We start from the raw sequence: 46,875 nt of genomic DNA on the forward strand, positions 1-46,875 counted from the left end.
TTGGCCAGCCTGGCCTGGCCCGGCTCGATCCAGGCGCCCTTGAACGGTCCCTTGTTGATCGTCATGCGGCCCTTGAGCCTGACGCCGCACTTGATTAAAGCCAGGCTGATGCGAATTGCGCAGGTGTTGGCGAAGCTGTCCTTGCCGATCAGGTCCTGCCAGCCGATTTCGCGAAACAGCGTGGCCTGGTCCACGGCCGCCACGCTGTAGTAATTTTCACGCAACTTCATGAATGCAGGTTTCACGTCAACCTCCCGGTTTTGGTGGGTTGGTACAGGGAAAGTGCCGGGCCAGGATGGTCAGCGCCAGGCGCGCCGCGTCGCCCTGCCGTTGTTGTTCGGAGAGTGTTTTCAGGCCGGCGATCACGATACCGTCCAGTTCCACGGACTTGACACGGCCCGTGTCGCACCACAGCCGGCCCTGCGCGGCATCGGCCACGCCGGCCAGGTAGCCTTTGACGTAGCGCGGGTCCTGATCGAGATGGGCGAGCAGCTGCGCGGCGCTCAGGCGCGGCGCGGTCGAGTAGATCGGATACGCCTGGGCGTTGAAAAAACAGAATGCGGCAAGGAGAAAAAAAAGTCGCATGGCGGGCGTCGCAATGGGCATCCACCGATTGTAGGCAGCGCGACCTGCCGCGCACTGAGCGAAGTCAAGCATGGACGGCATCGCCCTCCAGCCTGTAGAATCAGGGCCGCCGGAAATACCAAGGGGTTTTCCGCGCCTTTGGGTCAGCCAACGCAGCACAGCCAGCCTGCAATCGACATACGCCGTCCCCTGGCCCTGGATCCCCGTGCTCACACACTATTACCGAGAACTGTTGAATTTCCTGTCGCGCGCCGTCAATGACCGCCATGCGGCGGCTGACCTGGCGCAGGAAAGCTACGTGCGCGTGCTGGCCTTGCAGCAGTCGGGCGAGCAGGTGATCGAGCCGCGCGCCCTGCTCTACCGCACCGCGCGCAACCTGGTGATCGACCGGCACCGCCGCAGCGCCGTGCGTGGCCAAGGGTCAGACACCATGGAAGACGATGGCGACGGTGCGGCCGATATCTTCGCCACGCTGGCCGCGCCTGCCGCCAGCGAGCCGGAAACGGCCGCCATGTCGGCGCAGGCCGTTGAAGCCATGCTGGCCGTGATAGCCGAGCTGCCGCTGCGCTGCCGCGAAGCGTTTATCCTGCATAAATTCGACGGCCTGTCGCAAGCCGAGGTAGCGCGCCGCATGGGCATTTCCGTCACCATGGTCGAACGCCATATCAAGCTGGCCATGCAGGCCTGCCGCCGCTGCCAGGATGCGCAGGACGGCGCGTCCTCCTCTCCACGTCCCTGAGCCAGCCATGAACCAGCCATCGCCATCCGATACTCCCCAGAGCGCCGTCGACCAGCAGGCGCTGGACTGGTTCGTGCGCCGCGAGCGCAGCTTGACTGCCGGGGAAGCGGCGCAATTCGAGGCCTGGCTGGCGCTGGACGACGCGCACGGCGCCGCGTATGCGCGCTGGCATGGCGACTGGACGCGGCTCGATGCCTTGCCGGCGGACGGCATCGCACAGCTGCGGCGCCAGCTGGCGGTGGATCAGGCAGCTGCCAGCGTCCCTGTTTCCGCGTCGCGGCGCGACTGGTTCAAGGCCATGGCGCGCCGCGCCGCGCTGGCCACGCTGGCGCTATCGGCCACCGGCGGCGGCTACCTGGCCTGGCAGCACTGGCAGCGGCAGCCGGTCTACACGGCCAGTTTTGCCAGCGCACGGGGGCAGCAGCAGGCCGTCACCCTGCCCGACGGCAGCGTGCTGCGGCTCGACACCGCCACCCGCGTCAACATCACCCTGTACCGGCAGCGCCGCGAAGTGCGGCTGCTCGAAGGCCAGGCCGTGTTCCAGGTGCACGGCGATACCGCGCGGCCGTTCGACGTGTTGGCTGGCGCCATGCGCATCACGGTGGTCGGCACGCGCTTTTCAGTGCGCCATACTCCAGGCACCGGCAGCGTCGACGACGTGCGGGTGGAAGTGGAGGAAGGCCGCGTGCGCGTGGCGCGCAGCAGCACTCTCGACAATGCACCGTTTGTCACTTTGGGTGCCGGCCAGCGCATCGCCGCCGACCGGGCCGGCCGGCTCGGTGAAATCAAGCCCGTAACGCAGAGCGGCATCGCGCCGTGGCGCGAGGGACGGGTCAATTTCGACGACACGCCACTGGCAGAGGTGCTGGCCGAATTCGCGCGCTATCGCCATACCGGCCTGGTGCTGCGCGACGCGCGGGTGGCGCAGCTGCGGGTAACGGGCAGCTTCGATCCCCTGCGGCTCGATAACTTCCTGCGCGTGCTGCCGCGCGTGCTGCCGGTGCAGTTGCGCCGCGAGGGCGGCGTCACCGAAATTGCGGCACTTTAATTAAAAAAATTGGCTATGTCACCATCAGGTGTGGAAAGCTTCCCATGGTGGCCTTGAGCAAGCCTTGTGGCGAGATGATTCTCCTGGCGTCGAGGATCCAGCGCCATCCCAGGTAATTGAGCAGATAGCGTGTTGCTACACCATGAAACGCGCTCAGCCATCCGCGCAGGCGGCTGTGATAGGCATGCACATTCTGGACGTGGACGGTGCCGCGCACGCGGATGCCCGCGCGCAAGTTCACCGCCGCATGCGCCATACCGAACTCGCGGGCGAACACGGCATGGGCAGGATGGCCATCGCTGACCAGCAAAATGTCGCGATCGATGATGCCCGGCAGGCAGGCATGCAGTTTCGCCTTGCTGAGCTGGCCACGGCCGGCAACAAAATCGACGGTTTGCCCGGTACGGTCGCGCGCTGCCAGGATGCAGGATGGCGGCATCTTGCGCCGTACCGTCCTGCAACAGGGCGATGCCGTCCCGGCGCTGGCGCTGCGACCACTGCGAGAATTGCGCGATGAGCGCCCGCCACCGGACTGGATGCATGACCGTCTCCTGACAGAAGATTTCTGATCAGTTAGACCCCAGCAACGTCAGAATGTTTCAACCTTTTTCGCTGACATAGCCAAAAAATTACGGCAACAGGTTGGGGAAGCGCCCCTGCCATGCGTCTGCATGAGAAGGATTCTTATTTACACTCTCTGGAGATCGCATGTCCCGTTTTCGCTGCAACCCCGTTCCGCTCGCCCTGGCTGTCGCCCTCGCCTTTGCGCCCCTTTCTTTCGCTCAGGCCCAGATGGCCGTCGCCAGCGCCGAAGCGCCGGTCGAGATCAGCATCGGTACCCAGCCACTGGCGCAGGCGCTGTATGCGCTGGCGCGCCAGACCCGCTTCGACCTGATGGTGCAGCCAGCGCTGGTGGCCGGCAAGACGGCGCCAGCCGTCAACGGCCGCATGACGCCGCGCGAGGCGCTCGAGCGCGTGCTGGCCGGCAGCGGCCTGGCCGCCGACATCGATGGCACGGCCGTCACGGTGCGGCCCCGGCGCGCCGAACCGGCTGCCGAACAGATGATGGCACCCGTGACGGTCAGCGCGGCGCCCGTCATCAGTCCCACCACCGAAGGCAGCGGCGCCTACACCGCGCGGCTCGTCACCATCGTCAAGGGCGAACAGGCGCTCAAGGATATTCCGCAATCGGTCAGCGTGGTCACGCGCCAGCTGCTCGACGAGCAGAACCTCACCACCGTCTACGATACGCTGGCCAGCACCACCGGCGTAACGATCCAGCAAAGCCCGCAGGGCGGCAAGTACATCTACTCGCGCGGCTTTGACCTGACCACGGTGCAGTACGACGGCGTGCCGCTGAACCGCGGCATGTATGGCCGCGCCAGCAATTTCTCGGCCGGTACCGCCATCTATGACCGCGTCGAAGTGCTGCGCGGCGCCGCCGGCCTGCTGCAGGGCGCCGGCAACCCGGGCGGCGCCGTCAACCTGGTGCGCAAGCGCCCGCTGGCCGACAACACCACCACCGTCACCGCCAAGGCCGGCTCGTGGGATGCCTATGGCCTGCAGCTCGATGCCAGCCGCGTGCTGAACGATGACGGCACGCTGCGCGGGCGCGTGGTGGCCGACTACGAGGACAAGCACTCGTTCATCGACTACGTGGAGCGCCGCAGCCCGACCCTGTTCGCCACGCTCGAATACGATTTCTCGCCGCAGACCCAGGTCAACCTGGCATTGAGTTCGGAACAGGTCAAGGGAACGCCGTTCCTGAACGGCCTGCCGCGCTACAGCAATGCGCAGGACCTGAACCTGCCCCGTTCGACTTTCCTCGGCGCGCGCTGGAACCGCCAGGACAACTCGAACCGCGGCGCCTACCTGGACCTGTCGCACCACTTCAACGACGACTGGACGCTCAAGGTCAGCGCCGCGTACGTGAAGGAAAAGAACGACATGAAGTATGCCGGCTCCGGCCTGGCCATCAATCCGGCCACCAACCGCGGCGCGCTGCGCGCTTCGACCACCGTGGCCGACAACGATATTTCCGGCATCGACGCCAGCGTCACCGGCAAGTTCGCGGCGCTGGGCCGCCAGCATGAAGTGGTGCTTGGCCTGAACCATGCGCGCAGCGTGGCCCATACCGTGTATGGCGTGAGCACCAATTACTACACCTTCGACATCAATAATTTCAACGCCGATTTCCCCGAGCCGACCGGCGCCTTCATCGACGGCAACCTGCGCGAAGCGCGGGTCGGCAAGTCGCGCGAGACGGGCGCGTATGGCGCGCTGCGCATGCAGCTGGCCGATCCGTTGAAGCTGATCGTCGGCGCCCGCCTGGGTTGGTCGCGCACCGTGTGGGACACCGTCACCACCGGCCGCAGCCCGTCGGTGTCGACCACCGACCAGGGCGAACACGCCAAGGTCACGCCGTATGCAGGCCTGGTGTACGCCATCAATCCGCAATGGTCGGCGTACGCGAGTTACGCCGAGATCTTCTCGCCGCAATACGAGCAGAAGGAATCGGGCGAGGCATTGAAGCCGCTGACGGGCGCGAACGTCGAGGTGGGCCTGAAAGGCGAATTGTTCGATGGCCACGTCAATACGGCGCTGGCGCTGTTCCGCGTCGACCAGAAGAACCGCGCGCAGGAAGACTACAACAGCAGCGATACCTGCCGCAGCGACTACTACTGCTATATCGACACGGGCAAGGTGCGCAGCGAAGGCGTCGACCTGGAAGCGAGCGGCAAGCTGGCGGCCGGCTGGAATCTGTTTTCCGGCTACACCTTCAACCGCACCAAATATGTGGCAGACGTCAACAGCGGCGGCCTGTCCTTCAACACCTACACGCCGAAGCACATGCTGCGCGTCTGGAGCACGTACCAGCTGCCGGGCGCGCTGCGCGACGTTACCCTGGGCGGCGGCGTGAACAGCCAGAGTTCGAGCTACCGCACGGTCGGTGCGCTGACGGCGAATGTCAGCGGACGGGCGGTGTGGAACACCATGCTCAAGTACCAGATCAACCCGCGCTGGTCGGCCACGCTGAACGTCAACAATGTGTTCGACAAGCGCTACTACAGCACCCTGTCGAGCTTTGTGAACGCCAATTACTATGGCGATCCCCGCAATGTGGTGCTGACACTGCGCGGCACGCTCTGACGCCGGTCCGTGGCGGTGTGCGTGCACGGCAATGAACCTTGCCGCAGCCAGCCTGTCTATCAGCGACCCGCCGCCGGTTTTGCGGCGCAAGCGGGCCAGCACGAGCCTGTCATGACGGCAGGCTCGTCGTCAACTGATGCAGCACTGACAGGGAGAGTCGCATGTGCACGCCATTTCATGGAGAAGAATTCACATTTGTCCAGCCCGACGGCAGCTACCTTGCCGTGCGCGGCTGGGGCAACCAGTATCACGCCGCGTTCGAGGCGCTGAACGGCTATACGGTGGTGGAAAATCCGGCCACCGGCTTTTACATGTATGCGAAACTGAGCGAGGACGGCGAGCAGTTGCTGTCGAGCGGCGCACGGCCGCGCGAGGTCGCCGCCGGGGCGCTGGGCCTGGCGCCAGGACTGCGCATCGCGCCGCAGGCGGCCCGCGCCAGGGTACGCGACGGCGCCATCCTGCGGCCGGGCGGCTCGCGCTGGGAACAGCGGCGCAAGCAGTACAAGGCCGACCTGCGCGCCCACCTGCTGGCGCCCGATATCATGCCGGCGCCGCCCAAACGCGAAACCGTCGGCGACTTTGTCGGCCTGTGCCTGCTGATCGACTTTCCCGATGTGCGCGCCACGATTTCACAGGAAGAGGTAGCGCGGTTCTGCAACCAGCCCGGCTACAACGGCTTTGGCAACCATGGCTCGGTGCACGATTATTTTCTCGACGTCTCGGGCGGGCGCATGCACTATACCAACCTGGTCACGCCCTGGTACACGGCGCGCCAGCCGCGCAGCTATTACACCAATGAGCGCGTGCCCCAGCCGCAGCGGGCGCGCGAACTGATCAGGGAGGCGCTGGCCCACTTCAAGCGCAACGGCTTCGATTTTTCCAGCCTGACGACGGACGGGCAGGAATACGTGTATGCCACCAATGTGTTCTATGCGGGCAAGCGCGTGAACAACTGGGCCAAGGGGCTGTGGCCACATGCATTCCATCTGCTGACGCCATACCAGCTGGGTCCGGGCATGCACAGCTTTGACTATCAGATCACCGACATGGGCCAGGAACTGGCGCTGGGCACCTTCTGCCATGAGAACGGCCACATGATCTGCGACTTTCCCGACCTGTACGACTATGGCGCCGAATCGTCGGGCATCGGCGACTTCTGCCTGATGTGCTCGGGCTCGAATGCCGACAAGAAAAACCCCACGCAGGTCAACGCCTACCTGAAATACCGCGCCGGCTGGGCCGCTTCCACCGCCAGCATCCAGCCGGGCCGCGCGACGGCCGAGGCCAATGCCAACCAGTTCCATCTCCACCGCAACAGCGCCAACCAGGCCGAGTACTTCATTATCGAAAACCGCCTGGCCAGCGGCCGCGACCAGTCCCTGCCTTCGCAGGGACTGGCGATCTGGCATATCGATGAACGGGGCGACAACAAGTTCGAGCAGATGACGCAAGCGCAGCATTATGAATGCGCGCTGATGCAGGCCGACGGACAGTGCGACCTGGAACGCGATTCATCGAATCGCGGCGACGCGGGCGACCTGTTCCCCGCCAACGGCAATACCCGCTTCGGCCCCGGCACGGCGCCCGCCAGCCGCTGGTGGAATGGCGCGCCGTCCGGGCTGCAGCTCGATCAGATCAGCGAAGCCGGCCTGTCGATGTCGTTCAAGGTGTTGCAGGCTTGAGCGCCTGACGTTCTCACTTTGTGGCGGGCGCCTCATAGTGGAGCTTGAGCGCCAGCCCGTTGTGATCGTCGGCCAGGTAGATATCGCCGTCCTGGCCCTGCTTCACATCGACCGGCGCGCCCCTGCCCTGCTTGCCCTTGCGCTCCCAGCCCTTGATCAGCTCGACCGATTTGCCCAGCGGCGCGCCGGCTGCGTCGGGCAGCAGCGCCACCAGCCGGTGGCCGTTGGCGCGGTAGCCATGGTAGCCGATGATCAGGCTGTTTTTATACATGGCCGGGAAGCGGCTGGCCGTATAAAAGGTCATGCCCAGCGGTGCGGCGTGGCCCGGCAACAGGCGCTGTGGCGCGACATATTTTGCGGCGCAACCGGTCTTCGGATACTCGGGACTGGCGACGTTGCTGTCGTAGCAGTAGGGCCAGCCGTAGTGCTGGCCGGCCTTGATCAGGTTGAGTTCTTCGTGCGGCAGGTCTTCGTCGCTTTTCAGGCCTGGAATGGCGGCCTGGATCGCGTCGCGCGCGTTTTCGGCTTGCCACAGGGCGCCCGTGGCGGGATGAAACGCCAGCGCCATCGAGTTGCGCAGGCCGTGCGCATGCGTGCTCCAGCTGGCGACCGTGCCGGCCGGCCAGCTCATCTTGTATTCGCGGATCGCGCCCAGTGCTTCCTTGCCTTCGGCGCTGGCACACGGTTTGCCGGCGTCGGGCGCCTTGTTGTCCTTGCCTTCACAGTGGTCGGTACTGGAACCCACGTTGACATACAGGTTGCCCTCGGCACTGAAGCGCATATTGGTCAGCAGATGCAGGCCCAGGCCCGGCAGGCGCGGCGTCGCGGCGGTGCCGCCGATGACGTCGGTGATGGTGGCCGGGTCGCGCAGGTCGAAGCGGAAGATGCGCCCCACCACGCCCACGTACACCATGCCGTCCGGTCCCTGCACGATGCCGTTCGGGCGATCGAGCTTGTCGAGCAGCAGCTTGCGATCAAAGCCGGCGCCGCCGGCCTTGCGCGACAAACGCCACAGCTTGCCCTGGTTGGCCGTCCAGCCGGCCATGTCGGTGACCAGCACGTCGCCATTGGTCAGCGGCAGCACGCCGCGCGGAAATTTCATGCCGTCGGCCAGCACGGCCACGCAGAAGCCGGCCGGGGTGGTGACGTCCAGGCGCGGCATGCCGTCGCACAGGTCGGCCGCCATGGCAGGGGCGATGCTGGCTGCTGCAAGCAGGCCTGCAAGTAGGGTTTTATGCATGTTCATTGTCCGTCAAAGGTAGGCGCGGCATCACCGCGCGGGCGTTGGCGCCGGTTTGCGCCGCCACGTGTGCCGGATCGATGCCGCGCAGCTCGGCCAGCACGGCGCCGATGCAGGGCAGCTGCTCCGGGCTGTTGCGGCCCGGATGGATCCAGCTGGGAGAAATATCGGGTGCGTCGGTTTCCAGCACGATGGCGGTCAACGGCAGCTCGGCCGCCATGCGGCGTATCTGCAGCGCGCGGGTGAACGTCATGGCGCCGCCGAAGCCCAGCTTGAAGCCCAGGTCAATATAGCCTTGCGCCTGCTGGAAGCTGCCGTTGAACGCATGGGCGATGCCGCCGTTCGGGCGTATCTGGCGCGCGTGCTTGAGCACGATATCCTGCGAGCGGCGCACATGGGCCAGCACGGGCAAGTCGAAATCGCGCGCGATTTTGAGCTGCTCGCGCAGGAAGTGCTCCTGTTTGGCGCGCATGGCCGGTTGCGCCAGCATCGGGATAAAAAAGTCCAGGCCGATCTCGCCGATGGCGACAAAGCGCGGATCGGTCATGGCTGCCGCCACGGCCTCGCGCAGGGCCAGCAGGTCGTCATCGGTAGCGTGCGGCACGTAGATCGGATGGATGCCCAGCGCGTAGCAGGCGTTCGGCGCGCCGTGCGCCAGGTCGCGCACGATGGAAAAGTTCGCCCGTTCGATGGCGGGTATCACGATCATGCCCACGCCCTGCTCTCGGGCGCGCGCGGCAACGTCCAGCGATTCCGCGCCGAATTCGTGCGCGTCCAGATGGCAGTGCGTATCGATCCACAGCATGGCGAAGTTCCTCCTGGTCCTCTTAATACTGGTAAGGCTGCAGCCCTTCGTCGGTCAGGCGCAGCACGCGGTCGCAGCGCTTGGCCAGTTCGATATCGTGCGTGACGATCACGAACGCCGTACCCAGGGTGCGCGACAGTTCCAGCATCAGGTCGAAAATCTGTTCGGCCGTCGCGTGATCGAGGTTGCCGGTCGGCTCGTCCGCCAGCACGCAGGCCGGCTGCGTGACCAACGCGCGTGCCAGGGCCACGCGCTGGCGCTCGCCGCCCGACAGTTCGCCCGGGGTGTGCGTGACGCGCCTGGCCAGGTTGACGCGCGCCAGGATCTGCTGCGCCAGGTCGGTGGCCGGCGCGCGTTTCATGCGCCGTATCATCAGGGGCATGGCGACGTTGTCCAGCGCCGAGAATTCGGGCAGCAGGTGGTGGAACTGATAGACAAAGCCCAGCGAGGCGTTGCGCAGGTCGCCGCGCGCCTTTTCGCTCAAATTGGCAAAGTCCTTGCCGAGCAAAGTGACGCTGCCGCTGGTGGGCGTATCGAGCCCGCCCAGCAGATGCAGCAGGGTCGACTTGCCGGAGCCGGAAGCGCCGACGATGGCCACGCGTTCGCCGCGATGGACGTCGATATCGATGCCGGCCAGTACCTGCACCTTGTAGCTGCCTTGCGTAAAGGTCTTGCCCAGGCCGCGGCAGGACAGGACGGCGGCAGCGGTACCGGTGGCGCTGGTGGAAACGGTGTTTTTATTCAGATCGGTCATGGTAGTCATCAATGGTTTATTCATAGCGCAGGGCTTCGGCCGGCTTGACGCGCGCGGCCCACCAGCTCGGGTACAGGGTCGCCAGGAAGGCAAGGATCACGGCCAGCACACCGATCTTGGTGACATCGGGCCAGCGCAGGTCGGACGGCACGGTGCTGATGAAATAGATGTCCTTGGAGAGGAACTGCACGCCCAGCAGGTGTTCGATAAACGGCACGATCACGTCGATATTCATCGCCACCAGCACGCCGCCGGCCACGCCCAGGATAGTGCCGAGGATGCCGACCAGCGCGCCCTGGATCATGAAGATCTTCATGATCGAGCCGGGCGAAGCGCCCAGCGTGCGCAAAATGGCGATATCGGCCTGCTTGTCGGTCACCGTCATCACCAGCGTCGACACCAGGTTGAAGGCGGCCACCGCGATGATCAGGGTCAGGATAATGAACATCATGCGCTTTTCCGTTTGCACGGCGGCAAACCAGTTGGCGTTCAGCTGCGACCAGTCGCGCAGGCGCAGGTCGCCCGGCATCGATTTTTTCAGTTCCAGCGCCACCTGCGGCGCGCGGTTCATGTCCGCCAGGCGCAAACGCAGGCCGGACGGCCCTTCCAGGCGCAGCAGCCGCTGGCCGTCCTCGATATTGATAAAGGCGAGACCGGCGTCGAATTCGTTGTGGCCCGCCTGGAAGATGCCGCTGACGGTAAAGCTGCGCATGCGCGGCAGCACGCCAGCCGGCGTGACTTGGCCCTGGGCCAGCATCAGCGTGACTTTTTCGCCGAGGTTCACGCGCAGCGCGCGCGCCAGCTCGATGCCCAGCACGATATTGAAGGTGCCTGGCTGCAGCGCCTTGAAGCTGCCCATGCGCGTCTGGCCGGCCACGTCCGACACGTTCGGCTCTTCCTCGGGCAGCACGCCGCGCACGATGGCCGGGCGCAGCGCATCGTCGCGCAGCAGCATGCCCTGTGTTTCAACAAAAGGCGCGGCGCCCCTGACGGCCGGGTTCTTGAACGCTTCGGCCTTTTCGGCGCGCCAGTCGGGCATGCTGCCGCTGTTGTCGAACACTTCGACATGCGCCAGCACCGACAGCATGCGGTCGGTGACCTCTTTCTGGAAGCCGTTCATCACCGACAGCACCACGATCAGCGCCGCCACGCCGAGGCCGATGCCGGCCATGGAGATGAGCGAGATAAACGAGATAAAACTGTTGCGGCCACTGCGCTTGCCGGCCCGCGTGTAGCGCAGGCCCACCAGCCATTCGAAGGGAAGATTTTTTAACATGCTTTTGATGTGATTGATTCTTGTGTAAGCGACATGCCAGCGTGCTGACCCAACGGCGAAGTGCCGGGGTCGGACCCGGAGGGTCCCACCCCGATTTTTGCTGCAGGGCTGACTTTCTTATTCATACCGCAGCGCTTCGGCCGGCTTGACGCGCGCCGCGCGCCAGCTCGGATAGACGGTCGCCACCAGCGCCAGGCCGAACGCGATCAGGCCGATCTGCGCCACGTCCGCCCAGTGCAGGTCCGAGGGCACGGCGCTGATCTGGTAGATCTCTTTCGAGATGAAGTGCAGGCCGAAGATGCCTTCGATGAACGGCACGATCACGCCCACGTTCAGCGCCAGCAGCACGCCGCCGGCCACGCCCAGCGCACTGCCCAGCAGACCCACCAGCGCACCCTGGATCATGAAGATCTTCATGATGGAGAACGGCGAAGCGCCCAGCGTGCGCAGAATCGCGATGTCGGCCTGCTTGTCGGTGACCGACATCACCAGCGTCGACACCAGGTTGAAGGCCGCCACCGCGATGATCATGCTGAGGATAATGAACATCATGTTCTTCTGGCTTTGCACCAGCGCATACCAGCTGGCGCTGGCGCGCGACCAGTCGCGCATCCACAGCTCGCCCGGCATCGATGCCTTCAGTTCGCGCGCCACCTGCGGCGCCTGGTTCATGTCGTGCAGGCGCAAGCGCAGGCCCGACGGACCGTCGAGCATCAGCAGCTGCTCGGCGTCCTGCATGTTGACGAACGCCAGGCTGGCGTCGAGTTCATTGTGGCCGGCTTCAAATATGCCCGACACTTTCAGCGCGCGCATGCGCGGCATCACCATGGTCTGCAGCGAGTCGCCGGCGCGCGGTTCGCGTTCCAGCATCAAAGTCACGTTCTGGCCGACTTCGACGCCGAGCGCCCTGGCCAGGTCGATGCCCAGCACGATATTGTAGGAGTTCGGCGTGAGGGACGTGAACTGGCCCTGCTTCATCTGCCCCGCCACGCTCGATACGTTCGCTTCCTGCTGCGGCAGCACGCCGCGCACCACCGACGGGCGCATGGTTTCGTCGTTGAGCAGCATGCCCTGGGTTTCGACAAACGGCGCCACTGCTTTCACCTGCGGGTTGCTGTAGGCAGCTTTTTCCTGCTCCTGCCAGTTCGGCATGGCGCCGCGCGTATCGAATACTTCCACATGGGCCAGCACCGACATCAGGCGGTCGGTGACCTCCTTCTGGAAGCCGTTCATGACCGACAGCACCACGATCAGCGCCGCCACGCCCAGCGCGATGCCGGCCACCGAAATCATGGAGATAAAGGAAATGAAACTGTTGCGGCCGCTGCGCTTGCCGGCGCGCGTATAGCGCACGCCGACCTGCCACTCGTAAGGTAATTGTTTGATGATACTCATGTGATACGTATGCGCTCCCGCGACAACGATGATAGGCGAGCGCGCAGTGTGCCACATAATCATCATTTCATGCGTGAAACACGGCACGCTGGCGCCACATGGAAGACGGAAAACGGCGCGCAAACGGATAAAAAACGGTCAACCGCCAGCGGACGCCGCTTTTTCCACTTGCAGCCGCGCCTTTTCGCACGCCCTGGCGGAGCGGAAGAAATGGTCCCAGGCGTCAATGCCGGCCGCGTTCTGGTCGGCAAACTGCGTCTGCACCGAACCCAGATAGTCCTTCTGGTCGTACAGCCGCTTGAGCCGCTTGAATTTGCCGGGCAGCGCGCCGGCCTTGCCGCACGCCTGCGGAAAATGCTCTCCGCCGTCGTCGTACAGCGTGAACACCGTGTGGGATGGCGCGGGCGCGACAGGGTCCGCCGCACTGGCCGCGGACCATTGCGCCAGCAATAACAGACCGGCCAGCATTACATGCGATTTCATTGCAGCGACTCCTTCTTCATGGATGCAGTTTATGATGCGCAAGACATCTTACTGCGCCAGGCCGAACACCTGCAACAGCCGCCCTGCCAGCGCGTACTGGCGCATCTGTGCCAGCAGCAGGCGGTGCAACTGATCGATGCGGCGCTGCTGGATCGTGAAATAGCTGTCGCGCGTCTGGATGATCTGCTGCAGGTTGCGCCGTCCCGCCTCATACTGGATCGCCCCGCCGCGCACCACGAACCCCATCTTCTTCTCCTGCTCGTCGAGCAGGGCCAGCGAGCGCTGCGCGTTGGCGATGCGCGCCGGCGTGCTGGCCAGGTCGGCACGCGTGCCCTGCTCGGCGCGCGCGACCTCTGCCTCGGCCGCCGTGGCGCGGCTGACCGATTCGTCGCGCTGCGCCAGGCTGCCGCCACCGAGCGGAAACTCCCAGCTGACACCGACCGACCAGCCGTGCTGCTGGATGGTCGACGGCGGCGGCGTGGTCTTGTTATTGAGCAGATGGCTGACATCGAGATCAATTTTCGGCGCCAGCGTGGCGGCCACGCTGCGCACGCGCAATTGCGCGGCGGCCGCGCGTTCGCGCACCGCGCGCAACTGCTCGTTGCCGGCATCGGCATCGGCCAGCACGCGGGCCGGCAGCGGCGCGAACGCGAACTCGGCAAACTGCGTCACCGGCTCCTGCGCCAGCGCATCGAGCTTGATCTGCGCCGACAGCCGGTCCGTCAGCAGGCTGTCCTGCACCAGTTCGGCGTCCAGCTGCGAGCTTTGCGCCAGCTCGCGGTCGACTTCGGACGACTTGCCCAGTTCCGCCTGGCGCGCCACCTGCCGGACCAGCAGGGTGATTTCCTGCAGCCGTTCCTGCGACTGGCGCAGGCTGCGGTCGAGACGCTGCACGTCGAAATACGCTTCGGCCAGCTTTTCCGCGGCCTCGGACCTGGCCCGCTGCACGTCAAACGCGGCGCCCGCCAAGTCGCGCTCGGCGGCATCCATTTCGGCGCGGTCGGCGCCGCCGTTATACACATTCCAGCGCACGCTGGCCTCGACCTGGTGCGTGCGGCGTTCCACTTCCAGCGCGCCGTCGAGGTCCTTGCTGCGCCCGCGCGTGGCCTGCAGGCCCGCGTTCGGAAACAGCCGTGAGCGCGCCTGCCTGTAGCGCGCCTCGGCGGTGGCCAGCGCCGCCTGCGCGGCGATCACTTGCGGATCGCGCGGCACGGCGCGCGCCAGCAGCAGCGGCAAGCCGCGGCTGGCGGCTGGCCCGACCGGCTCGACCGACAGGGTGGCCGGCGTCTGCGCCCACGCGGGCGCAGCGGCGCACAGCAGCGCCATCAGCATGAATACCGTGCGCATCACCGCTCCTGCAGCGAAGACTGCAAGCCGCGCAGCACCGGCTTGAACACATATTGCAGTACCGAGCGGCGCCCCGTCAGGATGCCGACATCGACCGGCATGCCGGGCGTGACCGGCAGCACCTTGCCGTGCGCCGTCAGCTGGCGCCGGTCGGTGCTCAGCTGCACCTCGAAATACGGCTCGTTGCGCTCGTCGGGGATCGCGTCGGCGCCCACCCGCACCACCTGCGCCTTCATGCGGCCATAGGTGGTGGCGTCATACGCCAGCACATTGGCCGAGGCGCCCTGCCCCACGTGGATAAAGCCGATATCGGCCGGTTTCACGCGCACCGAAATGAGCACTTCCGAGTCGGCCGGCACGATTTCCAGGATCGGCTTGCCGGGCGAGGCAACGCCGCCGACGGTGGCCACCAGCACGCGGTTGACCACGCCATCGACCGGCGCCGTGATGTCGCGCCGGCTGACCTGGTCCTGCTGGCCCTTGACGGTGCTGGCCAGCGCGCCGGCCTTGGTTTCATATTCGCTGCGCTGGGCGCCCCACTGGCCGCGCATGCGCGCTTCCACTTCGCCCGACTGCGCCTGCGCCTCGGCCAGCGTGGCCTGCAGGCGCGGCATGGAAGTGCGCAAGCCATCGAGTTCGGTGCGCTGCTGCTGCACGCGCTGCTGGGCGTTCAGGTAGTCGCCGCGCGAGCCGGCGCCTTCCTTGAACAGGCGCTCTTCGATGGCCAGGCTTTCCAGCGCAATCTTCAGGCCTGTTTCCAGTTGCGCGATGCGGCTTTGCGCTTCGGCCAGTTCGCCGCGCCGGCGCGCCACGCCCTCGCGCGCGGCGGCCGTGGCGGAGGCGAACTCGCGCTGCCCGTCGCGCCACAACTGGCTTTCCTTGGCAATCAGCTCGGGCGCTTCCTGCTGCCAGGCCGGGTCGAACTTCGGCGTGCCGCCCGCCAGCAAGGCGTCCAGGCGCGCGCGCCCGGCCAGCGCGGCCAGGCGGTTCTGCACGCTGGCGCCCAGGCTGGCGTCGTACTGGGCCGTATCGAGGCGCAGCAGCAAATCGCCGCGGTGCACCTGCTGGCCGGGCTTTACCAGCATCTCGCGCACGATGCCGCCTTCCAGGCTTTGCACCTCCTGCAAATGCGTGGGCGGCGTGATGGCGCCGCGGCCATTGACGGACACGTCGAGTTGGGCAAACACGGCCCAGGCCAGGGTCAGGGCGATCAATATGGCGATCAGCAGCACCATGTGCATGATGATGCGGCGCGGTTCGCGCTCGGGATCGGGATGGCCTTGCGGCAGCGGGCGGGCGTTCGGGGCGCTCATGCCGAGGCTCCTTCGATGGCGGTGGCGCTGGCAGGCGGGCTGGCTGCCGCAGGCTTGGCCGCCTGGGCGTTGAGCACCCGCATTACCTCGTCGCGCGGCCCGTCGGCCACGATGCGGCCCCGGTCGAACACGATCAGCCGGTCCACCAGCGCCAGCATGGCCATGCGGTGCGTCACCAGCACGATGGTGGTGTCCTGCAGCGTGCGCAGGCGCGCGATCAGGCGCTGCTCGGTGGCCGGGTCGAACATGCTGCTCGGTTCGTCGAGCAGCAGCATCGGCGGCTTGGCCAGCAAGGCGCGCGCCATCGCCACGGCCTGGCGCTGGCCGCCGGACAGGCGTTCGCCGCGCTCGCCCACTTCGGTCGCCACGCCGTTCGGCAGCTGGGTGATGATGTCGTCCAGGCAGGCCAGGCGGATCGCGTCGAGCAGCGCCGCATCGTCGGGCGCGCTGCGGCCCAGTTCGATATTTTCGCGCAAGGTGCCGTGGAACAGCGTGACGTCCTGCGGCACATAGCCGATCTGGCGGCGCAGCGACAGCGGATCGAGCTGGGTGCTGGACAGATCGTCGAACAGCACGCTGCCGCTTTGCGGGCCATACTGGTTGAGCAGCAGGCGCAGCAAGGTGCTCTTGCCCGAACCGAGCTTGCCGATCACGCCGACGCGCTCGCCGGCGCGGATGGCCAGGTTCAGCTTGTCGAGCAGCGGCGGCGAGTGCGGATACGCAAAGCCCACGTCGCGAAACTCGATGCGGCCCGACAGCGGCGGCGCCTGCAGGCTGGCCGCGTCGTCGTCGGTTGGCGCTTCCATGATCTTGTTGAGTGCCTGGTACGAGAGCTTGGTCTGTTCCCAGCGCATCACCAGGCCGGCGATCTGGCTGACGGGTGCCAGCGCGCGGCCGGTCAGCATGCTCACCGCAATGATCTGGCCCAGCGTCAGCAGGTGTTCGCCCATCAGCAATGCGCCGACCGCCACCACGGCGGTGCCGGACAGCGCCAGCACCGCGGTGTTGATGTAATTGACGCGGCTGACGATCTCGCGCGTCTCGACGCTGTTGGCGGCGATCGCCACCGTCAGGCTTTCCCATTTGCGCCGGCTCCACGCTTCGGCGCCCAGCGCCTTGATGGTGTCGAGCCCGTTCATGGTTTCGAACAGGTGCGCCGTGCGCTGGCCGCTTTCCTGCATCGAGGCGGCCACATGGCGCGACAGCGCGCCGCGCGAGGCAAACGCCACCAGCAGCAGGATCGGAATGGCCGCCAGCGGCACCAGCACCAGCCAGCCGCCGACGAGCGCGATGACCAGCAAAAACAGCAGCAGGAACGGCACGTCGCCGAGCGCGGTCAGGGTGCTCGACGCAAAAAATTCGCGCACCGACTCGAAATCGCGCACGGTGTTGGCCAGCGTGCCGCCCGACGCCGGCCGGCTGGCCGCGCGCAGGCGCAGGCAACGCGCAAAGATGCTGGCCGACAGCGCCACATCCATGCGCCGCGACGCCGTTTCCACCAGCTCGCCGCGCAACAGGCGCAGCGCCAGCTCGAAACCGGTCAGCGCCACCACCGCCACCGTCAGCACCCACAGGCTGGACGTGGCGTTGTTCGGAATCACGCGGTCGTACACGGCCATCGCATAGAACGGCACCAGCGCGCTGATGACATTGAGCACCAGCGTGCCGAGCAGCGCCCAGCGCAGCACCCAGCGGTTGCGGTTGAAGACATCCCAGAACCAGCGCCCCGCTTCCGGCATGCTGTAGAGCAGGCTGCGCTGGTCGAAAAACAGGACCGGCCGCACCGCCACCCAGCGCCCGTCTGGCACTTCCTGCGCCAGCGTGGCGGCATCATGCCAGGCCGTGCCATCGATGCCGGGCACATGGCACTCATGGCGATCGCCCCTGATGGCCAGGATCACCAGCACCTGCCCTGCATCATTGATCAGCAGGGCCGGCATTTCGGTGGCGCGGCGCGCCTGGCCGGCGGCCAGCGCGGTGCCGGCCAGACCCGCATGGGCGAAGGTTTGCGCCAGCTGGTCGGGATCGAGCGGATTGCCGCCCTGCCCCGCCATGCCCGCGCGCAGGCGCTCGGCTTGTACGGTGGTGCCAAAAAAACGTGCCAGGAAAACGATGGCGTCGCTGACGCGGGCCGTGGCGGATGCAGATGCGCCAGCGGCGGGGGAAGAGGGAGTCATGGAGGGAAGCTCAAATCCGATTCTGGGCAGTTGCCGCTGGCAGCAGAACGCTGTCATTCAGGCCGCGCATCGGTTGCGATGGCCTGCAGCAATATTGTGCCATAGTAAGATCAGCCAGTCAGATGGGTGTTGTAAAAATGAAAAACTGCGGCGCATCGTCAGAATGCGCCGCAGCGGTTGCCACGTCCTGTCGCGGCAGGCAATCAGGCCTGGCCGGCCTTGCGGCGGCGCGACATGAAGCCCAGCAGGCCCAGGCCGGCAACCAGCATGGCCCAGGTCTGCGCTTCCGGCACCGGCGAGATGGTCAGCAGCGTTTGCGACGTCAGCTTGTCGCTGGCCGGGTCTTTGCTGATCAGGCTGGTATAGCTGTAGGTGTTCTTGATGGCGCCGCTGCCGTTGGCAACCTTGAGCATGGCGTCCGCCTCTTTTACGTAGGCGTTGTTCAGGTTGCGGAATTTCAGCTCGCCGTCCAGCAGATTGCTGTTGTCATTGTTCAGTTCCCACAGCGCCAGCTGGAATGCGGCATAGCTCTTGCCGGCGATATTGGTGGTGGCGGCCTCATAATAATTTTCGTACAGGCGCTTGATGGAATCGGACGCCGCGAAGACGCTGCTGCTGTAGCTGTTGGCCTGGTTGGCGACAGCGACTTTCGGATCGAGGCAGAACGCCAGGAAGGTGTTGCTGTTGTAATTCACGGTCCACAGCACCGCAGTGATGGCGCTGCCGTTGCCGAACGCGCCATTGGTGGCGGTGGTGACGATCTGGCTGCCGGCGCCGGTGGCGCTCAGATTGGCTGTCGGCAGAACCGGGGTTGCCAGGGCGCTGCCGCTGGCCAGGGTGAACGCAGCTGCGGCAACGCCGGCGCGGATGATCATGTGCATGGATTTTTTCATTTTATTCAATCGTTATCAGGTTGGGGAGGCGCCGCCTGCGGACAGGGGCGCCGAACACATCAGCCAGGCGGATGCGGCCTGGTAAAACAGGACATCAGGCAGCCATTTCCTGGGGCTGTGCGTGTGCCATGGCGCGGCGCAATACTTCGGCCGCTTCCGCTACCGCACAGGTCGCTGTGGCGGCGTCGACAGTGGCGGCAGGCGCGGCGGCCACGGTCGTGACCGTGCCGTCCTGGCCCAGCACCACGTCGAGCGACTGGTCGTCGCGCAGCAGGTCGGCCATGCTCGGCAGCGTGACACCGGCCGCAGCCGCGTCTTTCGCGTCGACATTGAAATACACGTCCGTCATGTCGACCGATTTGCCGTCTGCCAGCGTGGCGCTGCTGCGCTCGAGGTGCAGGTTGTTGTTGGCGTCGAGGAATGGCACTTCCGTGTACGACACCGTCAGGCTGCTCACGCCAGCGTCGTGCATCGACAGCAGCTCGCCGTCGTCCGTCACGCCGTTGCTGTTGGCGTCGCGCCAGATGCGCAGTTCGGCAAAGCGGTCGTCACGGGCGTCGACGACACCATCGCCGTTCGAGTCAAAGCTGGACAGCTTGGCGAAACCGGTACCCTTCTCGTTGCCGCCAAACAGCTCGGAAATGCTGTCGATCTTGCCGTTGCCATTGTTGTCGATGGCCAGCAGGCCGTCCTGGGCCGAGACCCAGCCGGTCTGGATGGCGTGGCCGGTGCCCAGCAGGTCGAAGCTGCCGTGGAAGTTTTCGCGGGCGATGGTGTGCACGCCGTCGCCGTTCAGGTCGATCACGATCGGCGTGATGGCGGCGTCCCAGCTCATGTCATTCTGGCCCGAGCTCAGCTGCAGCACATCGGTACGCACCACGTTGGCGTAGGAGCCGTCGCTGTTGACGTCCGAATCGATATTGTCGTTGCTGCCGACGTTTTTCGCACCCCAGCGCCAGCTGTTCATCGAATAACCGGCGTGCATGACATTGGTCTTGTCGAATTTGAGCGAATAGCTGCCCGGATCGAGGTCGGCAAACTTGTAGTTGCCGCTCGAATTCGTGTAGGTGGTCGCCAGCAACTGGCCGCTGCCCGAATACAGCTGCACCTTGATGTTGGCGATGCCCGCTTCGTTGGCGTCCTGCACGCCGTCGTGGTCGACGTCGCGCCACACCTTGTCGCCGATGCTGGCCTTGCGGTAGATGCCCGCATCCCAGCTGGTGGCGTTCTGGCCGGCAGCCAGGTTGATCAGGCCGGTACGGCCGCTGCTGTCGACATCGGAGTCGCTGCTGTCCGAGCCCAGGTTCGACTTGGTGTAGTAGAAGCCCGACGGACGCACCACTTCCACCTTGTAGCTGCCGGCCGCCAGTTTGTCGAACAGATAATTGCCGCTGGCATTCGTGGTGGTGGTGGCAACCACCTGGTTGTTCGCGTTGAGCAGGTTGACTTTCACGCCAGCCACGCCCACTTCGCCCGCATCCTGCACGCCGTTGTAGTTCTTGTCTTCCCACACGCGGTCGCCGATCGAGGCGGTGTTTTTCCTGACCAGGCCGGCATCCCACTCCATCTGGCTGTCGCCCGATTTCAGCGTGATCATGGTGGTGGTCATGCCGGTGGCCGGATTGACGTCCGAATCGGTGGCGTAGCCGCCCACATCGGCCTTGGTAAAGCCATAGCCGGCCGGCGGCACGAAGCCCAGGTAGTAATTGCCCGGCGCCAGGCCGGTAAAGATATAGTTGCCGCACGAGTCGGTGGTGGTGGTCGCCACGACCGCACCTTGCGCGTTGTACAGCTTGACGGTCACGCAGGCCGCGCCGTCTTCGCCCTTGTCCTGCACGCCATTGCCGTTCGTGTCGTACCAGACGCGGTCGCCGATCGAGGCGGTCTTGTACAGGCCGGCGTCGAGATGGCTGACATTCTGTCCGGCTGCGACCGCGACCTGGCTGCTGTTGCCGGCCGCATTGATGTCGCTGTCGAGCGTGTCGTTGCCGCCGGCGTCCTTGACGGTCGCCAGATAGCCTTTCGGCGCCACCACCGCGATCGAATACGTGCCCGGATCGACATTGAAGTTGTAATAGCCGCTGGCATTGGTGACGGTCGAACCGATCACCGTGCCGGCCGCGTTTTTCAGCTTGACCGTCACGCCGGCGATGCCCGCTTCGCCCGCATCCTGGACGCCATTCATGTTGGCGTCATGCCAGACGCGGTCGCCCAGCGTGGCTTGCGCGACTTTCGTGCTGACCAGGCCCGCATCGAGGTCGCGGTGGCTGTCGCCGGAAGCGAGCAGCACCTGGCCGGTCTTGCCATCGGCGTCGGCGTCGGAATCGCGCTGCCCGTCCGTACCCTGCGACGGCGCCGTGAAGCCATAGCCGGCAGGCAAGGTGGTCTTGTCGAACTGTACGCTGTAGCTGCCCGGCTTCAGGTTGGTAAACAGGTAGTTGCCATTCGCATCCGTGACCAGCGGGCTGCCGACGGCCTTGCCGGCGGCGTCCAGCAGGATCACCTTGACGCCGGCCACGCCTGCTTCGCCGGCGTCCTGCACGCCGTTCTTGTTGGTGTCGAACCAGACGCGGTCGCCCAGCTCGGCGCCGCGGTACATGCCGACGTCCAGGCTCAGGTCGGTCTCGCCCGGCGCCACCGTCACCGGCACCACGCTGCTGCCGGTATTGCCGGGCTGCTGCAGGGTCGGCGTATAGCCGGTGGGCGTCACCACGGTGACCGAATAGGTGCCCGGATTGACGTCGAAGTGATAGGCGCCGTTGGCGTCGGTGGTGGTGGTGGCCACCAGTTCGCCGGTGGCATCCTTCAGTTGCACCACCACGTTGGCAATGCCGGCTTCGCCTTCATCGCGTACGCCATTGGCATTCTTGTCTTCCCAGACGAAGTCGCCCAGGTGCGCCGGCGGCACGACAAAGGTCAGGTAATGTGGCGCGCTCAGGTCCTGGGCATTGCAGCCTTCGGTGCCGCCATCGTCGCGCACCTTGAAACCCAGGTCGAAATTGCCGGCGGCCGTCTGGCTTGGCACGAATACCAGGTTGCCGGCGCGGATATCTTCCACGGCAATCTCGGTGCCGGCCACGACGGCAACGCCATTGAGCAGCACCTGGCCGGCACTGGTCGGATTGGTGATGACCACCGACTTGAAGGCATTGCCTTCCACGTCGTCATGGAAGCCGAAGTCGCTCTCGGCCAGCACCACGCTGCCGCCGTCGGCCAGCGTGAAAGTCTTGTCGGCCGCATCGGGCGCATCGTTGACGGGGTCGATCACCACCTGCAGCGTCAACTGGATCATGTCGCCGTCGCCCTTGTCGACCATGACCTGGATCGTGGTGAAACTGCCGTTGTAATTGGCGGCCCACTCGCCGGGACGCACATAGACGGTATCGGCGTCGAGCATGCCGAACAGCGGCGTATTGCCTTCCGACTCGGTATCGTCCGGCAAGATCACGACGAAATCTTCGATATTGAGCGCGCCCTTCGCGGTGTAGCCGGCCTGCGCCAGCAAATCGCGGATATCGAGATCCTTGTTGACATCTTCGCAGACGTGAACGGTGGTGGACAGATTGTAGGTGGTCATGCAGCTGCTCCTGGTTGGGCAGGAGTGCTGTGTGCCGGGCTGCACTGAGCCGGGCCATGGAAAATGGCAAAGGTATGCGACATGATGTGGGGCTCCAAGAAAGTGTACTGATAATGAAAACCTGAAGCCGGCCACATCTGCATGCATTGTCAGGGGATACGTGGGCCAAGCAACACAATCATGCGATCTGGGATGATTGTTTGTATTACATTTAAGTTATCGCAATTATATTTGAATTATTTCGCCAAGAGAATTGTTTTTTGATAATTTTATAGGGAGATTGATAATTACCGTTGCATTCCAGGGAATTAAGGTGACCATCTTGACAAATGGCGAAATAGCAAGATGTCGTATTCTGCAAGGCCGTGCCGCAAGAATTGCTGCCGCGCTTCTCGCGCGGCGCCACAATGGCCTACAATCTCGGCATGAATCAACTTACCCTCGTTCTTCCCTACGCCCTTCCCCTCGCCGCACTGGCAGGCGACCTGATCAAAGCGCTGCAAACCCCGTCGCTGGCAGCGCTGATCTCGCGCACCGCCGCTTCCAGCCTGCTTGAATTCGACAGCGCCACCCGCGTGCTGCCGCACGAAGCATGGCTGGCGCATGCACTGGAGCTGGCGCCGCCGGCCACCGGCGACGATGCGCAGGCGCCGTTCGCCGCCGCCGCCATGCGCGGCTATGGCCTGCCGACGGAACCTGGCGCGCGCTATTTCCTGGTGCAGCCCATCCATATCGAGATCGCCCGCAAGCACCTGACCATGCACGACGCGCGCCAGCTGTCGCTGTCGGATGCCGACAGCCGCGCCCTGTTCGCGCTGGCGCGCCCGTATTTTGACGACCTGGGCCAGCCGCTGTCTTACGGCGACGCCCACACCTGGTTCATGCGCGCCGATGGCTGGAGCGACCTGCGCTGCGCCACGCCGGATGCCGCCACCAGCCAGAACCTGGCTGACTGGATGCCCGAAGGCGAGCACGCGCGCGCCTCGCGCCGGCTGCAAAACGAGGTGCAGATGCTGTGGCATGAACACGCCATCAATGAAGACCGCGAGGCGCGCGGCCTGAAACCCGTCAATTCCTACTGGCTGTGGGGCGCCGCCGAAGCCCGGGCCAAACCCGCCACCTGCGCCGGCGCCCTGCACGTGAGCGCCGCACCGGGCTGGCTGGCGGCGCTGGCCGAACCGGGCCGGCGCGACGTGGCGCCCGCCGCCATCCTTGCCGGCGGCGCCGATGCGCTGGTGCTGCACGCCGGCCTGATCGAATCGGCGCAGGCGCAGGACTGGGGCACCTGGCTGCTGCAGATGCAGGAACTGGAACAGCTGTGGTTCGCGCCACTGCTGGCGGCATTGAAGGATGGCCGCCTGGGCCAGCTGCGCCTGGTGCTGAGCCACCGCGACGCCTGGCTCGACTGCACTACCACGCGCAATGCCCAGCGCAGATTCTGGCGCACGATTTCCCTGAACAAGTTGACCTCATCATGACCCGTACCCGCATCGCCACCCGCCACTGCCCTTACCGCGAATCCGAACTGCTGCGCCAGGGCGGCGTCCACCCTGTGCTGGCGCGGCTGTATGCGTCGCGCGGCCTGTCCGACGCGGCCGAACTGTCGAGCGAACTGACGGCGCTGATCCCGCCGGCCGGGCTGCTGCATATCGACGCGGCCGGCGTGTTCCTGGCCGACGCGATTGCCGCCGGCAAGCGCATGGTGATCGTCGCCGACTACGACTGCGACGGCGCCACCGCCTGCGCCGTGGCCCTGCGCGGCCTGCGCGCGATGGGCGCCAATGTCGACTTTATCGTGCCGAACCGTTTTGAGTACGGCTATCGCCTGACGCCCGAGTTCGTGGAGCTGACGGCGCGCGAAAAGTCGCCCGACATCATCATCACGGTCGACAACGGCATCGCCAGCATCGACGGCGTGGCCGAAGCGAACCGGCGCGGCATCCAGGTGGTCGTCACCGACCATCACCTGCCGGCCGACACGCTGCCTGACGCCGCCGTCATCGTCAATCCGAACCAGCCCGCCTGCGGTTTTCCGTCGAAGCACCTGGCCGGCGTGGGCGTGATGTTCTATGTGCTGCTGGCCTTGCGCGCGGAACTGCGCCGGCGCGGCGCGTTCGAGAGCACGCCACAACCCAAACTCGACAACCTGCTCGACCTGGTGGCGCTGGGCACGGTGGCCGACGTGGTACGGCTCGACACAAACAACCGCATCCTGGTCGCGCAGGGCTTGAAACGCATGCGCAAGGGTCACATGCATGCGGGCGTGGCGGCGCTGTTCCGCGTGGCCGGGCGCGAAGCGCGCAGCGCCACGCCGTTCGACCTGGGCTTTGCGCTGGGACCGCGCCTGAATGCGGCCGGCCGCCTGCAGGACATGTCGCTCGGCATCGAATGCCTGATCACCGACGACGAGGGCCGCGCCTGGGCGCTGGCCCAGCAGCTGAACGACATCAACATCAAACGGCGCGAGATCGAAGCGGAAATGCAGGACGCGGCGCTGCTGCACCTCGATCATTTTGAACCGGCCAGCAGCAGCACCATCAGCGTGTTCGACGCATCCTGGCACCAGGGCGTGATCGGCATCGTGGCCTCGCGCCTGAAGGAAAAATTCTACCGCCCGACCATCACGTTTGCGCCGGGCGCCGATGGCTGGATCAAAGGCTCGGGCCGCTCGATCCCCGGTTTTCACCTGCGCGACGCGCTCGACCTGGTCTCCAAGCGTGCGCCCAGCCTGATCGACAAATTCGGCGGCCACGCGATGGCGGCGGGCCTTACCATCCGCGCCGATGCGTTCGACGCCTTTTCCAGGGCGTTCGAAGCGGTGGGCCAGGCCTGGCTCAGCCAGCAGCAGCTCGAACGCGTGGTGGAAACGGACGGCCCGCTGGAAGACGCCTATTACACCACGGCGTTTATCGAACTGATGGACGGCCAGGTGTGGGGCCAGGGCTTTGCCCCGCCCGTGTTCTGCGACGAATTTCGCGTCGTCAGCCAGCGCATTTTGAAGGAACGCCACCTGAAACTGCTGCTGGAAAAGAACGGCGTGCGTTTCGACGCCATCTGGTTCGGCCATACCGATGCGCTGGGCGAACGCACGCGCGTCGCGTTCCGGCTCGATGCAAATGAATACAATGGCACGACCAAGGTGCAGCTGATGGTGGAGCATGCGGAGCCGGCCTGATCCAGGCCGCTTATTGCCGCAACTCAATCCCGATCGCAATAGCCAACATTTCCCCTGAGTAAAAGTGTATCAAGTAAGTCAGGCAGCCGCCGGTTGCCGCTTACCTGGAGGTGGCATATGGAATACGGGGGATTCTGGCGCCGGCTGGGCGCGTTTGTTGTCGATGTAGTGCTCATGCTTCCTGTCGTGGCCACTGTGGTGTATTGGGGTCTGCCCAAGAGCCAGTTTTTCCTGATGTATTGGCTGATACCAAGCATCGCAATCAACGTGGCCTACAATATTTATCTCGTCAAGCGCTGGGGTGGCACGCCAGGGCTACTGGCATTCAAGCTGCGTATCCGCATGCTCGACCATGCTCCGGTGACGCTCAAGGCCGCAGCCATTCGCTACAGCGTATTGCTTGTGCTGAGCACACTTGCCGCGATTGGCGGCATTATTGGCAGCTTGCACATCGACGAAGCAGCCTACTTTTCCCTGAGTACGCCCCAGATATTGGCGGAACTGGCGCGCTTGCAGCCCAGTTGGTCCAGGGTGACCGGGCTTGTCATGCAGCTTTGGTTGTATGGCGAGTTCATCTGCCTCTTGCTTAATAAAAAGCGTCGCGGGCAGCAGGATTTCATGGCAGGCACCGTTGTAGTCAAAGCGCACTCGCTGGCGGCCAGGGAAGCTGCGTTAGCGAGTCCGGCGCCCTGAACCAAGCCGCATCACGTCACACACCATTGCCACGCATCCTGTCAATTTTCCAAAAATGGAGTACTATTAATCCATATAAGGAGCGATCATGAATCTTGCCTATGCTTATCCGAAGAGCCGCTTTGAACCGGCGGTGCTGGTAGACCTGAACGCCAAGGCCGAGCGCGAGCGCTTGTCGCAGGCGGCGCTGAAAGGATTTTTCAAACTGGCCGCCGCCTGGAAGCTGCGCGACGACGATGCGCGCGAGCTGCTGGGCGGCTTGTCGAGCAGCGCCTGGTACGAGTGGAAGAAGAACCCGGACCGGGTGCTGGAAGTGGACCGCATCACGCGCATCTCCTATCTGCTCGGCATTTACAAGGCGCTGCATATCCTGTACGGCGACCAGCTGGCCGATGAATGGGTCAGCCTGCCGAACAAGAATGCCATCTTTGGCGGCCGCACGCCGTTGTCGCAAATGCTGGCCGGTGGCCTCTTGGCGATGCAGACGGTGCGCAAGCTGCTCGATGCACGGCGCGGCGGACTGTAAGCGTGGCGCGCTCACAGCATGACGGCCTGCCGCCCCGCTCGGCGCTGCGCCAGATCGATACCTGCCGTTTGATCCCGTCGCGCTTTGCCGACATGGAAGACTCGGTGCTGGCGCCGTTGGCCGAGGACGACGGCCACCTGGCCGAGCTGTTCGAACTGGACAATGCGACCAATGCGCGCCTGGTAGCCGAGTACGGCGGTGCGCCAGGAATTGGCGTGGACGAGCTGGTTTTTGGCGTGCCGCACTTTCGCATCATCAACGCCGCCTTCACCTATGCAAGGCCGGAAGGGGCGCGTTTCAACGATGGCGAACGGGGCGCATGGTATTGCGCGTTCGACATGGAGACGGCGCTGGCCGAGATCATCTTCCACAAGACGGTCGAATACCAGGAGATCGATTATTTCACCGACAGCGTCAGCTACCAGTCGCTGCTGGCCGATTTTTCCGCCACCTTCCACGACCTGCGCGGCCAGCCACGCTTCCAGGCCTGCCTGGACCCGGCCAGCTATATCGCTTCGCAGGAACTGGCGGCCGCCCTGCTCGAAGCCGGTTCGATGGGCGTGATCTTTCCCAGCACGCGGCGCGCGGCCGGCACCAACCTGGCCTGCTTTCGCCCTGCCCTGGTCGGCAATGTTCGCAAAGGCGCGGCCTATCGGTTAACATGGCAGGGTACGCCCGTGCCGCGCGTCGAGACGCTCTGACGTCTCGGCCCAGGCCAGGCATCTTACCTATTCAACCAGATTATTCGCATGCAAACCAACCCCGAAAAAGATACCGACCTGCGCCTCAAAGTCAACAGCGAAACGGCCCGCCTGCCGTGGCGCGAGCTGGAAAAGCATTTTGCACAAGGCAATGTGGTATGGATCGCCAACGAACTCGACCTGGTCGAGGTGGCGGTGCGCATCTCGCACGACGACAAGATCACCATCACGCAGTGGATGGCCGACGGCCAGCTGGCCAAGGTCTCGGACCAGCAGGCGCTGGACTGGCAGGCGGCCGATGCGTCGCTATGGGCGGTGGTGGTCAGCCCCTTCATCCTGGTGCAGCAGGAAAAGCCCACCAGGCATTGACCTCTACAGGCTGCGCTCAAGCATCAGCCGCAGCAGCGCACTGCCCGGCGTGGCCGTCATGCTGTCGCTGGCGCCTTGTGCGTCGGCATACGACTGTCCCTGTTCCTGCTTCTGGTGCAGCAGGTTGGCCAGCGACAGCCGTACCCGCGTTTTGCCATCGGGCTGCCATAGAGCAAAGGCATCCACCGTGCGCCGCACGCCTGCGTAGCTGGAGGACCGGGCGTCGAGGCGCGCCCATCCGCCCGTCTGCAGATTCAGATTGCCTCCCATGCTGGCCACCGGCGACAGCCGATAGTCAAATCCCAGGTTCAAGGTGGCCGGCACCTGGCTGGCCAGCCGGTTGCCCGGCCCCGGCACGGCGTCAACACTCGACCAGCTGCGCGCCGCGTTGGCGCGCAGGTCGATCTCGGGTGCACCAGACAACCAGGTGCGCAGCGGGAACTTCAGATCCATCTCGATGCCGCGCACCTGCGCCTGGCCGTGATTGAACGGCGTGGCGATCCAGACGCCGTCCTGCACATACAAGTGCTGCAGCGTCACGTCGCTGATGCGGCGCGCAAACGCCGAGACGCTGGCCACGCCGCTCTTGCCGAAGTAATGTTCATATGCCGCGTCCAGGCCCCACGCCAGCTCAGGGCGCAGCGTGGGATTGCCCTGGAAATCGGGATTGTTCGGGCCATTGGCGTTATTGACGGTGTAACGGCGCGGCACCAGGTTGCGCGTGGTGGGCGCCTTGTAGGTGCGCGCCAGCGCCAGCCGCAACTGGTCGCGCTGGCTGCGCGGCAGCTTCCACAACAGCTGCGCCACCGGACTCCAGACGCTGGCGCGCGTGCGCACTTGCGGCAAGGTGCGCCCTTCGGTGGCGGTGCGCAGGCCTTCCCGGCGCACGCCCGCGTACATCTGCAGCTGCGGCGTCACGTCCCATTCATCCTGGGCGAAAAGGGCCAGGCGGCCGACATCGGCCGTATAGTCTTCGTCGAGTGCATACGGCAGGCCACCGGCATAAAACGTGTCGCGCTGGTGGCGCGCCTCGCTGCGGCGGATCGCGCTGCCGTCCCAGCCCAAGCTCAGGGCATGTCCTGCTCCCAGCCGCGCCAGGTATTTGCCGGTACTGGTCACGCTGTCGTCGATGGCGTCGGACACCACGGCGCGCAGCAGCAGCGGCGCGCCATCGCCGCCGCTGCCATGAAATGCATAATCGGTATCGCGCCGGTTGTGATTGACGCCCAGCTTGCCGGTCAGCTGGCCGGCCGCGCCAAACGCATGCACCCAGCTGATATCGCTGCGCGCCGAGAAAATGCGCGCCTGCGAGGCGACGCGGTTGCGCGGATAGGCGCTGGCCGGCCCCAGCGCCACGGTTTCAGTGGCTGTGCCTGCAAAGTCCGTGTGATACCAGTCCAGCAAGCTGAGCCATGTCAGCGTATCGCCATTGGCCAGCGTCCAGTTCAAACGTGGCGTCAGGCTGGCCTTGTTGACGGACGCCGCATTGCGCGCCTGGCTGCGGCGCAGGCCTTGCGGCTCGCCCGAGGGCGCAGTGGTGCGTTCGGCGGTGGCCGGGGAAGTGTCGTCGGCGCTGCGGTCCAGCGCGCCCGTCAGCGCATAGGCAAAGCCGTCCGACTTGCCGGCGATGCGCAGCGAGGCGGATGGGTTCCAGCGCCCGTCGCTCCGTCCCGTGCCCAGTTTCCATTCGCGGTCCAAGCCACTGGCGCCCTTGCGCAGCACCAGGTTGATGCTGCCGGCCACCGCCTGCATGCTGTATTCGGCCGTGGCGCTGCGCAGGATCTCGATGCGTTCGATCATCTCGGGCGCGATCGATTCAATCGAAAAACCCGGTGGCGCAGCATCGCCATTGATCAGGATTTGCGTGTAGCCGGCACCCAGCCCGCGCATGCGCACCTCATTGCCGGCCACCGATACGCCGGGCTGGCGCTTCAGCACGGCGGCCAGGTTGTTGTCACCATACCGGCCAATCTCATCGCGGCCGACAATGATCCGGGCGGCCGTGTCGCTCTCGCGCTGCGCCGCGCCGCTGGCGGCGGATACTTCCACTTTTTGCAGCACGCCATCGTCGGCGTGCACCATGCTGGACAGCAGCAGAAAACCAAAAGGAGCATACCTGAAATTGCTGCACATGAAAGCCGATCTACACTGCGTGAGGAAGGGCGCAGTGTAGAGGATTTGACAAGCCAAAGCCAGTTTTTCCGCCCGTCTGCTGCAGCGGGTGTGCGCAGAAACATGGTCTATCGTTTAACATGGCAGCCACTCTATTACAGCCAACTGATTTTGCATGCCAACCAAGCCGGATACCCCTACTTTGCGACTGCGCACGCTGATCGATGCGGCCGCCATCGACCGCATGGCGCCAGAACTGGAACAGATCTTTCTTGCCAGGCTGCTGGAGAACCGGCTCCGCGGCGGCGTCGAACAGCGCCTGCAGGCCAGCGAGCGGCAGATGCACGAGGCGTTTGCGCGCTCGCCCAGGCTGCATGCCGTTATCGTGTGGGGCAGCGCCATCGGCCTGCCGATCGCCCTGGCCTTTGCGGCGAACGGCGGCCTGCTTCTGCATGGCTATCGGCTTGACCTCGCCTGCATGGCCTTGTTCGCTACGCTGCTGGTCCTGCTGGTGCTGGTGCCGCGCGTGATTGTCTGGCAACGGCAGCCGTGGCAACGGCTCTGGCGGGCGATCGCGCGGCGCATCGCCGCCAGGCAGCTGAACAGCGCGCGTGCGCTGGCGCCGTTCGAGGCGCAATATGACATAGACGACAACGTCGTCACCTATACGCGCATCACGGCGGCATCCACCACAGTGAGGTGGACCCGCACGCTGGCCGGGCGGGCGATTTTCGGCAACGGCTACACCCTGTTCCTTGAACCCGCGCCGTCGCTGCAGTGCGTGTTGCTGCTGCACGCACCCGATGCCCGCTTCGCGCAGCGGTTTGCTCAGTGCCCGCCGCCCAGGTAAGCGGCAATCACCTTCGGGTCGGTTTTCAGGCTCTCGGCCGGCCCATGCACGGAAATGCTGCCGTTTTCCAGTACGTAGCCATAATCGGCCACATTGAGCGCCGCGGCGGCAAACTGCTCGACCAGCAGCATGGTCACGCCCTCTCCCTTCAGGCGGGTGATGATCCTGAATACCTCTTCCACCAGGATCGGCGCCAGGCCCATCGACGGTTCGTCCAGCAAAATCACTTCCGGATTGAGCATCACGGCGCGCGCCATCGCCAGCATCTGCTGCTCGCCGCCGGACAGGGTGCCTGCCAGCTGGTGCTGGCGCTCCTTCAGGCGCGGAAACAGCTCCAGCGCCTTTTCCAGGTCATGTTTGATATTGCCCTTGGGCCGCGCCCGCGTAAAGCGGGGAAACGCGCCCAGCAGGAGGTTGTCGGTGACCGACATCGAGGCAAACACGCGCCGCCCTTCCGGCGAATGGGCCAGGCCGGCGCGCGCGATTTTATGCGAATCGAGGCCCGTCACGTCCTTGCCACCCAGGGTCACGCTGCCCGATTTGGGCTTGATCATGCCCGAGATGGCGCGCATGGTGGTGGTCTTGCCGGCGCCGTTCGAGCCGATCAGGGTCACCAGCTTGCCCTTCGGCACGTCGAGCGAAATACCGTGCAGGACTTCGACTTTGCCGTAGGCGGCGTGCAAATTATTGATGGTCAGCATGGTGTTCCTCTCAATGCTTTGCGGTGGACAGGGTTTCTTCGCTGCCGCCCAGGTAGGCTTCGATCACTTTCGGATCGCTCTGCACCGCGCTCGGAACGCCCTCGGCGATCTTCTGGCCGAAGTCCAGCACGGTGACCACATCCGACAGGGCCATCACCACGTCCATATGGTGCTCGATCAGGATAATCGTGATGCCGTGCTCGCGGATCTTGCGGATAATCGCCATCAGCTCCTTGATATCGGGCGCCGTCAGGCCGGCGGCCGGCTCGTCGAGCAGCAGCAGGCGCGGATTCAAGCCCAGCGCGCGGCCGATTTCCAGCAGCCGCTGCTTGCCGTATGGCAGGTTGCGCGCTTCCTCGTTGGCCAAGTCCGCCAGGCCGACGAATTCGAGGATGCTGGCGGCCCGCGCGCGCGCCGCCTTTTCCTCGCGCTTGTAGCGCGGCGTGTGCAGCATCACGTCCAGCACATTCGAGCGGAAGGTGTTGTGCAGGCCCACCAGCACGTTTTCGGTGGCCGTCATCTCGCCGAACAGCTGCACGTTCTGGAACGTGCGCGCCACGCCGCCGAGCGCGATTTCTGACGGCGTGCGGCCCGAGATCACGGCGCCGGCGAACTCCACCTTGCCGGCGGTCGGCTTGTAGATGCCGGTCAGCACATTCATCATGGTGCTCTTGCCCGAGCCGTTCGGCCCGATCAGGCCATGCACGGAGCCCTGGGTGACATTCAGGTCGACCTGGTTCAGCGCTTTCAGGCCGCCAAACTGCATCAATGCCTGCTCGACGCGCAGCAAGGTCGCGCCCTGCTGTCCGCCCTGCGCGTGATCGAACGGCGCCACGCCGCTGGACGCGACGGCCTGCACATGGCGCCGGCCCTTGCCGACAAAGCTCATCAGAAAGCCGACGATGCCGTCCTGCAGGTAGTACACGACAAACAGGGTCATCAGACCGAAGATGGTCAGGCGCCAGTCGACCATATTGTCGAGCTTGTAGGAAAACGCAGCCAGGCCGATGGTGGCGACCACCGGCACGATCACGCCGCGCACGGTGCTGCGCTTTTTCGCCAGCATGAATGCCGAGCCGATCACGCCCAGCACCGCGGCCGCCACCGCGATCTTGCGGAACAGCTCGATGTCCGAGAGCAAGCTGGGCAGCATGACGACGATCAGCGCGCCGATCAGCGAACCCGAGCGGGTCTTGCGGCCACCCATGATCACGGCCAGCAGGAACAAAATCGTCGGCTCGAAGTTGTAGGTATTCGGTGAAATATATTCTTCCGAATAGGCATACAGGCTGCCGGCCAGTCCCGCAAAACCGGCGCTGATGACGAACGCGTAGACCTTGTAGCGGTACACCGACACGCCCATGCAGTCGGACGCGATCGGGCTGTCGCGCAGCGCCTCGAACGCGCGTCCCAGGTTCGATTTCAGGATGCGGTGCACGACAATCAGGGAGACCACCATCAGCACCGCCACCATATAGTAATACTCGACCTCGGACAATTTATGGCCGAACAGCGACGGCTTGTGGATCTTGATGCCCATCGGGCCTTCCGTCAGGAAGCTCATTTCATTGATCAGGATTTGCACGATGGTGCCGAACGCCAGCGTCACCATGGCCAGGTACGGGCCGGTCACGCGCAGGGCCGGCAAGGCCAGGATGGCGCCGAACAGGGCCGCACCCGCGATACTGGCCGGCATGGCCAGCCAGAACGGCAGGCCCAGCTTGAACACCAGCGCGCCGGTGGCATACGAGCCGATGCCGAACAAGCCGGCGTGGCCCAGCGACACCTGGCCCGTATAGCCGACCACGATATCGAGGCCGAACAGCAGGATGGCGTAGATCAGGATGGTTTCTGCCAGGTGGATATAGTAAGGATTGGGAATGACGACCGGGAACAGCGCGAGCACGGCCAATCCCAGCACGCTCAGCGCCAGCTTGGTGATGTTGTTCATATGCTCCTCAGACTTTCTTGATCGCGGCTTTGCCGAACAGGCCGGACGGCTTGATGGCCAGCACCAGCAGCAGCAGGAGCAGGCCCGGCACTTCCTTGTAGCCGGTGGAGATGTAGTAGCCGGTGGTGGTCTCGGCAATGCCCAGGATCAGGCCGCCGACAATCGCGCCCATGCCCGAGGTCAGCCCGCCGATAATCGCCACCGCAAACGCTTTCAGGCCCAGCGAGGCGCCCATGGTGGCGCCGGTCAGGGTCAGGGGCGCCACCAGCACGCCGGCAAATGCGGCCGTGGCGGACGACAAGGCGTAGGAAAACGTGATCACCATGCCCGTGTTGATGCCCATCAGGCCGGCCGCATCGCGGTCGTTGGCGGTGGCCACCACGGCCTTGCCATAGATCGACTTGCGGTTGAACAGCTCGACGGCCAGCATGATGGCCAGCGCGCCGATAATCACGGCCACCTGCATCTGCTGCACATTGGCGCCAAAGACCTGGAACGGCGCCGAACTGAGCGGTGACGGAAACATCAGGTCATCCTTGCCCCAGATGTTTTCGGCCACGTTCTTGAAGATGATGGCCAGCGCGATGGTCGACATGATCCAGCCGAATTCGGACTTGATCCTGATCGCGGGCCGCACGCCGATCCACTCGACGAACACGCCCTGCAGCGCGCCGAAGGCGATCACGACGGGGATCATCAGCAGGTAGCTCATGTAGGGGCCGCCGTGGATGCTGCCCACCAGCGACAGGCCGACCAGCGCACCGAGCATCAGGGATTCGCCCTGGCCGAAATTGAGCGTGCCGGAGGTGGCAAACGTGAGTTGATAACCGAAGGCGATGACGGCATAAATCATGCCCAGTGCTACGCCGCTGAAGACGAGCTGCAGGAAGATTTCCATGGTATTCCCCGGGTGGCGGCAGGAAACTAGCTGCCGACGGACGACAAAAGAATGGCCAGGCTGGAGCCTCTCGGGGAGTCACTCAGCGCTGGCCACAGGGCAAGTCAGAATCGGGCGTGCTTATTTCGCCTGAACCACTTTGCCATCCTTGACTTCGCCAAACACCGTCAGGTCGGCGGTGATCGCCTCATGGTCGGTCTTGCTGAACGGCTTGTCGTAGGTGGTGACGGCGCCTTCCACTTTTTCCGTCAGGTTTTCCAGCGCGGCGCGCACTTTCGGGCCGTCCGTGCCGCCGGCCTGCTTGATGGCGGCGGCCAGCAGGTAGATCGAATCGTAGCCTTGTGCGGCCGACACGGCCGACGGCATGCGGCCACCCGACGGCTTGTAGGTGGCGACATAGGCGTCGATAAAGGCCTTGCGCTTCGGCGTGCTGGCATCCTGGATAAAGGTTTGCGGCATGCGCGTACCGTTGCCGTTCTTGCCGGCGTTGTCGATGAAATTGCCCATGGCCAGCGTCCAGCTGCCGATCAGCGGCACTTTCCAGCCCAGTTTTTCCATGCCGTTGGCGATCTGCGCCAGTTCCGGGCCGATACCGTAGGTCAGCACCACTTCGGCGCCGGCCTGCTTGGCTTTGAGCAGCTGGGCCGTCATGTCGACGTCCTTGATATTGTATTTCTCGACCGCCACGGCTTTCAGGCCCTTCTTGTCGAGTGCTTTTTCCAGGTCTTCGCGGCCCAGCTGGCCGTAGTTGGTGGAGTCGGCCAGGATCGCCACTTTCTTGAAGTTGCGGCGCGTGACGGCTTCCTCGACGATCATGTGCGACTGGATCTGGTCGCTGGCGGCATTGCGGAAGATATAGTTTTCAGGCTGGTCGGCAAACTGTTTGGTGACGATCGAGCCGGTGGCCACATTGTTCATCACGGGAATCTTGGCTTCCTGGTAGAAGCGCTGCGAGGCCAGTGCCACGCCGGTGTTGATATAGCCAACGGTGGCGGCGACTTTTTCCTTGTTGATCAGTTCCTGGGCGATCTGCACGCCGCGTTCGTTTTTCGCTTCGTCATCGCGCTCGATCAGCAGCAGCGAGCGGCCCAGTACGCCGCCCTTGGCATTGATTTCCGCCACGGCCAGCTTGACGCCGTCGCGCATCGACACGCCCATCGGCGCCGAGCCGCCAGTGAACGGACCGGACACGCCGATCTTGATGGGGTCGGCTGCCACAGCCGCTTGCGAGAAACCCAACACCAAACTTGCTACCAGCAATTTCTGTTTGAACTTCATTTTGTCATCTCCTCTGATACAACGTTTTTGAACCACTTATTTTTATAGTCGTACGCTGGAAAACCGCCCCATCGATAAATCATTGTAGGTTAGTAATTTGGTACCAGCAACAACTACGTATGACGCGACGCAGCATGGGGAAAACGCGAAATAACGACAACATTGTCAGTATTTTGTAAGCAATATATGGCGCAAATGCGGCGCGCATGACTTGCCGGAACATGCATTCGCATAACGCAAATTTCCTTGAAAACGCCGCGCGCGACCATGATCTTCGTCAATTGCGAACTGATCCAAACTGCTAAGGTCAGCTGTGGCCGACGCATCCGCGCCAGCCTGTCCACCCGCAGGAGGTGATATGCAACGCCTTGCCGCTTACTCCGTCCGCACTTGTCTGGCCGGCCTGCTGCTCGCCTTGCTGGCGAGCGGATGTGCCAGCACGAAGCTTGAACCAGCGCGCATGTTCGCCGCCGAAACAGCAAAACTATCCGCGGTCTTGCCACCGATGCTGTCAGGCACGCATGACAGCTGCATGGCCAACAGCATGCGCAAACAGATATTGCTGAGCAAAGCATTCGACGCGGCAGCGAACGAGCAGGCAGCGGCGGCAACTTGCGCACCCATCCTCCCCACCAGTGCGCAGGTAGCGGCCATCAACGCCATCAACGAGATCGTGCTGGCCTACGCCAACAGCATTGCCGCAGCAGCGAACGGCGACCTGAGAAGTTTTTCAGCGGAAAGCAATAGTCTGGGCGAGGCGCTGGGCAGCCTACAGCGGCCCGGCAGCGGAACGCCCGTCTTTGACGAGGGCAAGCTGTCGGTTGCGGTCAGGCTGGGACAGTTTTTGGCCAGCCAGATGACGCAGCGGCGGCAAAAGGCCACCTTGCGCGATCTGCTGGCCAGGCAGGATGAAGTCCACGCCGCCACCGACTTGCTGAAGGAGTACGCGCAACGCACCTACAGCGCCGGCCTCGGTACCGAGGCGCGCGACCTGGCGCTGCTGCGCACCTATGTGGCCGGCACGGCGCGCACCGAACCGCTGGCAGCCAACTACATCGACACCCGCCTGTACATGGAAGGCAAGCAACTCGCCGAGCGGCAAAAACTGGCCGATGAATATTATGTGCGCGCGATCGATGGCATGCAGGCCAGCCTGGCGTCCTTGCGCGCCAACCTGGACAGCATGCAGGAGCCCGCCCTGAAACAGCAGTTGGAACAATTCCGGCAGCAGGTCGCGGCGCTGCAGCGGCAGGCGGCATTTTATGCACCGGTGCGCTGGTAAACCGTCTCATCTCGCCAGGAGAACAGCATGAACGATGCAAGCAAACTCGGCAGGGAACTGACCTATGAAATCGCCGATGGCCTGGCACAGGCATCGAGTTTGATACTCGAGCTGCGTATTGCGTTGCGGCTGGCAGCGAAGCCGGGCGACGAGCACGCCGATGAAGACCGGCTGGAACAGTTGGAGAACCAGCTCGACCAGATGGTAATCCTGTTTCGCGCCTACGGCATTTATTTGCTGGGCCAGGCAGCGCAGGCACCGATCGCCGAAATCAATGACGCCATCGCGCATGCCAGGCAGAACCTGAAAAAAGTCACAGACCTCAAGCACCATATCACCACGGCCACCCGCCTGGTGGAACTGGGGGCGGCGATCCTGTCACGCGACCCGCTGGCCATGGTCAAGGCGGCCAGATCGCTGCACTCTTAAGGCTCCGGCTGCCGATGCCCCATCGCATGCTCGGCCATTTTGAGATACAAGGCCGCCTGTTCCGGGTCCGCCGCATAGCCCATCGTCCCGTCATTGAGGGCGATGGCTTTTTGCATCAGCGCTTCCGGATACTCCAGCGCGCAGGCGCTGTCCAACCAGTAACGGGCCTGCCGCGCATCCCGCCCCTGCAGCAGGTTGGCGGCAATGAACATGGCTGGCGCCACCTGGCGCTGTGCCGCCAGTTCCAGCCAGCGCAAGGCGGCGGCATTGTCCTGCGCGCCTCCGATGCCATTCTTGGCCATCAGCCCCAGGTAATACGCGGCCGCACCGCTTCCCTGGCGCGCCGCGGCCTCGAACAGCGTGCGCGCCTGCACCGCGCCGGCGCCGCCTGAACGCATCAGCACCTTGGCCTGCGCCACCGTAGTGGCCACGCCCTCCTGCGCTTGCGCGCAGCAGGCAACAGCCAGCAGCGCAGCGATGAAAAAAGCTTTCAGCTTCACTTCGCCAGGTCGATCTGGTACAGCGCAAAGCCCTTGCCGGCCCCATCGTCGGCTTTCAGCTGCGTGACATTGTCGATGCCGGCGGCCTTCGCCAGTTCGATCATGTCCGGCGCAGTATGAAACACCACCGGTCCCCTGGTGGCGACCTTGGCAAAGCGCCAGCTGCGCGCCGCGCCATTGGCTGCGCGCGTCAGGTTTTTCTGCTGTGCCACATGGGCGATCAGCAGTTCGCGGTTGTTGTCGGGCGAAGCGAGCACGGTCTTGCTGCCGTCAAGGCCAGGAAAGTTGCCGCCGCCGCTGGCGCGGTAGTTATTGGTGGCGATCAGGAACTCCTGTTGTGCATCCACCGGCTTGCCCTGGTAGCGCAAGCCCTTGATGCGCTGGCCCGGCGGCTGCGTCACGTCGATCTCGTAGCTGACGTCCTGGCTGGTGATGGTGTCGAAGTTGTAGCTCGGGTGCGCGGTATTGATCAGTTCCTGCGGCGCAGCCTTGCCCGGGTCGATGGTATTGAAGCGCTGCGCCGAGTGCTCCAGCCAGGCCTTCAGTTCCGCGCCCGTCATCTTCACGCCGTACAGCGCATTCGGATACAGGTACAGGTCGGCCGCATTGTTCAGCGCCACATTGCCGGCCTTCACATCCGTATAGTCGGTCACGCCGGCCGAGCCGCTCTTGAACGGTGACGACATCGACAGCACCGGCAGGCTGGCGTACTGCGGCAGGTTGGCTTTTACATAGCTGGCCAGGTAGCCCGCTTGCGCCTGGTTCACCACTTCGATGGCACTGATGTCGCCCACATCGGCAAAATAGGTCGACATGCGGAAATCCGTGGATCCGACCGGCGTCTGCACATAGGCGATGGTGGCCGCGTGTTCTGCCGCCACCAGTTGCGCGATCGCCGCGTCAGGCTGGACATAGCTCTTGTCCGCGTTCTGGATGCCGCGCGCTTCGACCGTGGTTTGCGCCTTGTCGATTACCCACTGCCTGCCGTCGTGGCGCAGATGCAGGCCGATCACGCCCAGGTGCTTGCCCCACAGATTGGCCAACACGGTCGGCACGCCATTGACCAGGCCACGGGTCTTGTCGACGCCCGGCAGATTGAACTGCGGCACGGTGCTGGCGGCATTCGGGAACAGCTGGTGCGAGTGGCCGATCAGCATGGCGTCCACGCCCGGCACCTGCGACAGGTAATAATTGCCGTTTTCCATGGTCGGCGAGTAGGGGCTGTTGTCCAGGCCGCCGTGCGAAATGGCCACCACCAGTTCGGCGCCCCTGGCGCGCATCTCGGGGATGAATTTTTCCGCCGTCTCGCGCACGCCCTGCGTGTACACGCGGCCTTCCAGCCAGCGCTTGTCCCACGACATGATGGTCGGCGGCGCAAAGCTGATGATGCCGACCTTGACGGTGCTGGTGATGGTCTTGCCGTCGGCGCCTGTCGCCGTAATTTTCTTGTCGATGATGTGATACGGCGCGAACAGCGGCTTGCCGCTTTTCACGCTATAGACGTTGGCCAGCACCTGCGGGAACTGCGGCCCCGCGCAGCGCGGTTTTGCCGCATCGACGCTGTCGACGTCGAACTGGTTGCCCGTCACCTGGCTCAGGAATGCCAGGCCGTAATTGAATTCATGGTTGCCGATACCGCCACCGTCGACCTTCAGCAGATTCATCGCCTTGTAGATCGCCAGCGTCTGGCCGCAGGCCAGCGGTTTCACCAGTGCCTGATAGTCGGCCAGCGCCGTACCCTGGATCGTGTCGCCATTGTCCAGCAGCAGGTTGTTCGGAAATTCGCTGCGCGCCTGGGCGATCAGCGCCGCCGTGCGTTCCAGCCCGATCGACGGCTCGTCCTGCAGCTTGTAGTAGTCATAGCTGAGCACATTGGCGTGCAGATCCGTCGTCTCGAGCAGGGCCAGGGTGGCGGTACTGCCGGCCGCAGTGGGGGCCGGCAAGGTGCTGCAGGCAGCCAGCAGGACGGGAGCGATGGGAAGGATGAGCAGGCGCAAGGCAGTCGACATGGGCAGGGGCAGAATAAGTAAAACTGGCCATCATACGCGCCGCTCCTGCGGCGCGCAATCGGTGCGCATGGCAACCGCAGGCCTCACAGCGACAGGAGTGTGACGATGGATCTCTATCGAAAGTTCATCGATACGGCCGTAGTCAAGGCAATCGCCGCCAATCCGGCGCTGTCCTTCCTGATACTGGGCAGCTTGCTGTTTTTTGCCAGCACGCGCGACATTATTATTTTCAAGGTCAATATTGCGCCCTACCTGACCGATCTGGGGCGCACCATCGTGATTGCCGGCGTCTTTTCCGTCATCCTCAAATCGGTGCAGTTTTCGGCCATCTTTCGTGAAATTATCATGGCGGCCATTTACAATCCCGCACATATCGACGACGAACCCCTGCTGCTGAAAAACTGGCGCCTGATTACCGAGGCGATCTTCTCCAGGTCGCTGCCGCTGCGCTATCCGCGGCCCACAGGGTTGCTGGAAAGGCGCTATATCGACAGCAAGGCGGACTACCACTTCACTGACTTCCAGATTCAATACGATATCGACATCGGGGCCGATGGCCGGGGCAGCGTCAGCAATACCTTGAAAACCGATATCTTGCTCGCACCGGGCCGCAGCAATCCCGTCTTTGTCCAGACCATCGAAGGCGACGGCGCGACCACGCTGCTGTGGCTGCGCATCAACGACAAGAAATTCGAAACGTATGATTTTCAGCCGCTGGCCGATAATCCGCGCGCCAGGAAGCTGACCCTCAACCTGCTTGACCACATCAATCCCGATACGGGCGGTGCGCGCCTGGAACGCGCCTTCCGTACCGAGCAGAACGTGCACAGCGAACCGTTTATCAATGCCACGCTGACGCGCTTTATCAACGGCGCCGTCATCAAGACACGGGTCAGCAATGGCTACCATATCCGTTTCATGAACGACAGCATTGAAATGCCGAATGATGATCCCGTCGTCGATACCGATGGCTATATGCGTTGGGTACTGGCCACGCCGGGCAAATTGCTTTTGCCCGGCCAGGGGTATACACTGGTGATTGTCAAGGACACCATGTCGCCATACCAAGGAGTTGCACCATGAAACTGGCAACCAAAGAAACTATCTGACCCCGCCGCGCAGGCCTGCGGCGTATGCCGCAGCACGCGCCTCATACGCCTCCATGCACGCTGTTGACGCTGGCGCGCCGCGTGTCAGCAAAGCATGGCCTGGACTGCTGCGCATGCATCACGCCTGTCGCCTTGCAATCTGGCGCACGTCCTCCTCTTCCCAGCAAGCTTAATTCTCGCGCCCCGCACTTCGACGGCCGGCTTCGGCATGCTCTAGGGTATAATCCAAGGTTTGATTACACTACTAAAAGACCAAGATCATGGAAGCCGAACGCATCAATATCATCTCCGCCCTGCTCTCCGACCTGACGGTCCGCGAAGCCGAACTTCGGAGGTATCTTTGACTTCACTGTCAAGTCGGAGAAACTAGAGCAAGTCAACGAAGAACTGGAAGACCCTACCGTCTGGAACGATCCCAAGCGCGCCCAGGATCTCGGCAAAGAGAAAAAGGCGCTGGAAGCCATTGTCTTTACGCTGACCAAGGCCGACGCCGACCTGCGCGACACGGCTGACCTGTTCGCCATGGCCCGCGAAGAAGGCGACGACGAGACGCTTGAAGCGATCGAAGGCGACGTGGAGGAAATCCGCAAGGTTATCGAAAGCATGGAGTTCCGCCGGATGTTCAACAATCCGATGGACCCGAACAACTGCTTTATCGACATCCAGGCCGGCGCCGGCGGTACCGAAGCCCAGGACTGGGCCTCGATGCTGCTGCGCCAGTACCTGCGCTATTGCGAACGCAAGGGTTTTAAAGTTGAAATCCTGGAGCAGTCCGACGGCGAGGTCGCCGGCATCAAGACCGCCACGCTGAAAGTCGAGGGCGATCACGCCTACGGTTTCCTGCGCACGGAAACGGGCGTGCACCGCCTGGTGCGCAAGTCGCCGTTCGACTCGGCCAATGGCCGCCATACCTCGTTCACGTCGCTGTTCGTGTATCCGGAAGTCGACGATTCGATCGAGATCGATGTCAACCCGGCCGATATCCGCGTCGACACCTACCGCGCGTCGGGCGCTGGTGGTCAGCACATCAATAAAACCGACTCGGCCGTCCGCATGACGCATGCGCCGACCGGCATCGTGGTGCAGTGCCAGAACGACCGTTCGCAGCACCGCAACCGCGCCGAAGCGATGGAAATGCTGAAAGCCAAGCTGTACGAACATGAACTGCGCAAGCGCATGAGCGAACAGCAGAAGCTGGAAGACTCGAAGACCGACGTGGGCTGGGGCCACCAGATCCGCTCCTACGTGCTGGACCAGTCCCGCATCAAGGACTTGCGTACCGGCTTCGAGACGGGCAACACCAAGGGCGTGCTCGATGGCGACATCGACGACTTCATTTCCGCTTCCCTGAAACAAGGCGTGTAAAGCATGACCAATTCTCAGCGTGCACTGATCTTCGACATGGACGGCACCATCGTCGACAACATGGCCTTCCACACCAAGTCGTGGCTGGCGTTTTTCGAGCGCCGCGGCCAGGTGATCGACCCGGACGCGTTTTTCCTCGACACGGCAGGACGCCAGGGCCATGAAATCATGCGCAGCTACCTGGGCGACGATGTCGACCATGTCAGCCTGAACGCCGAGAAAGAAGCCCTGTACCGCGAGCTGTATGCGCCGCACCTGGCCACCGTGCCGGGTTTCGACGCGCTGATCGCCAGGGCAGCCGCCGCCGGCGTCAAGCTGGTGGTGGGCACTGCCGCGCCGAATGAAAACATCGTCTTCACGCTCGACGGGCTGGACTTGCGCAGCAAGTTCGACGCCATTGTCGGCGCCGGCGATGTAGCGCGCGGCAAGCCGAACCCCGATGTTTTCCTGGCGGGCGCCGAAAAAGTCGGCGCGCGGCCCGAGAACTGCATCGTCTTCGAAGACGCGCCGCTGGGCGTGGAAGCGGCACGCCGCGCCGGCATGCGCGCGGTGGTGCTGACCACTACCCTGCCCGCCTCGGCGTTTGCCGAATTCGACAATGTGATCCGCATCGCCGCCAACTTCAGCGAACTCGATCTCGACGCGCTGTTTGCCAGCACGTCAGCCATGGCAACCCCCATTTAATCAACAAGAACAGACCTCAATCATGACCACGGACATCCAAGAACAAGCCGCCGCCCCCGATGAAAACAAGATCATCGCCGAGCGCCGCGTCAAGCTGGCCGCACTGCGCGAACAAGGCATCGCCTTCCCGAACGATTTCCGCCCTGAACACAAGGCGGCCGATCTGCACGCACAATACGGCACGAAGACGCGCGAAGAGCTGGAAGCCGAACCTGTCAAGGTGGTGCTGGCCGGGCGCATGATGCTCAAGCGCGAAGCGGGCAAGAAGGCCGCTTTCGCCACGTTGCAGGATGCTTCGGGCCCGAAGGCCGATGGCCGCATCCAGATCTACGCCACGCTGGACCTCACCGGCGAAGCGGCGATGGCCGCGCTGCACCACTATGACCTGGGCGATATCCTGGGCGTGACGGGCACGCTGTTCAAGACCAAGACCGACGAGCTGACCATCAAGGTCACCGAACTGCGCCTGATCACCAAGTCGCTGCGCCCGCTGCCGGACAAGTTCCACGGCCTGGCCGACCAGGAAACGAAATACCGCCAGCGCTACGTCGACCTGATCATGAACGAAGAGACGCGCCGCACCTTCAAGGCCCGTACCGCCGCCATCTCGTCGATCCGCCGCTTCATGGAAAAGAACGAGTTCATGGAAGTGGAAACGCCGATGCTGCACACCATCCCCGGCGGCGCGGCAGCCAAGCCGTTCGTCACGCACCACAATGCGCTGGACATGGAAATGTACCTGCGTATCGCTCCCGAGCTGTACCTGAAGCGCCTGGTGGTGGGCGGCTTTGACCGCGTGTTCGAGATCAACCGCAACTTCCGCAATGAAGGCGTGTCGATCCGTCACAACCCGGAATTCACGATGATGGAATTCTACGCGGCCTATACCGACTACAAATGGCTGATGGACTTCACCGAAGCCGTGATCCGCCAGGCCGCCATCGACGCGCACGGCACGGCTACTTTGACCTATGGCGGGCGCGAGCTGGACCTGGCCAAGCCGTTCCACCGCATGACCATCGTCGGCGCCATCAACAAGTACGCGCCGCACTATACTGCGGAGCAGCTGGCCGATGCGGAATTCATCAAGGAAGAACTGAAGAAATTCGGCGTGAAACCGTTCGCCACCGCAGGTCTCGGCGCGCTGCAACTGGCGCTGTTCGAAGAGACGGCCGAAGCCCAGCTGTGGGAACCGACCTATATCATCGACTATCCGGCCGAAGTATCGCCGCTGGCGCGCGCTTCCGACACGGTGGCCGGCATCACCGAGCGCTTCGAGCTGTTCATGGTCGGCCGCGAGATCGCCAATGGCTTCTCGGAGCTGAACGACGCCGAAGACCAGTCGGCCCGCTTTCTGGCGCAAGTGGCCGCCAAGGACGCCGGCGATGAAGAGGCGATGTTCTACGACGCCGACTATATCCGCGCGCTCGAATACGGCATGCCGCCAGCCGGCGGCTGCGGCATCGGCATCGACCGCCTGATGATGATCATCACGGACTCGCCGAATATCCGCGACGTGCTGCTGTTCCCGCACCTGCGCCGCGAAGAGTAATCGCCATCGCTGGCCGATAAAAAAGCCGCCGGATCGCGCGATCCGGCGGCTTTTTTCATGCCCGGTGCCGCGCGGCAATCAATCAGGCCTCGGCCAGCGCCCGCTGAATCCGCGACACTTCGGCGGTCGCCTCCGTCGTGCGCGACGATAACTGCCGCACCTCGCCGGCGATCACCGAAAAGCCGCGGCCCGCGTTGCCGGCACGGGCTGCCTCGATGGCGGCATTGAGCGCAATCAGATTGGTCTGCCGCGCGATCAGCTCGATCGTCTCGACGATCCTGCCGATATCCTTCAGGCTCGCTTCCAGCCTGGCCTGGTAGGCGACCTGCCGTTCCTTGGCCTCTTCGGCCAGCTTTTGCGAGTGAATGTCGGTCAATGCGCCGACCGAGCGCAAAGGATAGCCGTTGGCGTCGCGCCTGGTCTGCCCTTTGACCCGAAACCAGCGGTATTCGTTGTCAGCGCAGCGCACCCGCTGCACCACCGTGAATGGCTCGCCGCTGCTGCGGTCATTGAGATGGGCCATGAAGCCGCCCAGGCTCTGTTCGCTGTCTTCCGGGTGCAGGCGCGAGGCCCAGGAATCCATCACATTCGGAAACTCCTGCTCGCTTTGATAGCCGAGCAGGCTGCGGAACTGCGGCGACCACCAGAACACGTTGTTCGGATTGATCGGATCGCCAGCGACGATTTCAACGTCGTACAAACCGTCATTGATCATATCGCCCGACAATTCGAAACGCACCAGCGTTTTTTCCAGCTCGCGCTCTTTGGCAAGCTGCGTTTCAATGCTGGTCAGCGAACCGGCAATGCGCTGCGCCGTGCCATCGTCATCGCGCAGGATTTTTCCCTTGGCGGCAAACCAGCGATATTCGCCGTCGCGGCATTTCAGGCGGTAACGCACGTCGTAGGCGGTGCGTCCGGTCCGGTCGCCCAGGCTCTTGCCGAACGCCGTCATGGTCGGAGCGAAATCGTCGGGGTGCAGCAGGCGCGACCAGCTGCCCAGCACGTTGGGGAAATCGCTCTCGCTGCGATAACCGAGCAAGGCGCGGAACTGATCGGACCACCAGAACACATTGTTTTCGTTGCCGGGATCGGACTGGTTCACTTCCATGTCCCACAAGCCGTCGGAGGTAGCGCCGCGCACCAGGTCGAAGCGATCCATCAGGTGCATATTATCATCAGCGAGGCGAGCCGCATCGGCTCGTGCAAGGTCCAGTTGCTGGCACACGGCCTGCAGTTCCGCCTGCGCCATCGCCGCAGTGGAGTTGGTTGAAAAAGGCCACATAAAAATTCTCTGTTATTGAAAAACGATCGCGCATGCAATCTTGTAATTTTACCTATTTTGCTTCCCGCAGGAAACTTTTAGTGCGCGAATCATAACATCTCCAGGCAGAGGGCGCAGGCGGGCGGGCAATGGTGCGCCGGAGCAAGAGGGAGGGATAGCGCGCAGCGGGTGCGCGCCTGCAGGCAGGAAGCATGCTGGCGCCCTGCCCGTACGGATGGGAGCCGCGGACAGGGCGGTGTTTTTACTGCACCACGGTATAACACGGCACGTAAGCCGTCCCCGCCAGCTTCATGCGGTGCTGCGCCACGAACGAGGCCAGCAGCGCGTCCATCGGCCCCATGATGTCCTTGTCGCCGTGGATCTCGAAGTTGCCGTATTTTTCGATCGAGCGGATGCCGTCGTCCTTGACGTTGCCGGCCACCACGCCCGAGAACGCGCGGCGCAGCTGGGCCGCCAGCAGGTGCTTGGCCTGGTTCTTGTGCAGGCTCAGGTTCCGCATGTTTTCATGGGTCGGGTGGAACGGCTTCTGGAATTCGTGGTCGATCTTCAACAGCCAGTTGAAATAATACGCGTCGCTGTGCGCCTTGCGGTATTCGCGCACCTGCTTGATGCCTTCGAGCATTTCACGCGCCACCAGTTCCGGGTCGTCGATAATGATCTTGTAGCGCTGCTGCGCTTCCGGACCCAGCGTGTCGTGGATGAACTGGTTGATCTGCACAAAATATTCGCGCGAGGTTTCCGGCCCCGTGAAGATCAGCGGGAACGGAATCTCGGCATTGTCCGGATGCAGCAGGATGCCCAGGATATACAGGATCTCTTCGGCCGTGCCTGCCCCGCCCGGGAACACCACGATACCGTGGCCGGCGCGCACGAACGCCTCCAGGCGTTTTTCGATGTCCGGCATGATCACCAGGTGGTTGACGATCGGGTTCGGCGACTCGGCGG

At 63.9% G+C, this 46,875-nt stretch carries 40 protein-coding genes (1 of these 40 only partly in view); 17 read left to right on the forward strand and 23 right to left on the reverse strand.

The genetic code is table 11. The features are described from left to right. Both RTQ46_RS09210 and RTQ46_RS09215 read right to left on the reverse strand, forming a co-directional pair. Window positions 1-230, reverse strand: partial view of a T6SS effector amidase Tae4 family protein gene (locus RTQ46_RS09210; protein WP_312436066.1) — the 5' portion only. It extends 229 nt beyond the left edge of the window; the window shows 230 of its 459 coding nt (coding positions 1-230); the start codon lies at window positions 228-230; the stop codon falls past the left edge of the window. Between the two features lie 16 nt (window positions 231-246). After that, a complete protein-coding gene (locus RTQ46_RS09215) occupies window positions 247-585 on the reverse strand; it encodes a Rap1a/Tai family immunity protein (RefSeq protein ID WP_312436067.1) in 339 nt (112 codons plus the stop codon). 205 nt (window positions 586-790) lie between these two features. Here RTQ46_RS09215 and RTQ46_RS09220 point away from each other — a divergent pair, with 205 nt between their 5' ends. Then, window positions 791-1,324, forward strand: coding sequence for a sigma-70 family RNA polymerase sigma factor (locus tag RTQ46_RS09220; protein ID WP_312436068.1), 534 nt, complete (start codon window positions 791-793; stop codon window positions 1,322-1,324). 7 nt (window positions 1,325-1,331) lie between these two features. Further along, window positions 1,332-2,372 (forward strand): FecR domain-containing protein, encoded by a 1,041-nt coding sequence (locus tag RTQ46_RS09225; protein ID WP_312436069.1) that lies wholly within the window; start codon window positions 1,332-1,334, stop codon window positions 2,370-2,372. A gap of 13 nt (window positions 2,373-2,385) precedes the next feature. Here RTQ46_RS09225 and RTQ46_RS09230 read toward each other — a convergent pair whose 3' ends face one another. After that, on the reverse strand, window positions 2,386-2,811 hold the full coding sequence (locus tag RTQ46_RS09230) for an IS1595 family transposase (RefSeq protein ID WP_312436070.1): 426 nt from the start codon (window positions 2,809-2,811) through the stop codon (window positions 2,386-2,388). Window positions 2,812-3,080: 269 nt separating this feature from the next. On the opposite strand from RTQ46_RS09230, the gene RTQ46_RS09235 reads away from it, so the two are divergent. Together RTQ46_RS09235 and RTQ46_RS09240 are read left to right on the forward strand one after the other, a co-directional pair. Next, the gene (locus RTQ46_RS09235) at window positions 3,081-5,522 is read left to right on the forward strand and encodes a TonB-dependent siderophore receptor (RefSeq protein ID WP_312436071.1); all 2,442 of its coding nucleotides are present in this window, start codon (window positions 3,081-3,083) and stop codon (window positions 5,520-5,522) included. A 161-nt stretch (window positions 5,523-5,683) separates the two neighbouring features. Next, entirely contained in the window at window positions 5,684-7,204 is a 1,521-nt protein-coding gene (locus RTQ46_RS09240; protein ID WP_312436072.1) for a M6 family metalloprotease domain-containing protein, read from the forward strand. A gap of 13 nt (window positions 7,205-7,217) precedes the next feature. Here the strand turns inward: RTQ46_RS09240 and RTQ46_RS09245 are convergent, their stop codons facing one another. From RTQ46_RS09245 to RTQ46_RS09295, 11 genes are all read right to left on the reverse strand, one after another. Next, window positions 7,218-8,444 (reverse strand): PQQ-dependent sugar dehydrogenase, encoded by a 1,227-nt coding sequence (locus RTQ46_RS09245; protein WP_312436073.1) that lies wholly within the window; start codon window positions 8,442-8,444, stop codon window positions 7,218-7,220. Then, on the reverse strand, window positions 8,437-9,246 hold the full coding sequence (locus RTQ46_RS09250; protein WP_312436107.1) for a TatD family hydrolase: 810 nt from the start codon (window positions 9,244-9,246) through the stop codon (window positions 8,437-8,439). Before RTQ46_RS09250 ends, RTQ46_RS09245 begins: the two co-directional genes overlap by 8 nt. A 25-nt stretch (window positions 9,247-9,271) precedes the next feature. Continuing rightward, window positions 9,272-10,003: a lipoprotein-releasing ABC transporter ATP-binding protein LolD gene (gene lolD, locus RTQ46_RS09255; protein WP_312436074.1), complete on the reverse strand. Its 732-nt coding sequence runs from the start codon at window positions 10,001-10,003 to the stop codon at window positions 9,272-9,274. Between the two features lie 16 nt (window positions 10,004-10,019). Next, a complete protein-coding gene (locus RTQ46_RS09260; RefSeq protein ID WP_312436075.1) occupies window positions 10,020-11,279 on the reverse strand; it encodes a lipoprotein-releasing ABC transporter permease subunit in 1,260 nt (419 codons plus the stop codon). 117 nt (window positions 11,280-11,396) lie between these two features. Next, the gene (locus RTQ46_RS09265) at window positions 11,397-12,674 is read right to left on the reverse strand and encodes a lipoprotein-releasing ABC transporter permease subunit (protein ID WP_312436076.1); all 1,278 of its coding nucleotides are present in this window, start codon (window positions 12,672-12,674) and stop codon (window positions 11,397-11,399) included. A 138-nt stretch (window positions 12,675-12,812) separates the two neighbouring features. Further along, window positions 12,813-13,157, reverse strand: a complete 345-nt coding sequence (locus RTQ46_RS09270) for a hypothetical protein (protein WP_312436077.1) — start codon at window positions 13,155-13,157, stop codon at window positions 12,813-12,815. Between the two features lie 48 nt (window positions 13,158-13,205). Further along, window positions 13,206-14,504 carry a TolC family protein gene (locus RTQ46_RS09275; RefSeq protein WP_312436078.1) on the reverse strand — a complete coding sequence of 433 codons (1,299 nt, stop codon included), beginning with the start codon at window positions 14,502-14,504 and terminating at the stop codon, window positions 13,206-13,208. Next, a complete protein-coding gene (locus RTQ46_RS09280) occupies window positions 14,504-15,817 on the reverse strand; it encodes an HlyD family type I secretion periplasmic adaptor subunit (protein ID WP_312436079.1) in 1,314 nt (437 codons plus the stop codon). The genes RTQ46_RS09275 and RTQ46_RS09280 overlap by 1 nt, the downstream gene beginning before the upstream one ends. Then, window positions 15,814-17,994, reverse strand: coding sequence for a type I secretion system permease/ATPase (locus RTQ46_RS09285; protein ID WP_312436080.1), 2,181 nt, complete (start codon window positions 17,992-17,994; stop codon window positions 15,814-15,816). The genes RTQ46_RS09280 and RTQ46_RS09285 overlap by 4 nt, the downstream gene beginning before the upstream one ends. A gap of 203 nt (window positions 17,995-18,197) precedes the next feature. Then, on the reverse strand, window positions 18,198-18,875 hold the full coding sequence (locus RTQ46_RS09290) for a PEP-CTERM sorting domain-containing protein (protein ID WP_312436081.1): 678 nt from the start codon (window positions 18,873-18,875) through the stop codon (window positions 18,198-18,200). 106 nt (window positions 18,876-18,981) lie between these two features. Further along, complete coding sequence (locus RTQ46_RS09295; protein WP_312436082.1) at window positions 18,982-22,464, reverse strand: SdrD B-like domain-containing protein; 3,483 nt, start codon at window positions 22,462-22,464, stop codon at window positions 18,982-18,984. A 425-nt stretch (window positions 22,465-22,889) separates the two neighbouring features. On the opposite strand from RTQ46_RS09295, the gene RTQ46_RS09300 reads away from it, so the two are divergent. The 6 genes from RTQ46_RS09300 to RTQ46_RS09325 all read left to right on the forward strand — a co-directional run bounded on the left by RTQ46_RS09300 (window position 22,890) and on the right by RTQ46_RS09325 (window position 27,928). Beyond that, the gene (locus RTQ46_RS09300) at window positions 22,890-23,942 is read left to right on the forward strand and encodes a hypothetical protein (protein ID WP_312436083.1); all 1,053 of its coding nucleotides are present in this window, start codon (window positions 22,890-22,892) and stop codon (window positions 23,940-23,942) included. Next, on the forward strand, window positions 23,939-25,639 hold the full coding sequence (gene recJ, locus RTQ46_RS09305) for a single-stranded-DNA-specific exonuclease RecJ (protein ID WP_312436084.1): 1,701 nt from the start codon (window positions 23,939-23,941) through the stop codon (window positions 25,637-25,639). The genes RTQ46_RS09300 and recJ overlap by 4 nt, the downstream gene beginning before the upstream one ends. 117 nt (window positions 25,640-25,756) lie before the next feature. Next, entirely contained in the window at window positions 25,757-26,332 is a 576-nt protein-coding gene (locus RTQ46_RS09310; RefSeq protein WP_312436085.1) for an RDD family protein, read from the forward strand. An 88-nt stretch (window positions 26,333-26,420) separates the two neighbouring features. Continuing rightward, on the forward strand, window positions 26,421-26,858 hold the full coding sequence (locus RTQ46_RS09315; RefSeq protein WP_312436086.1) for an antitoxin Xre/MbcA/ParS toxin-binding domain-containing protein: 438 nt from the start codon (window positions 26,421-26,423) through the stop codon (window positions 26,856-26,858). Window positions 26,859-26,860: 2 nt separating this feature from the next. Further along, entirely contained in the window at window positions 26,861-27,559 is a 699-nt protein-coding gene (locus RTQ46_RS09320) for an RES family NAD+ phosphorylase (RefSeq protein ID WP_312436087.1), read from the forward strand. A 48-nt stretch (window positions 27,560-27,607) separates the two neighbouring features. Continuing rightward, the gene (locus RTQ46_RS09325; protein ID WP_312436088.1) at window positions 27,608-27,928 is read left to right on the forward strand and encodes a DUF2288 domain-containing protein; all 321 of its coding nucleotides are present in this window, start codon (window positions 27,608-27,610) and stop codon (window positions 27,926-27,928) included. 3 nt (window positions 27,929-27,931) lie between these two features. Here the strand turns inward: RTQ46_RS09325 and RTQ46_RS09330 are convergent, their stop codons facing one another. Further along, window positions 27,932-30,010 (reverse strand): TonB-dependent receptor domain-containing protein, encoded by a 2,079-nt coding sequence (locus RTQ46_RS09330; RefSeq protein ID WP_312436089.1) that lies wholly within the window; start codon window positions 30,008-30,010, stop codon window positions 27,932-27,934. Between the two features lie 232 nt (window positions 30,011-30,242). Here RTQ46_RS09330 and RTQ46_RS09335 point away from each other — a divergent pair, with 232 nt between their 5' ends. Next, a complete protein-coding gene (locus RTQ46_RS09335; protein ID WP_312436090.1) occupies window positions 30,243-30,890 on the forward strand; it encodes a hypothetical protein in 648 nt (215 codons plus the stop codon). Here RTQ46_RS09335 and RTQ46_RS09340 read toward each other — a convergent pair. From RTQ46_RS09340 to RTQ46_RS09355, 4 genes are all read right to left on the reverse strand, one after another. Further along, window positions 30,869-31,591: an ABC transporter ATP-binding protein gene (locus RTQ46_RS09340; protein ID WP_312436091.1), complete on the reverse strand. Its 723-nt coding sequence runs from the start codon at window positions 31,589-31,591 to the stop codon at window positions 30,869-30,871. The two genes, RTQ46_RS09335 and RTQ46_RS09340, sit on opposite strands and share 22 nt — an antisense overlap. A gap of 10 nt (window positions 31,592-31,601) precedes the next feature. Further along, the gene (locus RTQ46_RS09345; protein ID WP_312436092.1) at window positions 31,602-33,542 is read right to left on the reverse strand and encodes a branched-chain amino acid ABC transporter ATP-binding protein/permease; all 1,941 of its coding nucleotides are present in this window, start codon (window positions 33,540-33,542) and stop codon (window positions 31,602-31,604) included. 7 nt (window positions 33,543-33,549) lie between these two features. Beyond that, complete coding sequence (locus tag RTQ46_RS09350) at window positions 33,550-34,440, reverse strand: branched-chain amino acid ABC transporter permease (RefSeq protein WP_312436093.1); 891 nt, start codon at window positions 34,438-34,440, stop codon at window positions 33,550-33,552. Window positions 34,441-34,560: 120 nt separating this feature from the next. Next, complete coding sequence (locus RTQ46_RS09355; RefSeq protein ID WP_312436094.1) at window positions 34,561-35,718, reverse strand: ABC transporter substrate-binding protein; 1,158 nt, start codon at window positions 35,716-35,718, stop codon at window positions 34,561-34,563. Window positions 35,719-36,250: 532 nt separating this feature from the next. On the opposite strand from RTQ46_RS09355, the gene RTQ46_RS09360 reads away from it, so the two are divergent. Both RTQ46_RS09360 and RTQ46_RS09365 read left to right on the forward strand, forming a co-directional pair. Next, window positions 36,251-37,000, forward strand: coding sequence for a hypothetical protein (locus RTQ46_RS09360; protein ID WP_312436095.1), 750 nt, complete (start codon window positions 36,251-36,253; stop codon window positions 36,998-37,000). A gap of 27 nt (window positions 37,001-37,027) precedes the next feature. Further along, complete coding sequence (locus tag RTQ46_RS09365) at window positions 37,028-37,429, forward strand: hypothetical protein (RefSeq protein WP_312436096.1); 402 nt, start codon at window positions 37,028-37,030, stop codon at window positions 37,427-37,429. Here the strand turns inward: RTQ46_RS09365 and RTQ46_RS09370 are convergent. Both RTQ46_RS09370 and RTQ46_RS09375 read right to left on the reverse strand, forming a co-directional pair. Then, window positions 37,426-37,929, reverse strand: a complete 504-nt coding sequence (locus RTQ46_RS09370) for a sel1 repeat family protein (protein WP_312436097.1) — start codon at window positions 37,927-37,929, stop codon at window positions 37,426-37,428. The two genes, RTQ46_RS09365 and RTQ46_RS09370, sit on opposite strands and share 4 nt — an antisense overlap. After that, a complete protein-coding gene (locus RTQ46_RS09375) occupies window positions 37,926-39,938 on the reverse strand; it encodes a bifunctional 2',3'-cyclic-nucleotide 2'-phosphodiesterase/3'-nucleotidase (protein WP_312436098.1) in 2,013 nt (670 codons plus the stop codon). Before RTQ46_RS09375 ends, RTQ46_RS09370 begins: the two co-directional genes overlap by 4 nt. 105 nt (window positions 39,939-40,043) lie before the next feature. Here RTQ46_RS09375 and RTQ46_RS09380 point away from each other — a divergent pair, with 105 nt between their 5' ends. From RTQ46_RS09380 to lysS, 4 genes are all read left to right on the forward strand, one after another. Continuing rightward, window positions 40,044-41,021: a hypothetical protein gene (locus RTQ46_RS09380; protein ID WP_312436099.1), complete on the forward strand. Its 978-nt coding sequence runs from the start codon at window positions 40,044-40,046 to the stop codon at window positions 41,019-41,021. Window positions 41,022-41,307: 286 nt separating this feature from the next. Continuing rightward, window positions 41,308-42,412, forward strand: a protein-coding gene (gene prfB, locus RTQ46_RS09385; RefSeq protein ID WP_312436100.1) for a peptide chain release factor 2 whose coding sequence is annotated in 2 segments (ribosomal slippage) — window positions 41,308-41,388 and window positions 41,390-42,412 — 1,104 coding nt in all. Because the reading frame shifts where the segments join, the coding sequence is not laid out codon by codon here. 3 nt (window positions 42,413-42,415) lie between these two features. After that, window positions 42,416-43,096: an HAD family phosphatase gene (locus RTQ46_RS09390; protein WP_312436101.1), complete on the forward strand. Its 681-nt coding sequence runs from the start codon at window positions 42,416-42,418 to the stop codon at window positions 43,094-43,096. A 22-nt stretch (window positions 43,097-43,118) separates the two neighbouring features. Further along, complete coding sequence (gene lysS, locus RTQ46_RS09395) at window positions 43,119-44,648, forward strand: lysine--tRNA ligase (RefSeq protein WP_312436102.1); 1,530 nt, start codon at window positions 43,119-43,121, stop codon at window positions 44,646-44,648. 82 nt (window positions 44,649-44,730) lie between these two features. Here the strand turns inward: lysS and RTQ46_RS09400 are convergent, their stop codons facing one another. Beyond that, window positions 44,731-45,930 carry a PAS domain-containing protein gene (locus RTQ46_RS09400; protein ID WP_312436103.1) on the reverse strand — a complete coding sequence of 400 codons (1,200 nt, stop codon included), beginning with the start codon at window positions 45,928-45,930 and terminating at the stop codon, window positions 44,731-44,733. A 241-nt stretch (window positions 45,931-46,171) separates the two neighbouring features. Then, window positions 46,172-46,875, reverse strand: a 704-nt coding sequence (locus tag RTQ46_RS09405; RefSeq protein WP_312436104.1) for a pyrimidine/purine nucleotide monophosphate nucleosidase domain-containing protein, incomplete at its 5' end; no start/stop codon positions are given.

Source organism: Janthinobacterium sp. (genome assembly GCF_031995485.1).
Classification (GTDB): Bacteria; Pseudomonadota; Gammaproteobacteria; order Burkholderiales; family Burkholderiaceae_D; genus Janthinobacterium.

Coding starts and splice junctions, on each gene's coding strand:
- RTQ46_RS09215 (WP_312436067.1), bottom strand. CDS start 585: ATGCGACTTTTTTTTCTCCTTGCCGCATTCTGTTTTTTCAACGCCCAG.
- RTQ46_RS09375 (WP_312436098.1), bottom strand. CDS start 39,938: ATGTCGACTGCCTTGCGCCTGCTCATCCTTCCCATCGCTCCCGTCCTG.
- RTQ46_RS09310 (WP_312436085.1), top strand. CDS start 25,757: ATGGAATACGGGGGATTCTGGCGCCGGCTGGGCGCGTTTGTTGTCGAT.
- RTQ46_RS09400 (WP_312436103.1), bottom strand. CDS start 45,930: ATGTGGCCTTTTTCAACCAACTCCACTGCGGCGATGGCGCAGGCGGAA.
- RTQ46_RS09380 (WP_312436099.1), top strand. CDS start 40,044: ATGGATCTCTATCGAAAGTTCATCGATACGGCCGTAGTCAAGGCAATC.
- RTQ46_RS09325 (WP_312436088.1), top strand. CDS start 27,608: ATGCAAACCAACCCCGAAAAAGATACCGACCTGCGCCTCAAAGTCAAC.
- RTQ46_RS09350 (WP_312436093.1), bottom strand. CDS start 34,440: ATGGAAATCTTCCTGCAGCTCGTCTTCAGCGGCGTAGCACTGGGCATG.
- RTQ46_RS09245 (WP_312436073.1), bottom strand. CDS start 8,444: ATGCATAAAACCCTACTTGCAGGCCTGCTTGCAGCAGCCAGCATCGCC.
- RTQ46_RS09285 (WP_312436080.1), bottom strand. CDS start 17,994: ATGACTCCCTCTTCCCCCGCCGCTGGCGCATCTGCATCCGCCACGGCC.
- lolD (WP_312436074.1), bottom strand. CDS start 10,003: ATGACCGATCTGAATAAAAACACCGTTTCCACCAGCGCCACCGGTACC.
- RTQ46_RS09295 (WP_312436082.1), bottom strand. CDS start 22,464: ATGACCACCTACAATCTGTCCACCACCGTTCACGTCTGCGAAGATGTC.
- RTQ46_RS09230 (WP_312436070.1), bottom strand. CDS start 2,811: ATGCCGCCATCCTGCATCCTGGCAGCGCGCGACCGTACCGGGCAAACC.
- RTQ46_RS09300 (WP_312436083.1), top strand. CDS start 22,890: ATGAATCAACTTACCCTCGTTCTTCCCTACGCCCTTCCCCTCGCCGCA.
- RTQ46_RS09280 (WP_312436079.1), bottom strand. CDS start 15,817: ATGAGCGCCCCGAACGCCCGCCCGCTGCCGCAAGGCCATCCCGATCCC.
- RTQ46_RS09265 (WP_312436076.1), bottom strand. CDS start 12,674: ATGAGTATCATCAAACAATTACCTTACGAGTGGCAGGTCGGCGTGCGC.
- lysS (WP_312436102.1), top strand. CDS start 43,119: ATGACCACGGACATCCAAGAACAAGCCGCCGCCCCCGATGAAAACAAG.
- RTQ46_RS09270 (WP_312436077.1), bottom strand. CDS start 13,157: ATGAAATCGCATGTAATGCTGGCCGGTCTGTTATTGCTGGCGCAATGG.
- RTQ46_RS09235 (WP_312436071.1), top strand. CDS start 3,081: ATGTCCCGTTTTCGCTGCAACCCCGTTCCGCTCGCCCTGGCTGTCGCC.
- RTQ46_RS09225 (WP_312436069.1), top strand. CDS start 1,332: ATGAACCAGCCATCGCCATCCGATACTCCCCAGAGCGCCGTCGACCAG.
- RTQ46_RS09240 (WP_312436072.1), top strand. CDS start 5,684: ATGTGCACGCCATTTCATGGAGAAGAATTCACATTTGTCCAGCCCGAC.
- RTQ46_RS09260 (WP_312436075.1), bottom strand. CDS start 11,279: ATGTTAAAAAATCTTCCCTTCGAATGGCTGGTGGGCCTGCGCTACACG.
- RTQ46_RS09365 (WP_312436096.1), top strand. CDS start 37,028: ATGAACGATGCAAGCAAACTCGGCAGGGAACTGACCTATGAAATCGCC.
- RTQ46_RS09360 (WP_312436095.1), top strand. CDS start 36,251: ATGGCCAACAGCATGCGCAAACAGATATTGCTGAGCAAAGCATTCGAC.
- RTQ46_RS09275 (WP_312436078.1), bottom strand. CDS start 14,504: ATGCGCACGGTATTCATGCTGATGGCGCTGCTGTGCGCCGCTGCGCCC.
- RTQ46_RS09290 (WP_312436081.1), bottom strand. CDS start 18,875: ATGCACATGATCATCCGCGCCGGCGTTGCCGCAGCTGCGTTCACCCTG.
- RTQ46_RS09315 (WP_312436086.1), top strand. CDS start 26,421: ATGAATCTTGCCTATGCTTATCCGAAGAGCCGCTTTGAACCGGCGGTG.
- RTQ46_RS09330 (WP_312436089.1), bottom strand. CDS start 30,010: ATGGTGCACGCCGACGATGGCGTGCTGCAAAAAGTGGAAGTATCCGCC.
- RTQ46_RS09340 (WP_312436091.1), bottom strand. CDS start 31,591: ATGCTGACCATCAATAATTTGCACGCCGCCTACGGCAAAGTCGAAGTC.
- RTQ46_RS09390 (WP_312436101.1), top strand. CDS start 42,416: ATGACCAATTCTCAGCGTGCACTGATCTTCGACATGGACGGCACCATC.
- recJ (WP_312436084.1), top strand. CDS start 23,939: ATGACCCGTACCCGCATCGCCACCCGCCACTGCCCTTACCGCGAATCC.
- RTQ46_RS09345 (WP_312436092.1), bottom strand. CDS start 33,542: ATGAACAACATCACCAAGCTGGCGCTGAGCGTGCTGGGATTGGCCGTG.
- RTQ46_RS09355 (WP_312436094.1), bottom strand. CDS start 35,718: ATGAAGTTCAAACAGAAATTGCTGGTAGCAAGTTTGGTGTTGGGTTTC.